General features: G+C 68.0%; 53 protein-coding genes and 1 pseudogene (1 of these 54 cut by a window edge). 26 read left to right on the forward strand and 28 right to left on the reverse strand.

All coding sequences use genetic code 11. The features are described 5' to 3' along the window. Both ACWF4Z_RS10355 and ACWF4Z_RS10360 read left to right on the forward strand, forming a co-directional pair. Positions 1 to 235 (forward strand): annotated as a pseudogene (locus ACWF4Z_RS10355) (carbohydrate ABC transporter permease); the annotation flags it as partial. Positions 236 to 575: 340 nt separating this feature from the next. Then, positions 576 to 800 carry a hypothetical protein gene (locus ACWF4Z_RS10360; protein WP_452242681.1) on the forward strand — a complete coding sequence of 75 codons (225 nt, stop codon included), beginning with the start codon at positions 576 to 578 and terminating at the stop codon, positions 798 to 800. Between the two features lie 50 nt (positions 801 to 850). On the opposite strand, the gene ACWF4Z_RS10365 is transcribed toward ACWF4Z_RS10360, so the two are convergent. The 7 genes from ACWF4Z_RS10365 to ACWF4Z_RS10395 form a co-directional block, all read right to left on the reverse strand. Then, positions 851 to 1,459 (reverse strand): RICIN domain-containing protein, encoded by a 609-nt coding sequence (locus ACWF4Z_RS10365; RefSeq protein ID WP_452242682.1) that lies wholly within the window; start codon positions 1,457 to 1,459, stop codon positions 851 to 853. Between the two features lie 489 nt (positions 1,460 to 1,948). After that, a complete protein-coding gene (locus ACWF4Z_RS10370; RefSeq protein WP_452242683.1) occupies positions 1,949 to 2,587 on the reverse strand; it encodes a response regulator in 639 nt (212 codons plus the stop codon). Next, complete coding sequence (locus ACWF4Z_RS10375; RefSeq protein WP_452242684.1) at positions 2,580 to 3,815, reverse strand: sensor histidine kinase; 1,236 nt, start codon at positions 3,813 to 3,815, stop codon at positions 2,580 to 2,582. Before ACWF4Z_RS10375 ends, ACWF4Z_RS10370 begins: the two co-directional genes overlap by 8 nt. A 24-nt stretch (positions 3,816 to 3,839) precedes the next feature. After that, positions 3,840 to 4,610 (reverse strand): ABC transporter permease, encoded by a 771-nt coding sequence (locus ACWF4Z_RS10380; protein WP_452242685.1) that lies wholly within the window; start codon positions 4,608 to 4,610, stop codon positions 3,840 to 3,842. Continuing rightward, positions 4,610 to 5,515, reverse strand: coding sequence for an ABC transporter ATP-binding protein (locus ACWF4Z_RS10385; protein WP_452242686.1), 906 nt, complete (start codon positions 5,513 to 5,515; stop codon positions 4,610 to 4,612). The genes ACWF4Z_RS10380 and ACWF4Z_RS10385 overlap by 1 nt, the downstream gene beginning before the upstream one ends. Before the next feature lie 159 nt (positions 5,516 to 5,674). Beyond that, a complete protein-coding gene (locus ACWF4Z_RS10390) occupies positions 5,675 to 8,989 on the reverse strand; it encodes a S8 family serine peptidase (protein ID WP_452242687.1) in 3,315 nt (1,104 codons plus the stop codon). Positions 8,990 to 9,284: 295 nt separating this feature from the next. Beyond that, positions 9,285 to 11,072 (reverse strand): AMP-dependent synthetase/ligase, encoded by a 1,788-nt coding sequence (locus tag ACWF4Z_RS10395; protein WP_452242688.1) that lies wholly within the window; start codon positions 11,070 to 11,072, stop codon positions 9,285 to 9,287. Between the two features lie 109 nt (positions 11,073 to 11,181). Here ACWF4Z_RS10395 and ACWF4Z_RS10400 point away from each other — a divergent pair, with 109 nt between their 5' ends. From ACWF4Z_RS10400 to ACWF4Z_RS10435, 8 genes are read left to right on the forward strand one after another with little or no spacing between them, the layout of a single operon-like run. Beyond that, positions 11,182 to 11,640 carry a hypothetical protein gene (locus ACWF4Z_RS10400; protein WP_452242689.1) on the forward strand — a complete coding sequence of 153 codons (459 nt, stop codon included), beginning with the start codon at positions 11,182 to 11,184 and terminating at the stop codon, positions 11,638 to 11,640. Positions 11,641 to 11,651: 11 nt separating this feature from the next. Continuing rightward, the gene (locus tag ACWF4Z_RS10405) at positions 11,652 to 12,083 is read left to right on the forward strand and encodes an SRPBCC family protein (protein ID WP_452242690.1); all 432 of its coding nucleotides are present in this window, start codon (positions 11,652 to 11,654) and stop codon (positions 12,081 to 12,083) included. A gap of 6 nt (positions 12,084 to 12,089) precedes the next feature. Beyond that, positions 12,090 to 13,391 (forward strand): ArsA family ATPase, encoded by a 1,302-nt coding sequence (locus ACWF4Z_RS10410; protein WP_452242691.1) that lies wholly within the window; start codon positions 12,090 to 12,092, stop codon positions 13,389 to 13,391. Next, entirely contained in the window at positions 13,388 to 13,807 is a 420-nt protein-coding gene (locus ACWF4Z_RS10415; RefSeq protein WP_452242692.1) for a hypothetical protein, read from the forward strand. Before ACWF4Z_RS10410 ends, ACWF4Z_RS10415 begins: the two co-directional genes overlap by 4 nt. Next, positions 13,798 to 14,769 (forward strand): ROK family glucokinase, encoded by a 972-nt coding sequence (locus ACWF4Z_RS10420; protein ID WP_452242693.1) that lies wholly within the window; start codon positions 13,798 to 13,800, stop codon positions 14,767 to 14,769. Before ACWF4Z_RS10415 ends, ACWF4Z_RS10420 begins: the two co-directional genes overlap by 10 nt. 59 nt (positions 14,770 to 14,828) lie before the next feature. After that, positions 14,829 to 15,995 carry an ROK family glucokinase gene (locus tag ACWF4Z_RS10425; RefSeq protein ID WP_452242694.1) on the forward strand — a complete coding sequence of 389 codons (1,167 nt, stop codon included), beginning with the start codon at positions 14,829 to 14,831 and terminating at the stop codon, positions 15,993 to 15,995. Continuing rightward, positions 15,992 to 16,708, forward strand: a complete 717-nt coding sequence (locus ACWF4Z_RS10430; protein ID WP_452242695.1) for an endonuclease/exonuclease/phosphatase family protein — start codon at positions 15,992 to 15,994, stop codon at positions 16,706 to 16,708. Before ACWF4Z_RS10425 ends, ACWF4Z_RS10430 begins: the two co-directional genes overlap by 4 nt. A 40-nt stretch (positions 16,709 to 16,748) precedes the next feature. Beyond that, positions 16,749 to 17,513, forward strand: coding sequence for an SDR family oxidoreductase (locus ACWF4Z_RS10435; RefSeq protein ID WP_452242696.1), 765 nt, complete (start codon positions 16,749 to 16,751; stop codon positions 17,511 to 17,513). Here the strand turns inward: ACWF4Z_RS10435 and ACWF4Z_RS10440 are convergent, their stop codons facing one another. From ACWF4Z_RS10440 to ACWF4Z_RS10460, 5 genes are all read right to left on the reverse strand, one after another. Then, the gene (locus ACWF4Z_RS10440) at positions 17,514 to 18,266 is read right to left on the reverse strand and encodes an enoyl-CoA hydratase-related protein (protein ID WP_452242697.1); all 753 of its coding nucleotides are present in this window, start codon (positions 18,264 to 18,266) and stop codon (positions 17,514 to 17,516) included. Positions 18,267 to 18,307: 41 nt separating this feature from the next. Next, positions 18,308 to 18,712 carry a YybH family protein gene (locus ACWF4Z_RS10445; protein WP_452242698.1) on the reverse strand — a complete coding sequence of 135 codons (405 nt, stop codon included), beginning with the start codon at positions 18,710 to 18,712 and terminating at the stop codon, positions 18,308 to 18,310. 75 nt (positions 18,713 to 18,787) lie between these two features. Next, on the reverse strand, positions 18,788 to 20,017 hold the full coding sequence (locus ACWF4Z_RS10450; RefSeq protein ID WP_452242699.1) for an ornithine cyclodeaminase: 1,230 nt from the start codon (positions 20,015 to 20,017) through the stop codon (positions 18,788 to 18,790). 58 nt (positions 20,018 to 20,075) lie between these two features. Then, positions 20,076 to 20,777, reverse strand: a complete 702-nt coding sequence (locus ACWF4Z_RS10455) for a hypothetical protein (RefSeq protein ID WP_452242700.1) — start codon at positions 20,775 to 20,777, stop codon at positions 20,076 to 20,078. Further along, positions 20,770 to 21,534, reverse strand: coding sequence for an alpha/beta hydrolase (locus ACWF4Z_RS10460; protein WP_452242701.1), 765 nt, complete (start codon positions 21,532 to 21,534; stop codon positions 20,770 to 20,772). The genes ACWF4Z_RS10455 and ACWF4Z_RS10460 overlap by 8 nt, the downstream gene beginning before the upstream one ends. Before the next feature lie 314 nt (positions 21,535 to 21,848). On the opposite strand from ACWF4Z_RS10460, the gene ACWF4Z_RS10465 reads away from it, so the two are divergent. The 3 genes from ACWF4Z_RS10465 to ACWF4Z_RS10475 are packed head-to-tail and all read left to right on the forward strand — an operon-like array spanning position 21,849 to position 25,066. Continuing rightward, the gene (locus tag ACWF4Z_RS10465; protein ID WP_452242702.1) at positions 21,849 to 22,613 is read left to right on the forward strand and encodes a lysophospholipid acyltransferase family protein; all 765 of its coding nucleotides are present in this window, start codon (positions 21,849 to 21,851) and stop codon (positions 22,611 to 22,613) included. A gap of 60 nt (positions 22,614 to 22,673) precedes the next feature. Then, on the forward strand, positions 22,674 to 24,047 hold the full coding sequence (locus tag ACWF4Z_RS10470) for a class II 3-deoxy-7-phosphoheptulonate synthase (RefSeq protein WP_452242703.1): 1,374 nt from the start codon (positions 22,674 to 22,676) through the stop codon (positions 24,045 to 24,047). Then, positions 24,044 to 25,066, forward strand: a complete 1,023-nt coding sequence (locus ACWF4Z_RS10475; RefSeq protein WP_452242704.1) for a threonine aldolase family protein — start codon at positions 24,044 to 24,046, stop codon at positions 25,064 to 25,066. The genes ACWF4Z_RS10470 and ACWF4Z_RS10475 overlap by 4 nt, the downstream gene beginning before the upstream one ends. Here the strand turns inward: ACWF4Z_RS10475 and ACWF4Z_RS10480 are convergent. After that, complete coding sequence (locus ACWF4Z_RS10480) at positions 25,059 to 28,355, reverse strand: S8 family serine peptidase (RefSeq protein ID WP_452242705.1); 3,297 nt, start codon at positions 28,353 to 28,355, stop codon at positions 25,059 to 25,061. The two genes, ACWF4Z_RS10475 and ACWF4Z_RS10480, sit on opposite strands and share 8 nt — an antisense overlap. A gap of 130 nt (positions 28,356 to 28,485) precedes the next feature. On the opposite strand from ACWF4Z_RS10480, the gene ACWF4Z_RS10485 reads away from it, so the two are divergent. Both ACWF4Z_RS10485 and ACWF4Z_RS10490 read left to right on the forward strand, forming a co-directional pair. Next, positions 28,486 to 29,049 carry an NADPH-dependent FMN reductase gene (locus tag ACWF4Z_RS10485; RefSeq protein ID WP_452242706.1) on the forward strand — a complete coding sequence of 188 codons (564 nt, stop codon included), beginning with the start codon at positions 28,486 to 28,488 and terminating at the stop codon, positions 29,047 to 29,049. Between the two features lie 38 nt (positions 29,050 to 29,087). Further along, complete coding sequence (locus ACWF4Z_RS10490) at positions 29,088 to 30,065, forward strand: ribose-phosphate diphosphokinase (protein WP_452242707.1); 978 nt, start codon at positions 29,088 to 29,090, stop codon at positions 30,063 to 30,065. 26 nt (positions 30,066 to 30,091) lie between these two features. Here ACWF4Z_RS10490 and ACWF4Z_RS10495 read toward each other — a convergent pair whose 3' ends face one another. Then, the gene (locus tag ACWF4Z_RS10495) at positions 30,092 to 31,102 is read right to left on the reverse strand and encodes a TetR/AcrR family transcriptional regulator (protein WP_452242708.1); all 1,011 of its coding nucleotides are present in this window, start codon (positions 31,100 to 31,102) and stop codon (positions 30,092 to 30,094) included. A gap of 172 nt (positions 31,103 to 31,274) precedes the next feature. Between ACWF4Z_RS10495 and ACWF4Z_RS10500 the strand changes: the two genes are divergently transcribed. Continuing rightward, a complete protein-coding gene (locus ACWF4Z_RS10500; protein ID WP_452242709.1) occupies positions 31,275 to 31,715 on the forward strand; it encodes a hypothetical protein in 441 nt (146 codons plus the stop codon). A gap of 8 nt (positions 31,716 to 31,723) precedes the next feature. Here the strand turns inward: ACWF4Z_RS10500 and ACWF4Z_RS10505 are convergent, their stop codons facing one another. Beyond that, positions 31,724 to 32,548, reverse strand: a complete 825-nt coding sequence (locus tag ACWF4Z_RS10505; RefSeq protein ID WP_452242710.1) for an SDR family oxidoreductase — start codon at positions 32,546 to 32,548, stop codon at positions 31,724 to 31,726. 76 nt (positions 32,549 to 32,624) lie between these two features. Here ACWF4Z_RS10505 and ACWF4Z_RS10510 point away from each other — a divergent pair, with 76 nt between their 5' ends. Then, the gene (locus ACWF4Z_RS10510) at positions 32,625 to 33,158 is read left to right on the forward strand and encodes a TetR/AcrR family transcriptional regulator (protein ID WP_452242711.1); all 534 of its coding nucleotides are present in this window, start codon (positions 32,625 to 32,627) and stop codon (positions 33,156 to 33,158) included. Here ACWF4Z_RS10510 and ACWF4Z_RS10515 read toward each other — a convergent pair. After that, the gene (locus ACWF4Z_RS10515; protein ID WP_452242712.1) at positions 33,124 to 33,924 is read right to left on the reverse strand and encodes an alpha/beta hydrolase; all 801 of its coding nucleotides are present in this window, start codon (positions 33,922 to 33,924) and stop codon (positions 33,124 to 33,126) included. The genes ACWF4Z_RS10510 and ACWF4Z_RS10515 overlap by 35 nt on opposite strands. A gap of 52 nt (positions 33,925 to 33,976) precedes the next feature. On the opposite strand from ACWF4Z_RS10515, the gene ACWF4Z_RS10520 reads away from it, so the two are divergent. Further along, positions 33,977 to 35,098, forward strand: a complete 1,122-nt coding sequence (locus ACWF4Z_RS10520) for a Gfo/Idh/MocA family protein (RefSeq protein WP_452242713.1) — start codon at positions 33,977 to 33,979, stop codon at positions 35,096 to 35,098. 4 nt (positions 35,099 to 35,102) lie between these two features. Here the strand turns inward: ACWF4Z_RS10520 and ACWF4Z_RS10525 are convergent, their stop codons facing one another. Further along, positions 35,103 to 38,240 carry an amidohydrolase family protein gene (locus ACWF4Z_RS10525; protein ID WP_452242714.1) on the reverse strand — a complete coding sequence of 1,046 codons (3,138 nt, stop codon included), beginning with the start codon at positions 38,238 to 38,240 and terminating at the stop codon, positions 35,103 to 35,105. 197 nt (positions 38,241 to 38,437) lie between these two features. Between ACWF4Z_RS10525 and ACWF4Z_RS10530 the strand changes: the two genes are divergently transcribed. Next, positions 38,438 to 38,962: a hypothetical protein gene (locus tag ACWF4Z_RS10530; RefSeq protein ID WP_452242715.1), complete on the forward strand. Its 525-nt coding sequence runs from the start codon at positions 38,438 to 38,440 to the stop codon at positions 38,960 to 38,962. On the opposite strand, the gene ACWF4Z_RS10535 is transcribed toward ACWF4Z_RS10530, so the two are convergent. The 3 genes from ACWF4Z_RS10535 to ACWF4Z_RS10545 are packed head-to-tail and all read right to left on the reverse strand — an operon-like array spanning position 38,959 to position 41,231. Continuing rightward, complete coding sequence (locus ACWF4Z_RS10535; protein WP_452242716.1) at positions 38,959 to 39,456, reverse strand: SRPBCC domain-containing protein; 498 nt, start codon at positions 39,454 to 39,456, stop codon at positions 38,959 to 38,961. The two genes, ACWF4Z_RS10530 and ACWF4Z_RS10535, sit on opposite strands and share 4 nt — an antisense overlap. A 34-nt stretch (positions 39,457 to 39,490) precedes the next feature. Continuing rightward, positions 39,491 to 40,744: a hypothetical protein gene (locus tag ACWF4Z_RS10540; protein ID WP_452242717.1), complete on the reverse strand. Its 1,254-nt coding sequence runs from the start codon at positions 40,742 to 40,744 to the stop codon at positions 39,491 to 39,493. Further along, complete coding sequence (locus tag ACWF4Z_RS10545) at positions 40,734 to 41,231, reverse strand: SigE family RNA polymerase sigma factor (RefSeq protein WP_452242718.1); 498 nt, start codon at positions 41,229 to 41,231, stop codon at positions 40,734 to 40,736. The genes ACWF4Z_RS10540 and ACWF4Z_RS10545 overlap by 11 nt, the downstream gene beginning before the upstream one ends. Positions 41,232 to 41,370: 139 nt before the next feature. On the opposite strand from ACWF4Z_RS10545, the gene ACWF4Z_RS10550 reads away from it, so the two are divergent. After that, complete coding sequence (locus ACWF4Z_RS10550; RefSeq protein WP_452242719.1) at positions 41,371 to 42,441, forward strand: glycoside hydrolase family 172 protein; 1,071 nt, start codon at positions 41,371 to 41,373, stop codon at positions 42,439 to 42,441. Here ACWF4Z_RS10550 and ACWF4Z_RS10555 read toward each other — a convergent pair. The 5 genes from ACWF4Z_RS10555 to thiO form a co-directional block, all read right to left on the reverse strand. Beyond that, complete coding sequence (locus ACWF4Z_RS10555) at positions 42,438 to 43,628, reverse strand: glucoamylase (RefSeq protein WP_452242720.1); 1,191 nt, start codon at positions 43,626 to 43,628, stop codon at positions 42,438 to 42,440. The two genes, ACWF4Z_RS10550 and ACWF4Z_RS10555, sit on opposite strands and share 4 nt — an antisense overlap. Before the next feature lie 19 nt (positions 43,629 to 43,647). Continuing rightward, positions 43,648 to 44,529, reverse strand: coding sequence for a DMT family transporter (locus ACWF4Z_RS10560; protein ID WP_452242721.1), 882 nt, complete (start codon positions 44,527 to 44,529; stop codon positions 43,648 to 43,650). A 43-nt stretch (positions 44,530 to 44,572) separates the two neighbouring features. Next, positions 44,573 to 46,525: a Stk1 family PASTA domain-containing Ser/Thr kinase gene (pknB, locus tag ACWF4Z_RS10565; protein ID WP_452242722.1), complete on the reverse strand. Its 1,953-nt coding sequence runs from the start codon at positions 46,523 to 46,525 to the stop codon at positions 44,573 to 44,575. Between the two features lie 252 nt (positions 46,526 to 46,777). Further along, complete coding sequence (locus tag ACWF4Z_RS10570) at positions 46,778 to 47,740, reverse strand: LysM peptidoglycan-binding domain-containing protein (RefSeq protein WP_452242723.1); 963 nt, start codon at positions 47,738 to 47,740, stop codon at positions 46,778 to 46,780. A 170-nt stretch (positions 47,741 to 47,910) separates the two neighbouring features. Beyond that, positions 47,911 to 49,059 carry a glycine oxidase ThiO gene (thiO, locus tag ACWF4Z_RS10575; RefSeq protein WP_452242724.1) on the reverse strand — a complete coding sequence of 383 codons (1,149 nt, stop codon included), beginning with the start codon at positions 49,057 to 49,059 and terminating at the stop codon, positions 47,911 to 47,913. Between the two features lie 99 nt (positions 49,060 to 49,158). Between thiO and thiE the strand changes: the two genes are divergently transcribed. From thiE to ACWF4Z_RS10595, 4 genes are all read left to right on the forward strand, one after another. Beyond that, entirely contained in the window at positions 49,159 to 49,806 is a 648-nt protein-coding gene (thiE, locus tag ACWF4Z_RS10580) for a thiamine phosphate synthase (RefSeq protein WP_452242725.1), read from the forward strand. Then, positions 49,803 to 50,228 (forward strand): ribonuclease domain-containing protein, encoded by a 426-nt coding sequence (locus tag ACWF4Z_RS10585; RefSeq protein ID WP_452242726.1) that lies wholly within the window; start codon positions 49,803 to 49,805, stop codon positions 50,226 to 50,228. Before thiE ends, ACWF4Z_RS10585 begins: the two co-directional genes overlap by 4 nt. After that, a complete protein-coding gene (locus ACWF4Z_RS10590) occupies positions 50,225 to 50,659 on the forward strand; it encodes a barstar family protein (RefSeq protein ID WP_452242727.1) in 435 nt (144 codons plus the stop codon). Before ACWF4Z_RS10585 ends, ACWF4Z_RS10590 begins: the two co-directional genes overlap by 4 nt. Positions 50,660 to 50,746: 87 nt before the next feature. Continuing rightward, on the forward strand, positions 50,747 to 51,160 hold the full coding sequence (locus ACWF4Z_RS10595; protein ID WP_452242728.1) for a helix-turn-helix domain-containing protein: 414 nt from the start codon (positions 50,747 to 50,749) through the stop codon (positions 51,158 to 51,160). Here the strand turns inward: ACWF4Z_RS10595 and ACWF4Z_RS10600 are convergent. Then, complete coding sequence (locus ACWF4Z_RS10600) at positions 51,157 to 52,227, reverse strand: polyprenyl synthetase family protein (RefSeq protein ID WP_452242729.1); 1,071 nt, start codon at positions 52,225 to 52,227, stop codon at positions 51,157 to 51,159. The genes ACWF4Z_RS10595 and ACWF4Z_RS10600 overlap by 4 nt on opposite strands. A gap of 57 nt (positions 52,228 to 52,284) precedes the next feature. Here ACWF4Z_RS10600 and metF point away from each other — a divergent pair, with 57 nt between their 5' ends. Beyond that, positions 52,285 to 53,238, forward strand: coding sequence for a methylenetetrahydrofolate reductase [NAD(P)H] (metF, locus tag ACWF4Z_RS10605; RefSeq protein WP_452242730.1), 954 nt, complete (start codon positions 52,285 to 52,287; stop codon positions 53,236 to 53,238). A 33-nt stretch (positions 53,239 to 53,271) separates the two neighbouring features. Continuing rightward, positions 53,272 to 53,802 carry a SixA phosphatase family protein gene (locus ACWF4Z_RS10610; protein WP_452242731.1) on the forward strand — a complete coding sequence of 177 codons (531 nt, stop codon included), beginning with the start codon at positions 53,272 to 53,274 and terminating at the stop codon, positions 53,800 to 53,802. Here ACWF4Z_RS10610 and ACWF4Z_RS10615 read toward each other — a convergent pair. Beyond that, on the reverse strand, positions 53,799 to 56,003 hold the full coding sequence (locus ACWF4Z_RS10615; RefSeq protein WP_452242732.1) for a HelD family protein: 2,205 nt from the start codon (positions 56,001 to 56,003) through the stop codon (positions 53,799 to 53,801). The genes ACWF4Z_RS10610 and ACWF4Z_RS10615 overlap by 4 nt on opposite strands. Positions 56,004 to 56,122: 119 nt before the next feature. Beyond that, on the reverse strand, positions 56,123 to 56,482 hold the final stretch of the coding sequence (locus ACWF4Z_RS10620) for a phytoene desaturase family protein (RefSeq protein ID WP_452242733.1). 948 nt of this gene lie beyond the right edge of the window; only the last 360 of its 1,308 coding nucleotides appear in the window; its start codon lies beyond the right edge, outside the window; the stop codon is at positions 56,123 to 56,125.

Genomic DNA, 56,482 nt, shown 5'->3' on the forward strand with positions numbered 1-56,482 from the left:
ATCGATCCTCCTGTTCATGGGCTACTGGAACAACTTCCTGGGCCCAGCCATCTACATCAACTCCGACCAATGGAAAACCCTCCCCCTGGCCCTGGCCGGCTTCCAATCCGTCAACGGCACCGACACCCCCCTCCTAATGGCCACCTCGGTCCTCATCACCATCCCCTGCCTGATCATCTTCTTCGTCGCCCAAAAACAAATAACCAACGGCATAACCTTCAGCGGCGGCAAGTAGCCGAGCAAGAAAAGCAAGCAGCGGGACGATCGAGCGGTACATCCGCGACACCGTCAGCTGACTGACGCCGTACATCCGGCCAGCCTGGCTGGCATTCTGCCGCAGCCGAAGCAGGACGTCCGCCGACTGCTGGCGACGTACCGGTCGGCGCGGCTGCCGATCGTGCACCTCGTCCGGCTGTACCTGCCGACGGAAGCAATGCCGACCTCTCCCGGCGAGCATTGCTCTGGTCGGGCACCCAACGGGTGGCACCAGGAACCGACGGCGCCAACCTGCTGACGGAGAAGGTCGACCTCGAAGCCGACCTTCTCCTCTTGGCCAGCTCCAGCAGATCGGCGACGTGGAGTACATCCTCCACAAGCCGCGCTGGAGTGACTTCTATCAGACACTTCTCCTGGGTCGGCTGCGCACCCTCCTGTGCCGCCCGATGGGCACGTGCGTCGTTGCCGGATGCAACTACCCGGGTCGCCTGTCGCTCATTGACGCCGCGGAACGCGATGTCCGAGCGGTCGCCGTACAGGACGCCATTCCGGTCGACCCACCGCCGCCGCGGTCACCGACCTAGGCGTCGCCATGCACATGACCGAGGGGGTGATCGCGGCGATCAGCTGAGGATCAGTACCAGCGCTGGTAAGCGTTGTTGTTGTCTGGGAGAAGCCGGGTCGAACCGTAGTAGTCGTCCAGGAACGCAAAACTTCCCCATTGCTGAATCTTCCCGTCGGGGAATAGGCGCCAGAGCTGGCTGGCCTTGTCGCTGCATGTGAGGCTGTAGACCCGCCCACTGGAGGCGTCGAGACAGTTGCCCGTAGACCTGTTCACGAGCGATGCCCAACCACCCCCGTTGGGCACCCATGTCCAGGTCTGGTCGTTGTCGCCCCGGCAGGGAACCCCGCCGGTGGAGATGACGTTGCCGGGTCGCTCCTCCAGGCAGCGATTGGTCTGCAGGTTTCGAACGAATCCCCACCCGGACTGGGTCTGTTGCGGCGCGGCCGAAGCGCTGATTGTCGGACCGATGGCCGCGACCAAGCAGGCAATGACCGCCATGCCAAGTTTCGCCTTGATATGCACGAGATTCTCCTCTTGGATCGAGTTTCCTTTGCACCTCACCGTAGGAAGCGCGGACTTACCCTGCCAGCCTTTGAAGGTGGTGTGAAAGCTCCCGTGGGTGACCTGTTGCAGGCGTACAAAGGGACCTTCGGCCGTCGGAACCGCAAGAATGTACACCTGTTGCTCTAGGCAACATTAAGATCTGATAGAACGAGAGCTGGCCTACCTCGGAAGGTGCGCTGATGCATCACCCGCACAACTGAACGGTGCGTCCCGACCGGAATCGGACCACAGAAACAACAGGACGACAAACCCGCCGATACGAGCCCAGCACCGGCGGGGCGGGGGCGGCCGCCGTAGGTGGTGGTCAGGGGGTGGTGGTCAGGAGGTGGTGGTCAGGAGGTGTCCTGTTGTGGCCCCGGGCCCTGTACCGAGCTGCCCTATTTCATGGGTAGACCCCTCAAATAGGGGGTTACTGACCCTGAATGAGGGTGTGCATCCCCCAATTTCGGGGGTCTACCCATGAATTTGCTCCGCCGGAGCCGGAGCCGGAGCCGGAGCCGGGTCGGATGGTTCGTCGGCGGTAGTCCCGACCGCTGTGACACTCGGTCGTTACAACCTCAGCGTTTCTTGGCGCGGCACTAGCTCATTTCTGAATAACCTGCTCTATTTTCCTTCTTGGCCGAGGATGCCTAGTTCGTAGCCTTTGGCTACTGCCGCGGCGCGGTCGTTGACGGCTAGTTTGGTGAAGAGGTGGCTGAGGTGGGTTTTGACCGTGGCTTCGCTGATGAAGAGTTCTCGGGCGATGTCGCGGTTCGAGGTGCCCTTGGCAACTAAGGCGAGGACCTGGCGTTCTCGGGCGGCGAGTGGGCTCGGGGCCGGCGAGCGGACGGCGGAGACGACTCGGGAGGCGACGGCGGGGGAGAGGACCGTGCGGCCTTCGGCTGCTTCGCGGACTCCGTTGAACAGCTCGTCGCGTGGTGCGTCCTTGAGGAGGTAGCCGGTCGCGCCGGCTTCGATTGCCGGCAGGGTGTCGGTGTCGGTGTCCCATGTGGTCAGGACGAGGATCTTCGCGCGGGCACCGCGGCGGGTCAGCTCGGTGATCGCGTCGACTCCGCCGCCACCAGGCATCCGCAGGTCCATCAGGATCACGTCGGGGTCGAACTCGGCGGCCTTCTCGACCGCCTCCGGTCCGCTGGATGCCTCGGCGAGCACGGTGAAGCCGGGCACCGACTCGAACATTCCACGCAGGCCGTCGCGGACGACGGGATGGTCGTCGACGAGGAGCAGCGAGATCTCAGGCATGAAGCACCAACGGTACGCGGGCCGAGATCGCCGTACCGAATCCTGGTTCGGCCTCGACGGTGAGTGAACCGGCGATGCGTTCGGCGCGGGCACGCATGCCGTCGAGGCCGAAGCCGCCGGTGCCGGTGCGCTTCGGCAACGTCAGCGGGTCGAACCCCTTGCCGTCGTCGCGGATGTCCAAGGTGACCTCACTGTCCATGAAGCTGAGCGTGACTCCGACCCGGTCGGCGGATGCGTGCTTCGACACGTTCGCCAGTGCCTCTTGAGTGATACGCAAGATCGTCGCCGACACCTCTCCGTGCAGGTGCTGCGCCGTACCCGTCAGCGTGAACTCCGCGCGCACGCCGGTCCGATCGGCCCACTGGTCGACGGTCTTCTGGAGTGCCTCGGGCAGACCGTCGTTCGACAGGCCGACCGGCGCGAGGTTCTGCACCGAACGGCGGGCCTCGCCCAAGCTGTGCCGGGCCAGGTCGGTCGCGCGGCTCACGTGCTCCTGGGCGCTGACCGGGTCCGACGTACTGGCGACGGCCTGCAGTTGGGCGATGATGCCCGTCAAGCCCTGGGCGATGGTGTCGTGGATCTCCGCGGCCAGCCGACGCCGTTCGTCCGCGATCCCGGCCTCCCGCGCCTGGACCAGGAGCTGGGCGTGCAGGGCGGCGTTCTCGTCGTGGGCCTGTTCGAGCTCGGCGATGGTGGCCGCCCGTGCCTTCGACCGTTGCTCTTCGAGCTGCGCGAAGTGGGTGACGAGCGTCAGCAGCAGGTTGTTCGCGATCAGCAGACCCGCGAACACGATCCACTTCGTCGAGGACCCGACCGCGATCCCGCTGGTCTGCGCGGCCGCCACCGGAATGGAACACCCGAAGAGCGCGAGCCGTCGTATCCGCCGGTTCGGGATCAGTTCGTCGACATCGAAATAGCCCGCGACCGCGAAGAACGCGAAGAACCCGTTGATCAGCGTGAGCACGAATCCGAGCAACAGCCGAACGCAGTAATAGACCACCGAAGCGGTCCGCGGACCGCGGCTGGTGCGGTCCTCCCAGCTCCACCAGATCTGGAGAAGCAGGGCCGCGAAGACCAGCACCGCCGCTACGATCCGCTTGGACACGTCCGGCACGATCAGGTCGGCCGTGGCCGTCGCGAGCAAGGTGGCGATGACGAGCAGACCGAACGGCAGCCACCGGCGGAAGTCGCTCTGCCGCTGATCGAGGTTCGAGTCCGCCGTCGTCACCCACCCAGTTTGCATGACCGTCCCCTACTCCCAGCGGAACCAACGGGTGGCCGCCGCGCACAGCACGATGGCCCACGCCGCGAGTACGCCGAGGTGCGACCACGCCGGCCAGTCACCGGCCGCGGCCTCGCCGAGCGCCTGGGCCGCCGCGCCGAAGGGAGTGAACTCGACGATGTGCCGCAGGACGTCCGGCATCGCCTGTACCGGCAGCCAGACCCCTGCGCAGAACATGCTCGGGAAGAACACCGCGGATCCGATCGCGCTCGCGATCTTCGCCGTACGGGCCAGCGCGGTCACCAGCGCACCGAGGGACAGCGCGACGGTGGCCGTGAGCAGGAGGGCCAGCACATAACCGAAGCCTTGCGAAGGCAGCTTCACGTCGAAGGCGAGCCGGCCGATGGTGAGACAGACCAGCACCGAGACCAATGCGGCCAAGCCGTTCAGCCCCATCTGCGCGATCAGCAAGGCGGACGGCCGGACCGGGGTCACCGACATCCGGCGCAGGATGCCGCGTTCGCGGTAGCCGGTGATGACCGGCGGCATCGTCTGCAGACTGGTGATGATCAGCGCGACGAGCACCAGCACGGGCACGTACAGGTCGATGAGCCGGACTCCGCCGAGGCCGGCGTCGGCCTTCCGGAACGACGGGATGGAGCCCAGGATCACCAGGAGTACGGGCGGGAAGCCCAAGGTCCAGAAGAGGACGCCGGGCTCGCGCCGGAACAGCCGGGCTTCGGCGCGCAGGACGGCAGCGAACGGCGATGTGCGCCGGGGGACGGTGGCAACGGTGGTCATCACTTGGCTCCGGTCAGGTCGAGGAAGGCGTCGTCCAGCGTGGCGTCGGTGACCCGGAGCTGGTGCGCGGTGATGTGGCGGCGGGCGAGCAGCGAGAGGATCGCGTTGACGGTGTCGTCGGTGCCGCTGAGGGTGATCCGGCCGTCCTTGTGCTCGACGGACGCGAGCGCCGGCAGGGCCGCCAGCTCCGCGTCGTCGAGGGGCTCCGACGGCGTGAACGAGATGACGGTGGCTCCCGCCGTACGACTGATGAGGCCGTTGGGAGTGTCGAGCGCGGTGATGCGACCGTTGTCGATCAGGGCGATCCGGTCGCAGAGCCGCTGCGCTTCCTCCATGAAGTGGGTGACCAGGAGGACGGTGACGCCACTGGCGCGGACGTCCTCGACGATCTCCCAGGTATCGCGGCGGGCGCGTGGGTCGAGTCCCGTGGTCAGCTCGTCCAGGACGACGACCTTCGGGTTGCCGATCAGCGCGAGTGCGATGAACAGGCGCTGTTTCTGGCCGCCGCTGAGCACGCCGAATCGGCTGTTCAGCTGACCGGTGATGCCGAGGCGCTCGGCCAGCGGGCGCCAGTCGGCCGGGTTCGGGTAGAGGGCGGCGTACAGCTCGAGCGCCTCGCGTACGGTGAGTTTGGCCTGCAGCTCACTCTCCTGGAGCTGGGCACCGAGGACCTGGGTCACCGCCGCATGATCGGCGACCGGGTCGAGTCCGGCGACGCGGATCCGGCCCGAGTCGGGGGTCCGAAGACCTTCGATGGACTCGACAGTGGTGGTCTTGCCGGCGCCGTTCGGGCCGAGGATCCCGAAGATCTCGCCCTCTTCGACGCTGAAGGACACGCCGTCGACGACCGTCCGGCCGCCGTACGACTTGCGCAGGTCACTGACTTCGACAACAGCTTTGGTCATACCCCGAGCTTCGCCGAGCGGGCGCTCGTCCCACATCGTCCGGCAAGCTCGACCGGGCATCATCCATCTGGCTGATGCGCGAGTACAACCTCGGCTGGGCCGGTACGCCGAAAGCGCCTCGGGCCGGACCTGGATCCGGCCCGAGGCGCGTCGGTCAGGTCAGTTGACGGTGATCTTGTCGACCTCGATCGTGAGGCCCTTGACGAGTGGCGTCGAGGTCCCGGTCGTCACCGACCCGGTCCCCGTCTGCACACCCTTGATGTTCATCGAGTACGTCATCGAGCCGCCCGGGGCTCCTGGAGTCGACGTGATCCGGTAGTCCTCGGTGGGCAGGACGCCGAGTTGGCTGCCCGCCGTACCGTCCAGGTTCTCGGCGCCGACCGTCAGCCCGTAGCCGGCCGGCGGGGCCGCAGGCAGGTTGGCCGGGTTGTAGGTGAAGGTGATGTCCTCGGCGCCGTTGAGGCCGATCCACTGCTGGAACGTCCGGCCGCTGGTGGTGCCGAACACGTTCACCTGCCACTCGACGACGATCCAGCTGCTGACGCCGTCGGTCAGGCTGGCGATCCGGATCCCTTGGGCGCCGGTGCCATCGAGGTCGGTCCAGAACGGCGCGAGCACGTTGTTCGGCCGGGCCGGGTCTGGCAGGTTCTGCGGCACAGGTTGGACGTCGGCATCATCCGCGCCGCCTGCGACCGTGTAGCCGTCGGAGACCACGCCGACCGAGGTGTAGGTCTGTCCGGCGAAGACGTACGCAGGCACGGTGAAGTTCAGCGCCTGCTCGTCGCCGATCGGGGTCGGCGGTATGCCGAACTGATCGAGCGGTAGGTAGCCCGCCGGAGACACTCCGGGGGCGATGACCGGGCGGTCGGGCTGACGCCCGGCCAGGGTTGCGGTCTTGGTGGCTATCTGGGTGCCGACCTTGGTCGCGCCGGTGACGCTGTTGAGCCGCAGTTGCGAGCTCAACGTGCTGAGCGCCGTCACCTGCGTGTTCTGCAGGCTGTTGTTCTGCACGGTCACCGTGCAGGTCGACTGGCCGGTGTTCCGCGCGATCGTCGACGGCGTACAGGTCTGGTCGATCGGTACGACGCCTTCCTGGCGGAAGAACGCGACCGGTAGGTGCAGGGCCCGGCTGCCGCCGACCTGCTTGAGGTTGACCTGGCCGAAGTACTGGCCGTCGGGCAGGTCGGGTGCCGTGATCGCGATGGTCAGCTTCTGCGTCTTGCCGGGCTTCACCTGGAACACCGGTGGCAGCACGGTGATGTTGGCGCCGTTGACCGTCGTACCGGTGGCGGTGAAGGTGAGCGTCTGGTTGGTGACGTTCTTGACCGTCCGCTCGGCCGTGATCAGGCCGGGCATGGTCGGTGCGTTCACCGACGGCAGGTTGAGGTCGATCCGGTCCAGCGTGTCGGTGGCCGAGGCCGCGTAGTTCGCCGCGGTTTCGTCGAAGGTCAGACCGGGGTCACCGGCCTTGGTGAGATCGATCCGACCGCCGCCCATGTCGAACGGATCCGCCTGGGAGGTCCGGTCCGGCTTCTTGACCGCGGTCTTGGCCGTCGTCTCCAGCGCGGACTTGACCTGGCCGGGAGTCCACGACGGGTGCAATGCGAAGACCAATGCGGCCGCGCCGGCCACGTGCGGAGAAGACATCGACGTGCCGGCGATCACCTGGTAGTAGTTCCCGGGCGGGCCTTCCGCCGGCGATTCCGGCACCGGTGTGAGTCCGGCCAGGATCTGCAGGCCGGGTGCGGTGACGTCGGGCTTGAGGAAGTCACCACCCGGGCCGCGCGACGAGAAGTACGTCATCACGTCGCCTTGCCAGGTGGTCTTGGTGCCTTGCGTGAACGACGCGGTGACCCCGGGATGACCGGCGACGAAGCCGAGCAGGGTGTCGGAGTCCGGCTTCTCGAGCTGGACCGCGGGCAGCCAGTGGTTGTCCGTGAACACGTCGAACGGGGCGGCGTTGTACATCAGCATGCCGGCCGCGCCGCCTTGCCGGATGTTGAAGCCCTTGGCCACACGCCCGGAGCTGAACTGACACAGGACGATCTTGTTGACGAAGATGCCCGGCGGGGCCGCGTGGGTGCAGAACGCATCGTTGTACGGCGGTGCCGAGGCGAGCACCACCGGGTGCGACGTCGTACCCGGCGTGATCGACGCACCCGAGACCGTCGCCGTCGTACCGTCACTGGACGCGAGCGAGATGGTCGAGCGGAAGGTGCGGCTCTGGGTGGAGGCCGCGACCGTGGTGACCCACGGGCTGCGGTGGTCCGTCGTGTTGGCGCCAGGTCCGGCGTTGCCCGCCGAAGCGGCGACGAAGACGCCGGCTGCGTAGGCGTCCAGGAACGCGAGCTCGACCGGGTCGCTGTACGGGTCGCTGCCGCCGGAGATCGAGAAGTTGATCACCCGGACGCCGTCCAGAATGGCCCGCGCCACAGCCTGGACCGAGTCACTCGAGAAGCAGCCCTGAGCGCCGCAGACCTTGTACACCGAGACCGCCGCGGCGGGAGCGATGCCGAGGATCGAGCCACGGTCGATGCCCAACGGGTTGGCCTGCGCGACCGCTCCACCGGCCGACGTGCTCGCGGTGTGCGTCCCATGGCCGTTGGAGTCACGCGCGGAGTCGCCGAACACCTCGCCACCGAGCACTGCGTTGTAGGTGTCGAGGAACGGCTGTCCGCCGATGAGCTTGCGGTTACAGACGAAGACGTCGACCGCGGGCGTCAGCGGGTTGTCACCGAAGTTGCAAACCCGTGGCGTTCCGTCCACGGTCGGCGCCGGCGCGGGCAGGTTGCCCGGATCCGCGAACGACGGGTGCTCCGGCCAGGCGCCACTGTCGAGGATGCCGATAACGATGCCCTTGCCCGAGTTGGCCGAGCCACCGAGCTGGTTGTAGATCGTCGGGGCGCCGATGAAGCTGCCGCTGGAGTCGGTCAGCATCTGCTGCAGGTTGTCCTGCTGGACCGCGGCCACGCCGGGCAGCTTCAGCAGGTCTTTGGCCTGGTTCGCCGGCACGCTGAGCGCAATACCGCCGTACACGGTGCGCAGCCGTTGGCCGGCCGTCGCGCTCGGGACCTTCGCCCGCATCGCAGCGAGGAAGTCGTTCTCGATCGCGCTGACGTGACCGAGGTACTTGGCCGAGTTCGCGCTCTTGACGTCGAGGCTCTTACCGGTGACCGAAGGGCTGGTGCCGGGCAGGCCCTTCAGGCCGCCGCGGTAGGCGGCCAGCGAGTCGTAGTCGAGCTTGACGACCACGCGGACCTGCTTGGTCGACGTGCTGTTGACGAGGGCCGGGTCGCTCTTGGCGAGCTGACCGCTGGGCGACTTGGCGCCGTTGATCGTGCTGGCGACGGTCAGCGGCGTCGCGGTCCAGTTGCGGCCGTTCGGCGCGGTAGGGGACGGGTCAGCAGCCTGAGCTCCCAGGGCGGGCAGCGTGGCAGCGACCAGCAGACCGGCGGACAACGCGGCCGTAGTCATGCGTCGGGTGGATCGTCGGTGGATCGGTGACCTCATGCGTGGGCCTCCTGCGGTGGCGGACGACGCCGTCACCGAAGGAGGCAGGCAGAGCGGAGACCTCGGGAGTACCCCAGATCGACGTAGCAGCCCCCCAGCTGCACGGCGGACCCCTCAGTCAGTTGTGACCGAACCCCCCACGGGTACCGGCGTACCGGCCGGCGCCCCGCGCGCCGACCTGAGCCCGAGGCTATGTCGAGATTGCCGAACGGGCTAGACCTCCGGGCCCACTGGTCTGATGGAATCCCAGCTCAAGCGCTTATTTCGCGTACAGCGCCTCGACGTCGGACTCGTGGTTCTTCATCACGATGTGACGCCGCAGCGAGAGCTTCAGCGACAGCTCGCCGGACTCCTGCGTCCAGTCGATCGGAAGGATCGTGAACTTCTTGATCGCCTCGGCGTGGGACACCGAGGCGTTGGCCTCGTCGACGGCCTTCTGGATCTCCGCGATCAGGTCCGGGTCGTCGGTCAGCGACGCGACGTCGGTGGGCTTGCCGCGCTCGGTGGCCCACGGAACGATGGTCTCCGGGTCGATCGTGATCAGCGCCGCGATGAACGGCTTGCCGTCCCCGACCACCATGCACTGGCTGACCAGCGGGTGCAGGCGGATCTGGTCCTCGAGCATCGTCGGCGCGACGTTCTTGCCGCCGGCGGTGACCAGGATCTCCTTCTTCCGGCCGGTGATCTTGATGAACCCGTCCACGTCGAACTCACCCAGGTCGCCGGTGTGGAACCAGCCGTCGGAGTCGATCGCGGCCGCGGTCGACTCGTCGTTGTTCCAGTAGCCCTTCATCACCTGGCCACCCTTGAAGAGCAGCTCGCCGTCGTCCGCAACACCGACCGTCACACCAGGAAGCGGTCGGCCCACGGTGCCGATACGGATGTCGTCGGGCAGGTTCACCGCGACCGCGGCGGTGGTCTCGGTCAGGCCGTAACCCTCCAGGACCGGTACGCCGATGCCGCGGAAGAAATGGCCGAGCCGATCACCCAGGGGAGCGCCGCCGGAAACGGCGTACATGACCTGGCCACCGAGGACGGCGCGGAGCTTGCCGTACACCAGGCGGTCGAACAGCGCGTGCTTGGCCTTCAGCCCGAACGAGGCGCCGCCCTTGTCCAGCGCCCGTGAGTACGCGATCGCGGTGTCGGCCGCGGCGTCGAAGATCTTGCCCTTGCCGTCGGCATGCGCCTTCTGGCTGGCGGAGTTGAAGACCTTCTCGAACACCCGCGGCACGCTCAGGATGAACGTCGGCTTGAACTCGCCGAGGTCGGCGACCAGGTTCTTCGTGTCGGCGGTGTGGCCGATCTTGACCCGCTTGATCACGCAGCCGACCTGGATGATCCGGGCGAACACGTGCGCCAATGGCAGGAACAGCAGCGTGCTCGCGCCTTCGGAGTCGAACAGGTCGTCAAGGATCTTGACGGCCGGGTTGAGCTCGTCGAGGAAGTTGCCGTGGCTGATCCGGCAACCCTTCGGGCGTCCCGTCGTACCGGAGGTGTAGATCAGTGTCGCCATGTCGTCGGGGACGACCGCCCCGCGGCGCTTGTCGAACTCGGCGTCGCTGATCTGCTGACCGAGCACCGTCAGCTCCTCGACCGCACCCGCCTCGATCTGCCAGAGCTCCTGCAGGGACGGGGCTTCCGGCCGGGCGGACTCGATCACCGCGCCATGTGCGGCGTTCTCGGCGATCGCGACGACGGCCTGGGAGTCGGTGAGGATCCACTGGACCTGGGACGCGGACGACGTTTCGTAGATCGGCACCGTGACGGCGCCGATGCTCCAGATCGCATAGTCGATCAGGGTCCACTCGTAGCGGGTCGCGCTGAGCAGGGCGACCCGGTCGCCGTGCTTCACGCCGGCCGCGATCAGACCCTTCGCGACGCCGGTGACGTTGCGGGCGAACTCGGCCGCCGACACGTCCAACCAACCCGTGTCGGTACGCCGGCTGAACACGGCAGTGTCAGGATGAGAGGACGCGTTCGCCCACACCGGGTCGCTCAGGCTTCCGGTGGGTGGCTCTGTCACAGCAGGAACGGTGTACTCACGCATCCGCGTCTCCTCAGTCGGTCACGAATTGTCGACTTTCTGGCGCACGCTACAGTCACCTACCCACAAGTAGCCAGGTTCATGTGACTCAAGGAACAGGTGTCCCACAGCAATGCCCACGCTCGACATCAGTTGCGACGACTTGGTCGTTGCGGATCCAGCCTACGTCGCCGAGCGACTCGGTTCGGACACCCTGTGGCGCGAGTGGTGGCCGGAACTGACGCTGACCCCGACCGAGCGCCGCGGCCTCGAGGGCGTCCGCTGGACCGTCACCGGCGCGGCCGTCGGTACGGCGGAATGGTGGCTGGAGGCCGTCCGCGACGGAGTCGTGGTGCATTGGTATCTCCGCGTCGATCCGGCTCGCTCGAAGCCCAGAGAATTGCATGGTCGGGCGTTGGAGCGGATGAAGGAGAGCTATGTTCGCTCGTACCGCAAGCACCTGTGGCGCTTCAAGGATGAGATCGAAGCGGGTCGTCCGGCGGGCGAACGCCGTACTGGATCCGAACCCGCGATAGTCTCCGGGGAGGACACCGAACCCGGCGATCCTCGCTCGACCCGTCCCAGCAGTTAAGAGGTGAATCGATGGCGGAACAGACCACCTCGACCATCCAGGTGAACGCGACCCCGAAAGAGATCATGGCGGTCATCGCGGACTTCGCGGCGTACCCGGAATGGGCCGACTCGATGCGGGAGACCGAGGTGCTGTCCACCGACGAGGCGGGCCGGCCGAAGCAGGTCCGGTTCAAGGTCGACGCCGGAGCGATCTCCGACGAGTACACGCTGGCCTACGTGTGGTCCCGCAACGAGGTGACCTGGACGCTGGTCGAGGCGAAGATGGTCAAGGGCATGGACGGCGCGTACGTGCTGAAGGACTTGGGAGCGGAAGGAACCGAGGTGACGTACCGGCTTGCTGTGGACGTGGCGATCCCGATGATCGGGATGCTGAAGCGCAAGGCCGAGAAGGTCATCATCGACACAGCCCTCAAGGGGCTCAAGAAGCGCGTCGAGTCCTGATCCACGGTGACTCGGGTTCTGCTGTACACGGGTAAAGGCGGCGTGGGCAAGACGACCTCCGCCGCGGGGACCGCCACGCTCGCCGCGTTGCGCGGGCTGCGCACGCTGGTGCTGTCGACCGATGCCGCGCATTCGCTGTCGGACGCGTTCGACTCCGAGGTCGGCCAGGAGCCGACCGAGATCGACGACCTGCTGTTCGTGCAGCAGATCGACGCGCAGCGACGGTTCGAGCGGTCGTGGGGCGACATCCAGGCCTACCTGCGGTCGGTCCTGCACATGGTCGGAGTGGATCCGATCGAGGCCGAGGAGCTGACTGTGCTGCCGGGCGCCGAGGAGGTGCTGGCGCTCCTCGAGGTCCGCGACCATTTCCGGTCCGGCCGCTGGGACGTGATCGTGGTCGACTGCGCGCCGACCGCGGAGACGCTGCGGTTGCTCGCGCTGCCGGAGGCGCTCAACTGGTACCTCGACCGGATCTTCAACGCCGAGCGCAAGGTGATGCGGACCTTCCGGCCGTTCCTCAGTCGTACGCCGGGGATCCCGATGCCGGACGACACCGTCTTCGATGCGCTGCGGCGACTGCAGTCCGACCTCTCGGACATCCGCACCCTGCTCGCCGGGCCGGACGCGTCGGTCCGGCTGGTGCTGACGCCCGAGGCGGTGGTCGTGGCCGAGGCACGCCGTTCACTCACGACACTTTCGCTGTACGGGTATCGCGTCGACGGCGTGGTCGCGAACCGGGTCTTCCCGGCCGCGGGCGCCGACAACTGGCGGCGTCAGTGGGTCGCGGCGCAGCGCGGGATCCTCGAGGACGTGGCCGATTCGTTCCGGCCGCTGCCGATCTGGGAGTCGCCGTACCGGGCTTGTGAGCCGGTCGGCGTCGAGGAGCTGGCGGCGTTCGCGGTCGAGATGTACGGCGGGGACGACCCGTTCGCGCGGGCGACGGACGAGACGTCGCTGTGGGTGGATCGGCACATCGACACCGATGGGCGGACGTACACGCTGACGATGCCGTTGCCGCTGGCGTCCGCGAGTGAGCTGGAGCTGGCCCGGCACGGCGACGAGCTGATCATCACGGTCGGGTCGTACCGGCGCGTGCTGCCGTTGCCGGCGGCGCTGGCGCGCGGAGTGGTCGCGGGTGCGCGGTTGGACGACGGCCGGCTGCAGGTGCGGTTCGCGCCGCGGGAGTCCGCGCGGCCGGTGGTGCCCGCGAGTCCGTTGGAGTCCGCCCAGGAGTTGGCGCAGGGCCTGACCGCCGAGTATCACCTGACACAGCAGCCGCAAGAGGCCACAATCGGGGAGGCCCGTTGAGCAGGGAGCCCGTCGGATCCGTCGCGGAGGAGGCGGCCAAGCTGTTCGCCGTACTCCAGCAGGCCGCCGTCGATCCCGCTGGTACGCCGCCGCCGCCCAGGGAAGAACCTGCCGACGCCTCCGCGGGTGACACAGCCCACGCACACAAGCTGGGACCGGACTGTGTCTGGTGCCCGGTGTGTCAGGTGATCAACAGGGTGCGGACTGCCAGCCCGGAGACGATCGAGCAGCTGTCCACCGCTGCCGCGCACGTCCTGGGTTCGGTCAGATCGCTGCTGGAGGCGGCCGCCGAGGCCGCCCGGCAGTCGCGGGACGATGCAACGGCGCGTTCGGCCCCCGCGCCTGCTGACGAGGAGCCGGCCCGGTCCCGGGTGGACCGGATCGACGTGAGTGAGGACCCTGAGCCATGGGACTGACGATCGGCATCGATGTCGGCGGGACGAAGATCGCCGCCGGGGTGGTTTCCCCGGACGGGACGATCGGCGCCCGCGCGCATCGCGACACCCCGGCGGACTCCGTCGACGCCACCGCCGCGGCGATCTGTGACGCGGCGGCCGAGCTGATCGCCGGGCACGACATCGAGGCCGTCGGGATCGGCGCCGCCGGGTTCGTCTCGTCGGACCGCTCGACCGTGCTGTTCGCACCGAATCTGGCCTGGCGCGACGAGCCGCTCGGTCAGCGGGTCGGGGAGAAGCTCGAGATCCCGGTCGTGGTGGAGAACGACGCGAACGCGGCGGCCTGGGGCGAGTTCGCCTTCGGTGCGGCCAAGCACGTCGAGCACATGCTGTGCCTGACCATCGGTACCGGGATCGGCGGCGGGGTCGTCATCGGCGGCGAGCTGCTGCGCGGCGCCTATGGTGTCGCGGCCGAGCTCGGCCACATGCGCGTCGTACCGGGTGGTCATCGCTGTGGTTGTGGGGCGCGAGGGTGCTTGGAGCAGTACGCATCGGGCCGGGCGCTGGTCCGGGAAGCGCGTGCGCAGGCCGAGGCGGGTTCGCTCGCGGCCGTGCAGATGCTGAGCGTGTGCGGGATCACCGACTCGGCCGACCTGACCGGCCCGATGATCACGACGGCGGCCGACGCGGGCGATCCGTGCGCGGTCGAGCTGCTGGAGGATCTCGGCCGCTGGCTGGGGGAGGGACTGGCGAGTCTCGCGACCATGTTCGACCCGGAGACGATCGTCATCGGCGGTGGCGTGAGCGCGGCGAAGGACCTGCTGATGAAGTCCGCCACGGTCGCCTTCGAGAAGAACCTGCCGGCCAAGGCCAACCGGCCGCACCCGTCGTTCGGTCTGGCCGAGCTCGGCAACGACGCCGGACTCATCGGCGCCGCCGACCTGGCCCGCCGCCCGGCCCCTGCCGCCGAGAAAACCCGGTGAAATTCACCACCTGAGATACTGGGGGTGTTCGGCGGGGGTATCGCTAGGAGGGTTGTGTCTTGGCTCTGACGCAGGCTTTGACGATCGGGATCGACATCGGCGGGACCAAGGTCGCTGCCGGAGTGGTCGATCCCGAGGGCAACATCCTGGACAGATTGCGTCGGGACACGCCGACGAAGGACCCGCGCGAGACCGAGGACGCGATCGCGGAGATCGTCCGCGACCTCGAGTCCCGGCACGACGTGATCGCGGTCGGTATCGGTGCGGCCGGATTCGTCGACGGGACGCGGTCGTCGGTGCTGTTCGCGCCACACCTCGCCTGGCGGCACGAGCCGCTGCGGGACGCGGTCGAACGACGCCTCGGCGTGCCGGTCGTGGTCGAGAACGACGCCAACGCGGCCGCCTGGTCCGAGTGGCGCTTCGGCGGCGGTCAGGGCGAGAGCCACCTGGTCTGCGTCACGCTCGGGACCGGCATCGGCGGCGCCATCCTGAACGACGGCGCACTCCAGCGCGGGAAGTTCGGCATCGCGGGCGAGTTCGGTCACATGCAGGTCGTCCCGGGCGGGCATCGGTGTGAATGCGGGAACCGTGGCTGCTGGGAGCAGTACGCGTCCGGCAACGCGCTGACGCGGGAGGCGCGCGAGCTGGCCATGTCCGGCTCGCCGGTGGCGCACAACCTGCTGCGTGCGGCGGGCGGCGATCCGCGCAAGATCAACGGTCCGATGGTGACCGAGCTGGCCAAGGACGGCGACCCGGTCGCGGTCGAGCTGCTCGAGGACGTCGGCCGCTGGCTCGGGATCGGGCTCGCCAACCTGGCCGCGGCGCTCGACCCCGGCACCTTTGTGATCGGTGGCGGTGTGTCCGATGCGGGTGAGCTGCTGCTGAGCCCGGCCCGGGAGGCGTTCAAGCGGACACTGACCGGTCGTGGGTTCCGGCCGGAGGCGCGGATCGTGCGCGCGGTGCTCGGACCGGAGGCGGGTCTCGTCGGCGCGGCCGACCTGGCCCGCGAAGAGGCGACCTGGTTGCGCCGCGTCCGGGTCAAGACGACCGCGGTCACCGCGAAGACGGCCGCGGCCCGAGGCCGCTCCACCCGGCTCGAACGGGCAGCCCGCAAGTCGGCCAACCGTCGTACCGGGATGCGCGCCGCAACCCTCGACGCCGACATCCACCCGGACGCCGCCGACGGCCTGACCCGCGCAGACGTGAACGGCGAAACTCAGGCATGACCGTCGGGCCGCCCGGTGGTCAGGCGGTGTTGCGGGTGTTGTCGTACAACGTGCATCGCTGGGGCGACGACCGGACGGCGCTGGCCCGCGTGGTGACGGCGTGTGCGCCGGACGTGATGCTGGTACAAGAGGCGCCGACCTGGTGGGGGACCAGGCGGAAACGGCACGCGATGGCGGCGAGCTTCGGCCTGCGGTACGTCGCCGGCTCGGCCCGCAACGCGATCTTGGTTGCCGACGGCACCGACCTGACCGAGCCGTTGCACTGGCGGATCTGGCGCCCGTTCGTCCGTCGCCGGCTGAACTTCATCGCCACCCAACTCCCCGGCGGCGCCGTCGGCGGTCACGTGACGCTGGGCACCACGCGTTGCGCGCTCGTTGCCTGCCACCTCGGCCTGCACATTCGCGGCCGCCGGCACGAGCTCGAGCAGATCCTCAAGGGCTGCCGCTCGTTCGGTACGCCGTACCTCCTGGCCGGTGACCTCAACGAAGAACCCGACGGTCCGGTCTGGAAGCGCTTGGCGGAGGAAGGCCTCACCGATCTGGGCGCCGACGCGGGTCCGACCTTCAGCTCCACCAACCCGCACAAGCGCATCGACGGCGCCCACTTGTCACCCTCACTGACCGGGCGCATCCGGCCGGCTCCCGCCGTACCGGAGGACTTGGCAGCGGCGTCCGATCATCTCCCGATGCTGATCGAGATCACCGCGCCGTAAACCCGTTGGCTGGCTGGGGAAACGCCGCGAGGATGGCGGCATGAGCGAAGCGAAGCGGCCGGTGGCGTTGGTGACGGGTGTCGGGCGACGGGTCGGGATCGGCGCGGGGATCGCGGAGGGCCTGGCGGCCAGTGGCTGGGATGTTGCCTTCAGCTACCTGACCGGGTACGACGAGCGCATGCCATGGGGACCTGATGCGGAAGCCCGGGCGGAGCTCACCGGAGTGCTGGAGGGCCACGGGGCGCGAGCGCTTGCCGTCGAAGCCGATCTCCAGGACGTCACGGCGCCGGCGGCGCTGATCGCGACGGTGCGGGACGACCTCGGCCCGGTGCGGGCCTTGGTGATGGCGCATTGCGAGAGCGTCGACAGCAGCATCCTCGACACGACGGTCGAGAGCTTCGACCGGCACTTCGCGGTCAACGCGCGGGCGGTCTGGCTGCTGATCAAGGCGTATGCCGAGCAGTACGACGCGCCCTTCGGTACCGGCCGGATCATCGCGCTGACCAGCGACCACACCACCCACAATCTGCCGTACGGCGCCAGCAAGGGTGCCTTGGACCGGATCACCCTGGCCGCCGCCGAGGAGCTCAAGGAGCTCGGCCTGACCGCGAACGTTGTGAACCCTGGTCCGATCGATACCGGCTGGATGTCGCCGGAGATCAAGCGGTTGGGGACCGAAGCCACCGCACTCGGACGCCTGGGAACCCCTCAGGACACCGCGAACCTGATCAGCTTCCTCTGCTCGGAGCGAGGCGGCTGGATCAACGGCCAACTGCTCTCGAGCAACGGCGGATTCAAGCCGTAGTCACTTCTTCTTGCTGCGGTCGAGGAAGGCCTGCATGGCTTCCTGGGCGGCCGGGGAGCCGAACAGGGACGCCGAGAGGGCAGCGAGATCGTTGCCGCGGGCGTCGATGTCGGCGAGGAGTTCGCGGTTGAGGAGCTTCTTGGTTTCACGCAGACCCTGGGGTGCACCCTTGAGGAGGGACTCCAGGACGGTGCCGACGGCGGTGTCGAGGTCGTCGGCGGGGACCGTCAGCGTGACCAGGCCGAGGTGCGCGGCCTCCAGTGCATCGAAGCTGTTGCCGGTCAGGAACGTGTACGCCGCACCCCGGTTGGTGAGCCGGGGGATCACGGTGAGCGAGATGGTCGCCGCGGCGAGGCCCAGCCGGACCTCGGTCAGCGCGAACGTCGACTCCGCGGCCGCGACGCTGATGTCGGCCGCCGCGACGATCCCGATCCCGCCCGCACGGACCGGCCCCGCCACCTGCGCGACGACCGGCTTCGGGTTGGCCACGATGGCTCGCTGCACGTCGACCATCCGCTGAGCGCCGACGCTCATCCCGACCGTGGTCGCCTCCGACAGGTCCGCACCGGAGCAGAACACGTCGAGCGCCGACCGAATCACGATCACCCGGACCGAATCGTCCGCCCCGGCGGTCTCCAGGCGCTCGAGCAACTCACCCGTCAGTTGCTGCGACAGCGCGTTCTTGTTGTGCGGCGAATCCAAGGTGATCGTCGCCACGCCGTCCAAGAGCCCGAGATGCACAAGTTCGGTCATGGGCACATCCAACACCACCCGACTGTCGGAGGGACCCAGGGTCAGGCGTTTCGGGTGGTGAGGGGGTCGGCGTGGCGGTGGACGATCTTCCAGGCGCCGTCCTCGTGGCGGAAGATCATCGTGACCCGGAGCTCGTGGACCTGCGGCCCGGGCTTGTCGGCGTACGAAACGGTGGCGCGCTCGATCGCGACGGTGTAGGCGGTGTCGCCGCTGACGTGCTTCTGCAGGTACTCGAACTCGACCTTCGCGTCACCCGGGCCGAACTGCGCCGACGCCCACTCGTACCGCGGGCCGATCTCGGTCCAGCCCGTCTCCTGCCCGCCGAAGCCGCCGAAGATCGACGTCTGTTCGCTGTGCGAGACGAGCGGCATCCACAACGACACGTCCCCGTTCGTGAACGCGGTGTTGGCTGCCTCGAAGTCGCGCAGGAACGCATCGAAGTCCATCGGCTCTGTCTCCAGTCATCGGGGGCAGACACCAGCCTCACCCGCGGACAGGGTCAGGAGCAAACGCGTTCCCGGCTACTTCGCATCCGCGTACGTCGGGGACAGCTCGCGCGCGAGGTGCTCGATGAACAGACCCACGTCCGTGACGATCCCGCGCGCCTGCGACGAGCCGCGGTCGGCCAGCTTGGTCACGGTCGCCGGGTTGATATCGACGCAGGTGAGCGGGATCGACGCCGGTAGAATGTTGCCCGTAGCAACCGAGTGCAGCATCGTCGCCGCCATCAGGCAGTACCCGACACCCGGCAGCTCGGCCCGCATCGCTCGCTGCCCTTCGAGTACGTCGGTGTAGACGTCGGGCAACGGCCCGTCGTCGCGCACGGACCCGACCAGCACGAACTTTCCACCGGTCTTGACCAGCGCGTGCATGACACCCGACGTCAGCACCCCCTGCTCGACCGCGGCCGCGATCGAGCCCGCCTTGCGGATCGTGTTGATCGCACGGATGTGGTGCTCGTGCCCGTGCTCGACGCCTCGACCACGCGCCAGGTCGACACCGAGCGACGTACCGTAGAGCGACGACTCGATGTCGTGCGTCGCGAGCGCGTTCCCCGCGAACAGGACGTCGACGAACCCGGCCTCGACGAGCGCAACCATCGCCGGCGCCGCGCCGGTGTGGACGATGCCCGGACCGCCGACCCAGAGCACCTTCTGGCCGTTCGCCTTCGCCTCACGCATACCGTCCGCGACCTGCTTCACCAGCACCCGCTGCGGCTTCTCGCTGGACACGTCCGACTCCATGAACCCGAAGCCCTCCTCGGTGTTCACCACGATCGGGGGAGTGACGCGGACGCCTTGCGCGCTGCTGATGATCTTCATCCCGGCGCGTACGTCGGACATCGGAATGGTCCGCACCGTTTCACCCTCGACGAGCAGGCCGCAGTCCATCTCCGGATTCTGTACGGCGACCCAGTGGCCCCCGAGCCGGACACTCGTCGGCAGGTTCGTGGTGGAGTAGAACCCGTCCGGGAACACGCCGTCCTGCAAGACCTCGCTGATCTCCGGCGTACCGGGGTCGACCAGGTTCGCGCCCTTGGTCTGGATCCGCATCAGCAGCCGCTGCAGCGACTCCTCGTCCTCGGCGCCGACCGTCATCCGGACCGTGGACGGGTCGTCCTTGTCGTACCCGAGGTCGAACTTGTCCAGCGTGTACTCGCCGCCGTACCCGCGGATGTCGTCGAGGACGCGGGACAGCAGCCCGCTGTCCATCAGGTGGCCGGTGATCTCGACGGTCTCGGTGACCTGCACGGGTACCTCCCCAGGTGTCGACTGCAGCGTCGGATTGTCCGACGATCCGCACTCTAACTCAGAGAACGGCTCCGTCGTCGGGAGTGTCGTCCGGCGGCAGCCGGTCCTTCATCCGGATCACCAGCGTCAGGAACCCGCCGATGAAGCCGACCACGGCCAGCGTGGTGATCCGGCCGGTGCCGAAGTCGAGGATCGCGGCCACGATCAGGAGCAGCGGGCCGCCGAGCAGTCCGAGCCAGGCGAGCCGGCTGATCCAGTCCAGCTTCGGCCCCCGCGGTGGCTCCGGCGGGACGAAGTGGTCGTGCGCGTCGTCGGCCTTCTTCGCCGGTGCCTCGTCCTCATCCTCGTCCGGCGGGTCGCTGATGGTCAGCCCTGTCGGTACGTCGATCAGTGGCTCGTACTTCTCGTCGACGTCCTCGCTGACCGGCCACCGCGGCACCGACGTCTCGCCGGTGTCATGACCGGGAGCCGAGGGCGCGTTGAACTGCTCGACCAGCGACTGCCATTCGGCATCCTCGGTGCTGCGCTCGATCACCGGCCGGGCCTTCTCGACGGCTCCGGCATCCACGAAGATCTCGTCGTGGCCGACCGGAATGCGGACCGGCTCGTCCGCGTCCTCGGGAGTACGGGCCTCGCTCTGGCTCTCGCAGTACGCCGCGATGCCGGCGTCGGCCAGCGCCGTCAGCACCGGCTCGGCGATCAGGGGATCGATCCCGCCGAGAGAGGTGTAGGTCTCGGCGGTCAGGCCGTTGTCACGCATCGGCACTGACCCGGCGGATGAAGGCTGTCGAGTCCGCGAAGATCCGCGGTGCGTCGTTGTCCAGAGTTGCCACGTGATAGCTGTCCTCGAGCAGGGTCTCGGTCACGTCGCGGGACGAGATCGAGGACAACACAGTCCGCCCCGAGCTCGGCTCCACCACATGATCGACAGTACTGCGGAACATGAGCAGTGGCTGGGTCACCTTCGCCAGATCGTCGCGGGTGAGCGTCCAGAGCTGGGACAGGGAGTGCAGTGCCCGCAGCGGCATCCGGTCGTACGCGCCCTCGTCGACGCCCGGCTTCTTGATGTCGTTGGAGATGCCGGGGAACGACGGAACGAGCTTGGCGAGCACCGGGAGCAGGACGAGCCGCTTGTCGTCGGTCCGCACCGACGGGTTGATCAGGACCAGACCGGAGATGTCCGCCCCGTGCTGCTCGGCCAGCCGCAGCACCAGGCAGCCGCCCATCGACAGGCCGACCAGGAACACCTTGTCGTGCTCCTTGCGCAAGCGCTCCAGCTCGTTGTCGAGTACGGCGTACCAGTCCGGCCAGCCGGTCCTGTTCAGCTCCTGCCACGTGGTGGCGTGACCGGGCAGGCGCGGAACGGCGACGCCGTACCCCTGCGACGCCAGGTGTTCACCGAACGGACGCATGGACTTGGGGGAACCCGTGAAGCCGTGGCTGAACAGGACGCCGATGGCTGCGTTCTCGCCGGTCCCGGGACTGCGGAATTCCTCCGCATCGCCTTGCACTGGCACATCGACTCCTCGCCGGTCCGATCCTCACAGGCGACCCAGATCACACCCCGACCTGCCCGCGTCTTTATGGTCCCATCTGAGCTTCATCCAGTCTGCATCCAGGTGACAACACGGTGAGCAATCCCCACATTCCTGGCGGTGACGTTGCCTGAGGGGGAAGCTGGAACGTAGGGTCCTGCCGACGGTCGGCGTCAGAACTGTCGCGATGGTCGTTACCGGCGGACACTGGGTACTGGCTGTTGGGTATCAGGTCAGAAGGCGGTTGGACCGGACCGGCTGTGGTCGACGAGCGGACGAGTGACGGAGGTAAAGCGATGCTGTACCTGTTCCTCAGACGATTCCTCGTCGCACCGTTGGTGAAGCTGTTGTTCCGGCCGAAGGTGACCGGGCTGGAGAACATCCCGGACGAAGGGCCGGCGCTGCTGGTCAGCAACCATCTGGCGTTCTGTGACTCGATCTTCCTGCCGGTCGCCGTACCGCGGCAGATCGTCTTTCCGGCCAAATCGGAGTACTTCACCGGGCCCGGGCTGAAGGGGAAGCTGGTCGCGACGTTCTTCCGGTCGGTGGGTCAGATCCCGATCGACCGGTCCGGCGGGCGCGCCTCGCTGGCCGCGCTGAACACCGGCCTGGACATCCTGAAGAAGGGTGAGCTGTTCGGGATCTACCCCGAGGGCACGCGCTCGCCCGACGGCCGGCTCTACAAGGGCAAGACCGGCGTAGCCCGGATGGCGATCGTCGCCGGTGTGCCGGTCATCCCGGTCGCGATGATCGACACCGAGAAGCTGCAGCCGCCCGGGACGATCTGGCCGCAGTGGCTGGTCCGCGAGCCCGGCCGCCGCCTGCCGCGGCTGATCCGGCCCGGTGTCGCCATCGGCAAGCCGCTCGACTTCTCCCGCTACGAGGGCATGGAGCGCGACCGTTTCGTCCTCCGGTCGGTCACCGACGAGATCATGTACGCCCTGATGGAGCTGTCCGGCCAGGAGTACGTCGACATGTACGCCGACAAGGCCAAAGACCTCATCAAAGCCGGCGAATCCGTAGACGAACACCTCCGCCTGGGCGACACCAAAGCCAGCTGACCCCCTCCCTCGCCTGAGACGCTGAAGGACCGTTGAGCGCCCTGCCCTAAAGTTGTGCTCATGCAATTCGCGACGTTGGGTGCGGGGGAAGTTCCGGGGGTTCCGAGTTTGGCGGAGTTGCGGGGGCTGAAGCCGCTGCAGCAGCCGGAGTGGCCGGATCCGGTGGCACTCGAGCAGGTGATCGGCGAGCTGCGCAGGCTGCCGCCGCTGGTGTTCGCCGGTGAGTGCGACGACCTGACGACGAAGATCGGTGCCGTCACCCGGGGTGAGGCGTTCATCCTCCAGGGCGGCGACTGCGCCGAGACCTTCGACGGCGTGACCGCCGAGAACATCCGGGCCAAACTCCGGGTGCTGCTGCAGATGTCCGTCGTACTCCAGTACGCCGCCAGCGTCCCGGTCGTGAAGGTCGGCCGGATCGCCGGCCAGTACGCCAAGCCCCGCAGCTCGGGTGAGGAAACCCGGGACGGCGTCACGCTCCCGTCGTACCGGGGCGACGCCGTCAACGGCCTCGAGTTCACGCCCGAGTCGCGGATCCCGGATCCGCGCCGGCTGCGCGGCGTGTACAACGCGGCCGCCGCCACGCTGAACCTGACCCGCGCGTTCACCACCGGTGGGTACGCCGACCTGCACCAGGTGCACGCCTGGAACACGGACTTCGTGAAGTCGTCCCCGGTCGGGCGGCGCTACGAGCAGCTGGCCTCCGAGATCGAGCGCGCGCTCGCGTTCATGCGGGCCTGTGGCGCGACCGCCGACGAGTTCAAGACGGTCGACTTCTACGCCTCGCACGAAGCGCTCATCCTCGAATACGAACACGCCCTGACCCGGATCGACTCGCGTACCGAGCAGCCGTACGACGTCTCCGGCCACCTGCTGTGGGTGGGGGAGCGGACCCGGCAGCTGGACGGCGCGCATGTCGAGTTCCTCGCTTCGCTGAGCAATCCCCTCGGCGTCAAGATCGGCCCGACCACCACGCCGGAGTACATCCGGACCTTGATCGACAAGCTGAACCCGAAGGGCATCGAGGGGCGGCTCACGTTCATCACGCGGATGGGCGCGGGCAAGATCCGGGCGGGCCTCCCGCCGCTGCTGGAGGCGGTCCGGGACCACGGCTCGCCGATCGCTTGGGTGTGCGACCCGATGCACGGGAACACGTACGAGACGCCGAACGGGTACAAGACCCGCAACTTCGACGACGTGATGGACGAGGTGCAGGGCTTCTTCGACGCGCACGAGCAGGTCGGGATCTGGCCGGGCGGAGTGCACATGGAGCTCACCGGCGACGACGTGACCGAGTGCCTCGGTGGCGGTGAGGAGCTGGTCGCGGAGGACCTCGTGAACCGGTACGAGACGGCCTGCGACCCACGGCTGAACCGGCACCAGTCGCTGGAGCTGGCGTTCCTGGTCGCCGAGCGGCTGCGGGGTGCGCAAGGATGATCGATCTCCGTTCGGACACCGTCACGCGCCCGTCGGCGGGCATGCTCGCCGCGATGACGAGCGCACCACTCGGCGACGACGTGTACGGCGAGGACCCGACCGTCAACCAGTTGGAGGAGACGGTCGCGGGACTGCTCGGTCACGAGGCGGGCCTGTTCACCGTGACCGGATCGCTGGCGAACATCCTCGGCGTCCGGGCGCTGGTTCCGCGCGGCGGCGAGGTTCTGTGCGAGTCGAGTGCCCACATCGTCCGGGCCGAGCTCGGCGGCCACGCGGCCGCCAGCGGCGTCACGACCCGCACCTGGTCGGCGCCGGCCGGGCAGATCGACCTCGACCAGGTTCGTGCGCTCATCGCCCCGGACCTCGGCCCGTACTTCGTCCAGACCTCGGCCGTCTCGGTCGAGAACACGCACAACTTCGGCGGCGGCGCGATCCAGCACGGGTACGACGCTCTCGCCGACGAGCTCGATTCCCGCGGCATCCCGCTGCACCTCGACGGCGCCCGCCTGTGGAACGCCGTCGTGGCGACCGGCCGGACGATGGCGTCGTACACGACTCGGGCGAAGGCCGCGAGCGTCTGCCTGTCGAAGGGGCTGGGCGCTCCGGTCGGGTCGGTGCTGGTCGGCTCGGCCGAGCTGGTTCGGGAGGCGCGGGTCTGGCGCAAGCGCCTAGGGGCCGGCTGGCGGCAGGCCGGCGTACTCGCGGCTGCGGGGTTGTACGCCGTCGAGCACAACGTCGACCGCCTCGCCGAGGACCACGCCAACGCGCGCGCGATCGCCGAGGTCCTCGCGGAGGCGGCTCCGGGCTCGGTGAAGCCCGACCAGGTCGAGACGAACATCGTCGTCGCCGACCTGGCCGCGACCGGCAAGTCCGTGGCCGAGGTCGTCGACTCCGCCAAGACAGCGGGCGTCCTGGTCGGAGGCGTCGGCGCCACCCAGCTCCGAGTCGTCACCCACCTGGACGCCTCCGCCGAGGACTGCCGCACAGCGGCGACAGTCCTCGCTCGCATCCTCAGCTGAGGTGGTACGCGGCGATCGTCGTCAGCTCTGAGGCATTGCCGCCGTCATCGATCAGCGTCGCCTTGAGCGAGATTGCGTCGCCATCCTTCGGCGTCGGGAAGGTCGCCAGATAGCGTCCGTTCCCGGTCGACCGGAGGGTTGCGTCGTGCCACGTCGTACCGCCGTCCGCGGAGTACTTCAAAGCCGCACTCCTCACTTTCGGCACGACGCCACCCGGTTGCGCTTCGACGATCACCGGGAACTGCGTGACCGCGGATCGCGCCACGGTGTTGTTGGCGTCAACCGTCGGCTGGTACCGAATCCCCAGCAGCGGCAGCCTGGTCTGTTCAGCCGACGAGCTGAAGCTCCAGCGCCCCGTGATCCGGGTCGAGTAGGTCGAGTACGTCGGCCTGGTGAGATTCGCCTCCAGCACGTACGACGCCTTCTCCGGCGGGAGCCCGGTTGTGTCCAGCCTTCCGAAGGTTGGCGACTCCGCGATCTTCAGGCCGTCCCGGAACAGCATGGTCGACTCAGTGTCGGCCGTGGTCCGGCCGACCCCGCCGGTCGCGTCGGTGGTCGGGGAGATGTACACGCTCAGCTCATCGCGCGAACGAGTCGCCGTGCGCGGCGTGGGTGCGAACGCGGCCACGTTGAGGCGTTGCTGGTAGGTGTGACCTGCGCGGTACGTGGTTTCAGGACTGGCCACGGCTCCGACGATGCGGTTGCCGGCCAGCTCGTAGGTGGTGGTCGACCACTTCGCCGTACCGGTGTCGACGTACAGCCGTCGTTTCGCCGGTACGTCGTAAATCACCGGCGGCTGCCAGTTGATGGCGATCTGTCTGCCGCCGACGGTCCCGGTCGTCACCAGCGCGACTTGGTTGTTGGACGTGCGGTTCACCTGCTGGTCGATGCCGGCGAGGTCGCCGGGGCGGACCTTGCGCGTCAACCCGGTCGGGAAACCGGAGCGGCTGACGTCCACGGTGTAGTAGTAGAACGGCGTTCCGCTGAAGTTGCCGTCGGCATCGACCTTGACCCATTGGCTGCTGAGCCACGACTTCAGCTCATCATTCGGCTCCCCGAGCTGGGCTGTGTAGAGGTCTTGCGGGCGCGAGTTGAAGATGTAGACGTCGAGCGGCTCGGTGCGGGTGGTGAGCCCGTAGTGCACTTCGGACTCGATCGGGGTGGCGTCCGGGTTCGGGACGGTGACGTCGTACGGCTTGGCCGTCCGGGCATCGAAGGTCAGGGTGCTGTCGGCGGCGACCGTGGTGTTCGGACTCAGTACCTCGTAGACGGGGCCTTGGTCGGACATGTACTGGTAGCCCTCGATCAGGTACCGGCCCTTCGGGATCCGCCGGGTCAGGGTTCCGCCGGACGCGGGTGCGATCTCGTTGTAGTCGTTGTCGAGACCGTAGATGAACGCGTCGCCGTCATGCGGTTGTCCGTCGGGGCCGAGGAGCTTGACGGTCAGGCTGTAGCTCTCGACCTCCTTGTTCACTGTGAGCAGGGTGCTCACCGAGCGGCCGTCGGCGGCGGTGGCGATCAGGCGACCGCCGTACTTGCCGTCGGCAACGAGAGCGCGGGTGTCGGAGGTCAGGTCGACGCTCGCGCTTCCGTCGGCGGGCACGGTCAGCGTGCCGGCACTCAGCTGGAACGGCGATGCCGTCACGGGCTCACCGTCCGGTCCGGTCACCTGCAGGGTCAAGGTGACGGTCGCCGGCTGGTCGGAGGAGTTGTGGTACGTCACCTGACGGGTGATCGGGGTGTCGTCCTGGTGCGGCCAGGCCGCCGTACCGAAGGGGATGTTGCCTGGTGCAACGTTCAGGGTCTGCTGCGTGGCCTTGCCCACGTCGATGCGGCCGGCTCCTTGCTCGAAGACGGACAGGCCGGCGAGGGGTTTGGCCGACGCCATCAGCGCGCCCTTGAGATCGGCCGCCTGCCAGGCTTGGTGTTGCTGTGCGAGCAACGCGATGGAACCGGTCGCGTGCGGCGTCGCCATCGACGTACCGTCGAGCCGGAGGTAGTAGTCGCCGACGGGCGCACCGATGGTCGAGTTCTTCGCCTTGGCCGCCACGATCGAGACACCCGGTGCGACGACATCCGGCTTGATCGCGCCGTCACCGATGCGCGGTCCGCGGCTGGAGAAGTCGGCCAGCTTGTCCTGCTTGTCCACCGCGCCGACGGTGAGCGCCGCGTCCGCGCTGCCCGGAGACTCGATGGTGCCTGCGTCCGGCCCGTCGTTGCCGGCTGCGATGACGAACAGCGTCCCGGTCTGCGCGGTCAGCCGGTTGACGGCCTGCTCGAGCGGGTCGAGCTCCGCAGTGTCCTGACCGCCGACGCTGAGGTTGACCGCGGTCGCGTGGACCTCGGTGGCGGCCCATTCCATCCCGGCCAGGATCGAGGACTCGGGACAGTCGTCCACACCGCAGACCTTGCCGGCGTACAGGGTCGCGTCCGGGGCGACGCCGCGGTACCTACCGCCGGATGCGGCCCCTGATCCGGCGATGATCGAGGCCACGTGCGTGCCGTGCCCGACCTCGTCGTCGGGACCCTCGGCGGTGAAGTTCTGCTGCGCGACCACGCGGTCGGCGAGGTCGGGATGGGTGGCGTCGACGCCGGTATCGAGTACGGCGATCTTGACGCCCTTGCCGGTGTAACCCGCCTTCCACGCCGCCGGTGCGCCGATCTGCGGGACCGACTGGTCGAGCGCCACCTTTCGCTTGCTGTCCAGCCAGATCTTGGTCGGCGCAGCCGCTGCGGCCGACCGGGCTGTCCGGATGCCGTTGAGGAAGGTGGCCGCGTCCTTCTTGGCGACCTTGACTGCGCTTGCGTTGATGGCCGGGAGGTTGTGGGTGGTGGTCGCGGCCGACAGCGCTGAGCGCTTGGCCTGACCTGAGTACGTGATGATCAGCGGGATAGACGTCGTACCGGCATCGTCGTACCGGTCGTCAAGCAGCGTCGTGATGTCGAAGAGCCGGCGATCGAGCTTGCCTGCGGACACGTCGGCGGCCACGTCGGAGGGGACGACCAAGAGGCGGCCGTGAGCGTGCTGAACGCGGAACGGGACCTGCTTGCGTCCTGGGCCCGGCTCTACTCGTGGTTTGGCGAGGTCACCGCCGGTCAGGATCACGCGGTCGCCGGTGATCAGGGTGAACGCCCGGTCCTTGCCTTCGGCCACGATCCGGGCGGGTGTGGTCTTGCCGGCCACGAGCGGCGGAGTGGTGGCGGCGAGGGCGGGGAACTGGGCGGTCAGGCCGACGGAGAGGGTGAGGACCGTGGCGGTGATCCACCGCGGTCCCGATCGGATGTCCACGATGGCGGTCTCCTGGGTTGTGCGGACAGTACGGTCCATAAACGCCGGTCCGGCGCCAAATGTTGAGCCGCTGTCTGTGCTGCGCCCCGAAGCCCGCGGAGGGCTAGGTAGTTTATGTTTTAATAGTTGAATGACTGACTTAAATATCCTCGGCATCTCCGGCAGCCTCCGGGCCGGCTCGCTCAACACCGCCCTGCTGCGGTCGGCGCAGAAGCACGCGCCGTCCGGGATGACGATCTCGCTGTACGACGGCCTCGCCGACCTCCCGTACTACAACAGCGACCTCGACACCGAGGAGAACCTGCCGATCCAGGTCAACGACCTCCGGGACCGGATCCGCGCCGCCGACGGGCTGCTGATCGCGACGCCGGAGTACAACTACTCGATCCCGGGTGGGCTCAAGAACCTGATCGACTGGGCCTCGCGGCCGTCCGCGACGTCGTCGCTGCTGCACAAGCCGATCGCGATCATGGGCGCGGCACCGACGAACTTCGGGACCGTCCGCGCGCAGCTCGCGCTGCGTCAGGTCTTCCTCTGGACGCACTCCGACGTCGTGGTGAAGCCGGAAGTGATGGCGTTCCGCGCGCACGAACGCTTCGACGAGGCCGAGAACCTGATCGACGAGGGCACGATCACGCTCGTCACTTCGCTGCTCGACGCCCTCGCTGTCAAGATCCGGGGCGCGGCCAAGTAAGCTTCCCGTTGTCGGGTCTGGAGCGTTCGGGGAGAGCCGTGCGAGAAATCGTCGTGTTCAGCGGAAGTGCCCACACCGGTTTGGCGGAGCGGATCTGTGCCGATCTCGGCGTACCGCTCGCCCCGGTGGAAATCCATCGTTTCAGCAACGACTGCCTGCAGGTCCAACTGCAGGAGAACTGTCGGCAACGAGACGTCTACATCGTGCAACCCTTGGTGCCGCCGACGCAGGAGCACCTGATGGAGCTGCTGCTGATGATCGACGCCGCGCGGGGTGCTTCCGCGGACCAGATCACCGCGGTGATGCCGCACTACGCGTACGCGCGCTCGGACAAGAAGGACGCCTCCCGCATCTCGATCGGCGGTCGCCTGGTCGCGGATCTCCTGGTCACGGCCGGCGTCGACCGCGTCCTGACGATGGCTTTGCACGCTCCGCAGGTGCACGGCTTCTTCTCGGTCCCGGTGGATCACCTGACGGCCATCGGCGTACTCGCGGATCACTTCCGCGGCCGTGATCTCACCGACACGGTCGTGGTCAGCCCGGACCTCGGCAACGCCAAGACCGCGACCCAGTTCGCCCGGCTCCTCGGCCTGCCGGTCGCGGCCGGCAGCAAGCAGCGCCTGGCCGACGACCGGGTCGTCATCGACGCGATCGTCGGCGACGTAGCCGGCAAACGCGCGATCATCCTCGACGACGAAATCGCCACCGGCGGCTCGATCATCGAGCTCCTGGACCGCCTGAAGGACCTCGGCTGCACCCAGGCGGCCGTAGCCACCACCCACGGCCTCTTCGCCGGCCCCGCTGTCCAACGACTCCGGTCGCACCCCTCGATCACCGAGGTCATCAGCACCGACACCGTCCCGCGCCCCGACGGCTTCCCCGAGCTCCAAGTCAGCTCCATCGCCGGCCTGTTCGCCGAAGCCATCAAACGCATCCACGAAGGCGAATCAGTCAGCAGCCTCTTCGACGGCGTAGACCCCACCCACGGCCCACCCCAACCCAAACTCCCGTTCTAACACCCCGCGGCCTCGAGATCTGTTGATCAGGTGGTTGGGGTTTCGCGGCTGCGGTACGTGAGTAGGCCTTCGATTCCGCGGAGGAAGGTTTCGGTGATGGGGGTCGGGTCGGTCAGGCAGCCGGCGGTCATGGCGCCGTCCCGGAGCATGACGAAATGCCGGGCGGCCGGCTCCGGGTCGGGTTTTCCGGTATCGGTGAACAGCTCGGTCAGGGTGTCGAGGAACCACTGACGGTGCTTGAGAACTGCCTGGTGTACCGGATGGCGCGGGTCGGGATACTCGGCGGCCGCGTTCAGAAACGCACACCCTCGGAAACCGGCCCTCTGGATGTCCTCAGTGATCGACCGGCCGACAGCTCGAATCGCGTCGTCCGGGCTGGTGCCCTCCGCCCGCGCGACCTCCACCTGCGCACGAACAGCCTCGTCGGCCTGCGTCAGGTAGGCGACGATCAGATCGTCCTTACTCGGAAAATGCCGGTACAGCGTCGCCCGCGTCACCTGCGCCTCGGCGATCACCCGATCAACCCCCACCGCATGCAACCCCTCGGCGTAGAACAGCTCAGTAGCACTGTCGAGCAGCTTCAACCGCGCTTCCGACATCCGCGTCCTCCCAATCCGATCAACAGCTCCCACACCCACCGCGCCGTACGCGCTCTCCACCACTCCACGGGACCCCTGGGATCCAGCACCGCACGGGACCCCTGGGACGCCCTCGAGGTTAGCAGACAGAACGATCGGTCTTGACGGATCCCACCAAGTGCCGGAGAGTGGTGTACCGATCGTTCTATCTACCTGGATGGCTCGCGTCGTCCACAGCGAAGGGAATCTGATGCCTACTTCATTCGGGTCAGCCGGGTCAGCCCGATCGACCGGGTCAGTCGGGTCGACCGGATCGACCGGATCGACCGGATCGGCCGGATCGGCCGGATCGGCCGGATCGGCCGGATCGGCCGGATCGGCCGGATCGGCCGGATCGGCCGGATCGGCTGGCACCGCCGAGTCAGTCGGGTCGGCCGGGTCGGCAGGATCAAGCGGCATGGGCGGGTCGGTCGGATCGGCTGGCACCGCCGAGTCAGTCGGGTTGGCCGGCACCGGATCGGGCGGTGTTGGTGTTGGTGGGGCCGTGGTTGGAGGGGGTGACGGCACTGGGGTGTTGCGGCGGCTGTACTTCGTTCGGTTTGGGTTTGCGGTTGCCTGGGCTGTTGTGGTTATGGCGGTTGCTAAGGCGATCGACCCGGGGGTGGTTGTTCTGCTGGTGGTTTATCCGTTGTTTGACCTTGGCGCGGCGGTGGTGGACTGGCGGTCTTCGGGTGCGAGTCGGGCGAAGGGGCCGCTGTCCGTGAATATGGCGTTGAGCCTGCTCGCCGCGGTGGGGTTGGCGGTCTCGTCCGGTATCCCGGGGGTGTTGCGGGTGTGGGGAGTTTGGGCGATCACGGCGGGCACTGTGCAGTTGATCGTCGCGGTCCTGCGGTATCGGCTCGGTGGTCAGTGGGCGATGATCCTGAGTGGCGGCATCTCCGTCGTGGCCGGTAGTGCCTTCATCGGGATGGCGGGGGGCGCGAACGCATCGCTGAAGACGGTCGCGGGTTACGCGGTTCTCGGCGGCGTCTTCTTCCTGGTCTCGGCAATCCGCCTCGCCCCGAAGGAGTGAGTGTCGGCTCACACCGGGAACAGTCGGCTGACGAAGGCGTCCCAGGCGCGGTTGGGTAGGACGCGGTACAGCACCGGAAGCACCCGCGGAGCGACTCCCACTTTGTAGCGGGTTCGTGGACGTTTCGCGGTGGCGGCGCGGATGATCACGCGGGCCACGGCTTCGGGAGTTGAGATGCCTGGCGCGCCTGGGCGGTTGAAGGTGGCCATGCGGATGCGGTGGTTGTGGCGGAAGGCAGCGTACGGGCTGTTGGGGTGTTGCGGCCAGGTCGCTTCCTCGGTGTCGGCGAAGTTGGTGGCTACGCCGCCTGGTTCCAGGAGTACGACGCGTACGCCGAAGGATCGGGTCTCGTAGCGGAGAGCGTCGGACAGCGCCTCCAAGGACCACTTGGTCATGGCGTAAGCGCTGACGCCGGGGAATGGCATGAGCCCGCCGGCCGATCCCAGGTTGATGATGCGGCCGGTGTGGGCTGCGCGCATGCCGGGGAGGACCAGTTGGGTCATCCGGATCAGACCGAAGACATTCGTTTCGAACTGGGTCCGCAGCTGGTCGAGTGAGACCTCCTCGACTGGTCCGGTCTGGGCGTAGCCGGCGTTGTTGACCAGTACGCCGACGGCCCCGTGCTCGGCCTCGACTCGTTTGACCGCCGCGACCCGTGATTCCTCGTCGGTCACGTCCAGGGCGATGGTCCGGCATCCAGCGTCGGCCAACTCGGTGAGGGTGTCGGGGTTGCGCGCGGTGGCCCACGTCGGTCGGCCCGAACGCGCGAACGCCAGCGCGGTGGCGCGGCCGATGCCGGAGGAGCAGCCGGTGATCAGTACGGGTGTGTCCATCGAGATCTCCCTACTAAATGTTCAGTAAGTACGAGCCTAAGCCACTTAATGAGCGTTCAGCAAGTAGACTGTCGCCATGGACACCAAGGCCGAGATCCTGGCGATCTCCCGCGACCTCTTCGCTCGCCAGGGGTATCGCGGGACGTCGATCGCGGACATCGCCCGTGGGCTCGGCATCACTCCGGCCGCGTTGTACTACCACTACCGTTCGAAGGCCGACGTACTCGACGCGATCCTGGCCGAGCCTCTTGCCGCGTACGCCGATCTCGCCGAGCAGGCGCGGAGTGGGAAGTTGAGCGCCGAGGAGTTGCTCGGGGCGTTCATCGACTTCACCGCGCAGACGCGACAGCTCATGCCGGTGGTCAGCACGGATCCCGCCGTACGGGCTCTGCTGGGCGAACGCTTGCCGCACACCCCGGCCGAGATGGCCGATGCGATCATCGCCGCGCTGGCCGGGTCGTCCACCGAGCCGGAGCGGCTGATCGAGGCGCGCGCTGCCTACGCGGCCGCGAAGGAGGGCACTGTCGCCGCGCTCGACTTCGGTGACGGCCGTCTGTCGGCCGAGCACCGGAAGCTCATTCTGGCGAGTGCTTTGCGCGCGCTGGGGTGAGGTCGCTCGTCGTGAGCCAGGTGTCGATCTGGCTCATTGTCGTTTGCAGGATGTCGCCGGACAGGAGCATGTGGTCGGCGTTGGCGATTTCCACGTAGCTGGCGTTGGCGTACTTCGAGGCGGCGGCCCGGCAGACGGGTGGGACCACGGTGATGTCTCGAGCGCCGCCGAAGACCAGGACCGGGCCGGTGATCGCGGCATAGTCGACCCGCGAGGCCTTGCGCCGGTCGAATTGCGGGAACGCCATCTCGCAGTACGCACGGCCCGATTCGCAGACGAGGTCGTCGTACAGCGACCGCATGTACTCCTGCGTCTGCGTGATCCGGCCGCCGGCCACGAACTTCTTCCACGTCGGGCGGAGCGGCTTCGCCCAGGGCTTCGGCTGGAGATAGTGGCTCAGGAACAGCCGGCTCATCGACGGGTACATGGCGAAGATCCCGTACGCCGGCGCCGGGCACACCCCGATCAGACCGGCGTGCGGGGTCCGGGCCGCGACCAGCTGGGCGAGCAACCCACCGAGCGAGTGACCCAGGATCAACGGCGGCGAATCGAGCGACTCGCACACCTTCACCAGGTCGTCGACGTAGTCGGTCAGGCTGAGCGGCGCGATCAACGAGGCGCCTTCCTCCAAGGGCAGCTCGTGGTGCCGCAACGTCGGCGTGTGCACCACGAACCCACGCTCTTCGAACGCCGCCCGCGCCGGACCGAAATGACTCCCACGTCCCCAGGTCCCATGGATGAGAACGACGTGCTCGACAACGCTCATGCCGCCGAAACTTACCGGACCTGGGCAGTCAGGTGATGGGAGGATCGGGTGTATGGCGGATTCGGTGCGGATCGGGGTTGTCGGGGCGGGGAGTATTTCGGTGCGGGGGATCCTGCCGCACCTCGGCCAGGCGGATCTCGCCGGGCGGGTGACGCTCGCCGCAGTGTGTGATCCGGTGCCGGGGCGGGCGGAGGCGGCGGCCGCGAAATTCGGGGTGGGGCAGGGATTCACGTCGTACGACGAGTTGCTGGCGCGAGGCGACGTGGACGCGGTGACGATCGCCTCGCCGATCGGTTTGCACTACGAGCAGGGCAAGCTCGCGCTGCAGGCCGGCAAGCATGTGCACTTCAACAAGACCATGACGCTCACCGTCGCCGAGGCGACCGAGCTGATCGAGCTGGCGGCGGCGAATGAGCTGCGGATCGTTGCCTCGCCGGGGGAGATGCTGCGCCCGCACCACGTTCGCACCCGCGAGCTCATCGCCGAAGGCGCCATCGGGACGCTGTCCTGGGTGAGTTGTGGCGCTGCGTTCGGCACGTATCACGAGGACGAGGCCGTGCGTGGCGGCAGCGACGTACTGACGAACATCGATCCGTCGTGGTACTTCCGCAAGCCCGGCGGCGGACCCATGTACGACATGACCGTCTACGCACTGCACGCCGTGACCGGCATCCTCGGCCCAGCCAAGCGCGTGACGGCGATGTCCGGCGTACGCATCCCCGTTCGCACCAGCGGCGGGACGGAGGTACGCACGGACGCCGACGACAACACCATCGTCTTGATCGACTTCGGCGCCAACCTGATCTGCGTCGCGACCGGAACGGCCGCAGGCCCGATCCGCGGCGGCTTCGGCGGTGCCTACTTCGGTACGACGGGCACGATCGACGGCCTGCTCCTCAACGACGAGCCGTTCGACTTCCCCAACCGCAACCCGGCCGAGCTCTCGCCTCGCGGGCCGGGCAACCAGGCTCTGCTCCCGCACGTGACCGGTGCGCACCGCGACATCGAGGAGCAGCACGTGTACGAGGACATCATGCAGTTGGTCGACTGGGTCCGCGAAGGCAAGCCGTCGATCGTCACCGCCGAACACGCGCGCCACGTGATCGACATCATCGAGTCCGCCTACCGAGCCGCCGCGACCGGGCAGACCCAAGACCTCACCACCACCTTCTAACGCATCACCCCTCGCAACACGCCCGATGCAACCACTCGGGCTCGTGCCACCAGTAGGTCGCGTCCTGCGAGTGGGCCTCCGCTCGCGTGAGCGGCCGCGGCGCATTCGCAGGAGTCGGTACGACGGCCGTCGTACGCGCGGACTTGGCGAACGGCGCGAGCAGGTCGTCGACCGTGTGCAGTTGACCAGCGACCATGACCCGATCGACCGCGGCCGCCACTCGGATGTCGGCCAGCGGATCCCCGCTCACAAAGGACAAATCGGCCTGGGCGCCAGGCTTGACGACGCCGAGCTTGTCCTCGAGGTTCAGCCACTTGGCCGGGTTGCGAGTAGCCGTCGTGAGCGCCTCGTACGGCGTGAACCCGCCGGCCACCATCGACCGGAGATTGGCGTGGAGTGAGATTGCGGCGTTGTCGAGTGGCGTGTCCGTGCCCGAGATGACCAGGCCGCCGCCGCGGTGGATCCGCAGCACCATGTCGACGTTGCCACGCAGCAGTTCACGCGTGGTCACGCCGGCCGGTCCCTTCGCCGTGTTCACCTCACCGAGCAGGTAGTCGTACTCCCAGAACGGATAGAGCGTCGTCGTACGGCGATCGGTCAGCAGCGACGGGTCGTCGACGTGCGCCATCGTCGAGTTGAACAACGTTGGCGTCACCGACAGCCCGGCCTGGGTGAACAACGTGACGACGTCGGCGTACGCGCGTCCCAGTCGGCTGACCGTGTGTGAGTACCCGAGCCGGTTGGTGGCTCCGGTGTGTTCCATTCCGTCCATGCCGAGGTGTTCGGCCGGGTAGAGGTAGTGCGACGACAGTTGCAACCCGAGTCGATGGACGGCGGCGATCGCGCGACGCTGGTAGTCGATCGGCAGCCGCACATAAGTCTTCACGAGATCGTAGGCGAGGCCCTCGACCCGATCGAGTTCCAGACCGAGCTGCCGCACCGAGAGCGTCGGCCGCATGAAGTTGTAGTAGACCCGCGATCCGTCGATCGCCTCACCGGTCGCGAAGTACCGGGGACCGAGCAACGAACCGTGCGCGAGCGCCTCCCGCGTCTCCTGCATCTGGTACGCCGGATCACCCGGCGAGCGCGTCGTCGTGATCCCGTAGGCCAGCCACACATTGCCCTGCCGCGCACCCCAGGCCTTGCCACGCAAATGCCAATGGTTGTGGGCATCGACGAGTCCTGGCATGACGGTCAGCTTGGACGCGTCGACGTCCGCCCGGCCCTGATGCGGTCGTACGGCGGCGATCCGCGAACCGTCGAGTACGACGTCGACGTCGTGGCGGAGCGTGGTTGCGCGACCGTCCCACAAGGCGCCGGCGTGGATCGTCACGTGCTGGTTGATCGTTGCCCTGCGCCACCGAAGGTCGAGCCTGATCGTCTGCGGGCGGCCGCCGGTGATCGTTGTCCTGCGCAACTTCCCGTTGTTGAGGTACAGCAGGGTCCGGTCGTCCTGCCAGACGGGCGAGTCGGTGGTCTCGTCGGTGATCGCCCGCGGCTCTCCGGTGAAGCGACCACGCTTGTCGACGGCAACGACGTACAGGAGGCTCTCGACGACGAACGCGAGGTGCTTGCCGTCGGGGGAGAAGGCCGGACCGTCGTCGCCTCGGGTGGCCAAGGAGCGGAACGGCATCGGCTCGACGTACTCGAACGCGGTCGTTGCGACGTCGACGTACAGGAGTTGGCTGGTTCCTTCGCGGAAGCGCTTCGAGAACGGCTTGACCGCCGCGAGGACGAGGGTCTTGCCGTCCGGAGACCAGCTGACTCGGCCGGGCTGGAAGAGCGTTGGCGTCACCTGGCGGACCTGGCCGGAGGAAGGGTCGAGGATCCAGGCGATGCCGTCCTGATCCTGGTACGCGATCTGTTGGCCGTCCGGGGAGAAACGCGGAGCCGTCTGTGCGGCGGGCAGGGCCGACAGCTTGCTGTCGGCACCGGTTGCGAGGTCGTGCAGCCAGAGGTCGGCGGTGCCGTCGCGATCGCTTGCGTAGAGCAACTTCGTGCCGTCCGGTGAGAAGTCCGGATCGGAGTTGAAGTAGCCATCGGCAACCAATTTGCGTGGTTGCCCTCGGCCACTCGTTGCTGCCAGCCACAAAGCGTTGAGGGCTCGGAAGGCGATCCACTCACCGTCGGGCGAGACCGTCGGGCTTGCGATGCCGAGCACTTGCCTGGATGCGGTCGACTCCAGGTCCGGGGTCTTCGGGCGGGGCCGCTTTGCCGTCACCGGGACGGTTGCCGCGAACGGTACGACGGTGTGGGCGCCGGCCTCGTATCGCGTGACGTGTCCGTCGGCGGTGTAGTAGAGGTCGGTCGCCGAGGTCCACGACGGCGGGAGGGCGAAGACGTCCTTGCCGTCGGTGACCTTCTGGTTGTCGATGATCAGATCGCAGGTCGGGCCGGCCAGCCGAACGTAGGCGAGTCGGCCGGTCGGCGAGTAGGACGGGCCGAAGAGGCTGATACCGGTCTGCGCGGGGACAACCGTCGTCCGGGCACCGGTGGTGAGTTCGAGTTGGACGATCGAGGTGGCGTCGACGGTGAAGGCGATCTTGGTGCCGTCCGGGGAGACCGTGGGCTCGGCCTCTTCGGTCGGGGCGTCGGTCAGCGCGACGATTGATCCGTCGGCCAGGGTGAGCCGGTGGATGCCGTAGCTGCCGTTGCCACCCCGGTCCGAGGAGAAGACGATGGACTGACCGTCCGGCGTGAAGCACGGCTCGCGGTGGTCGTAGCGGCCCGTGGTCAACTGGCGGAGGTCGCTGCCGTCGGGGCTGATCGACCAGAGGTGGAAATTGCCGTCGCGGTACGACTGGAACACGATCCGTCGGCCGTCCGGAGACCAGCGCGGCCGGGTCCCGTCCTGCAGGTCGTCCGTCAGCCGTCGGGATACACCACCCGCCGAGGGCGTTACCCAGATCGCGGTGACCAGGTCGAAGGCGAGCCACTTCCCGTCCGGCGAGACCGAGACCATGACGTTGGTACCTTCGGTCAGCACGGCGCGCGCCTTCTGAGCTGGGCCTGAGGCGGCAAGAGCAGTGGTCGGTACGGCGCCTGCCGCGGCGACCCCGCTGGTCAGTTGAAGGGCGCGGCGCCGCGAGATGCTCCACGGGCCGGGGGTGTCAGCGTGCGTCGAACGGTCGTCGTGAGCCACGATCCGAATCCAATCCCTGCGGGCGATGGGGACCTGACCGAATCTGCCAGCACCATCACCCCCACACGACCCTGACCGGCGCGCCGCGCGCCCAGCTGTCCCTCCAGTGCGCCGAACGGCAGCCCCGCCGTCAGGGTTCGGGCGGAGGCGGCGCGGGCTTGGGTGGGGCTGGTGGTTGGGACGTCTATCGTCGGCGCATGCGAGTTTTGTCCCCGCGGGGTAGGGCGTTGGCCGCCGCGGTCGTCTGTGTGGTGATTGCTGTCGTCGCGGCCGTGTCGTTGGATGGGCGGCTCGATCGGCATTGGGCGGTGCGGGGATTGGTGCTGGTTGTGGCGTTGTGTTGTGCCGCGCTGCTGCTGACCGACCAGAGCCGCCTGCTGCGTCAGATCATCACCGGGATCGGCCTGCTGATGTTCGGTCTGGTCATCCCGGTCACCTCGACCGTCTGGGCGACCCCACCGGAGATCGACTTCGCACTCAAGGTCGCCACCGACGCCAAGAACACCGCAACGAAGAGCTCACGCACCAGGGTCACCATCGACGACGTGAAGGCTGCGGTCGCGGCCCAACACGGTGCGGTCGGCTCGTTGCCGACCGACCGCACCCCAGACATCCGCGGCGCCGACGCCTATCCCCTCATCATCCGGGAGACCCCGAACCAAGGCCGCCCAAGAGCCTGCATCAGCTTCGCCGGCCTCCACGCGAAGGTTCGCGCCTGCTAACCACGCTCGGCAGCGAGCTTCGCCGCTCGATCCAGCGGATCCCACGTGATCGGCCGACCGTCCAACTGCGCCTCGACCACCTCGAGCCCGGCCTCCCAACCGGCCGAGATCGGTCCCGTCGCGCCCGGGTCGGCCAGCACATTCGTGAACACCAGCCGACTGCCTGACGCCGTACCGGTGATCTCCCAGGTCAGGATCTCCCCGGACCACTCGTACTCGAGCACCTCCGGCGGTTCGTTCCGCAGCATCCGCCCGTTCGGAACCCGCTCCGGATCGTCGGCCGCGCCGTACCGCCGCCGCTGCTCGTCCGTCACCCCGAAGAACAACGAAGCCCCAGCCGGACGATCCAGCTCGACGACCGCCGGGAACCAAGCCCTCAGCTGAGCTGGATCCGTGATCGCCCGCCACACCCGCTCTGGCGCGTGCGGCAGCAGTCGCACGAACCGGAGCGCCACCCGTCCGTCCTCGGTCTCGAACACCGTCCCACGATCCATGCCAGGCAATATAACCCATCTGGCATATACCGAGCTAGGGCAGCGCGGTCGCCGCGTCGAACCAGGTCGCCGGCTGGCTCGGAGTCTTGGCCAGCTGGAGGGATTCGGCGACCGAACGCAGCTCGTCCTTGGTCGGGTTCTTGGCGTACGTCGTGAACTCGACCGCGACACCATTGCCCTCGAGCCGCAGCGTGTACCCCGCCCGCAGCGCGACGATCCTGGGCGCATCCTTGTCCGTGCCACCCGGGATGATCTGGCCGGCGAAGTAGTAGGCCTTCAGGCCGTGAATCGTTCCCTCCGACGGGAACTGGCCCGGGAACCGGCTCAGCTGACTCGCCCGGGTGCCAGTGATGACCCTGATCTGCAGGTCGTCACCGCGGCCCGGATCCGAAGGACCGGTCCACACCGGAGTGTGCGGCTTCGGCGGGACAGGCTGGAAGCCGGTCGCCGCACTTCCATCGCCGGCTGTGACGGTGAAGTCCTGGCCGGACTCGGGATAGTTCACCGATCCGGGCTGACCCTTGATGCTCGGCGCGTAGTTGATCCGCCGCGGCGCGACCCCGGTCGGCAGCCCGCCGACCTTGACCGGTGAGCCGAGGGGTGCTGTCCCCGAGAACGACGCCGCGAGGCTGGTCGCCATCGACAGGTTGGTCTCGTACGGGCCGTCGGTCGTCGGCGCCTGCTTCGTCCCGAGCTTCTGTTGCGACTCGCAGCTGAGCAGTGCCCAGACACCGTTGACCGGCTGCCAGACGAGCGTCTTCTGGACAGCGGCTTCCAGCGGATCGATCCCTCGCAGGAACGGCTTGGCGTGGCTCGACGTGACCATTCGGGCCTGGTGCCCCCCGATCTGTACGGTCGCGCTGCCTGCCGGGATCGTCGCCGGATCGAAGTCGCCGTTCCGGCTCAGCTGGAGCTGGCAGAACTCCGGCCACGTCACCTGGACGACCTCCTCCAACTCGTAGGTCTGGCGGTTCGCGGTGAACTGCTGATTGACCGCCACGATGTGGTCCGGCAGGTGCAGCTCGACCCAACGCGACCAGGCCGAGTTGCTGTGATCCAGTACCGGGATGCTCTGATCGGCGGGCGTGGCCGGATCGGTCGAGATGAGATGCGGTACGACGGTTGCCGCGACGGCCGCGGTCGCGGTGGCTATCGCCGTACCGACGATGAGCGCCGTACGACGGGACCGGCGGCGGTGGGACCGCAGGGCGAGGCGGATGTCGCCGGGATGTGGTGCCTGGTCGGCCAGGCGCTCCATCGCAGTGCGGAGATCTTCTTCAGTACGCATGGTGGACGTCCTCCGTCGCACGGTCATTGGTGAACTCGATGCGCAGGGTGGCTAGAGCTCGTGAGGCGTGGGCGCGCACGGTGCCTGGCGAGCAGCCGATGGTTTCGGCGATTTCGTGGTCGGTGAGGCCGCCGTAGTACCGCAGCACCAGGACGGCCCGCTGCCGGCGCGGGAGCTTGGCCAGCTCGCCGATGAGCTGGTCGCGGTCCGCGGTCCGGTCGGCGTGGTCCGGGGCGGCGCCGGTGTCGATCTCGGCGATCGGCACGATCCGGGACCACTTGCGACGCCAGGACAGGTATTCGTTGACCGTCATCCGCCGCAGGTACGCATCGGGGTTGTCCATCCCGCCGATCCGGTCCCAGCTTCGCTGGGCCTTGATCGCGACGTCCTGGACCACGTCCTCGGCCAGGTGGGCCGAGCTGCAGAGCACGGTGGCGAACCGCAGCAGCCGCGGCAGGCCCGACCGGGTCCACTCGTCGAAGGTCACGTCGTCTCCTCGTCCAGCCGGCGGTGACCGGCCTCCACCAGTACAAACGACGTCCGGGCCGGATCTGCTGAGTCCAACGGTGTCCCAGTGTGCGGGCAATCGATTTCCAACGAGCCGGACCGCCGCTAAGGTCGCGGGTATGACTCTTGGGAATCTGTCCGGAATCAGCGCGCTCGCGGACGTCGAGTCGCGCTCCATCAGTGCGGAGAACCCGACCGGCGAGCCCGGTCAGGGTGGGCGGCGGACCGAGGGGACCGGCGCGAACGCGGCCCGGGAGCTCGGTCCGGGCTGGAAGGTGTCGCCGTCGATCGAGATCGGTCCGGGGGAGACCGCGACACTGGCCGACATCGCCGGCTCGGGCTGCATCACGCACATCTGGCTCACCACGCACGTCGACAACTGGCGGCGGCTGGTGCTGCGGACGTACTGGGACGGTGATGAGGCTCCGGCCATCGAGACCCCGGTCGGCGACTTCTTCTGCTCCGGCTGGGGCAAGTTCGCCCAGGTAAACTCGCTCCCGGTCGCCGTGAACCCGAACGGCGGCTTCAACTCCTACTGGGAGATGCCGTTCAACCAGCAGGCCAAACTCACGCTGGAGAACACCCATGACGAGAAGGTGACCGTCTACTTCCAGGTCGACTACTGGCTGGGCGCCGTACCGGACAAGTCGGCGTACCTGCACGCGCAGTGGCGGCGCAGCAACCCGCTGCCGTCGAAGACGGTGCACACCTTGCTCGACGGTGTGGAGGGCCCGGGCCACTACGTCGGCACGTATGTCGCGTGGGGCGTCAACAGCACCGGTTGGTGGGGTGAGGGCGAGGTGAAGTTCTATCTCGACGGGGACGACGAGTTCCCGACCATCTGCGGTACTGGGACCGAGGACTACTTCGGTGGCGCATGGAACTTCGACGTACCGCACCTCGGCGGGTACACCGAGTTCAGTACGCCGTACCTCGGCATGCCGCAGGTGATCCGGCCGGACGGGCAGTACGCGAGCCAGCAACGGTTCGGGATGTATCGGTTCCACCTGCCCGACCCGGTTCGCTTCAAGGAGAAGCTCCGCGTCGACATCCAGGCCCTGGGCTGGCGCTCGGGCGGACGCTACCTCCCGCTGCAGGACGACATCGCCTCGACCGCGTTCTTCTACTCCGCCAAGACCAGTACGACGCGACCCCTCGCGCCGACCCATGACGCGATGGAGATCTGCTAGGGCGTCCGCAGTGGGTGCTGTAGTGCGGTGCCGGCGAGGACAACCAAGGCGGCCGTCCAGCTGAGCGGAGCCTCGCCGGCCGGCTCGACGTCCCGGTTGACCTTCTCGGGCAGCGAACCGCTGCCGGTGCGGTGATCGTCGAGCCAGGTCAGCAACCTCTCCGCGGTCGGCCGGTCTCCCCGGGCCGCCGCGGACAGCGCGAACAAGGCCGTCTGAGGTGTCCAGGACACACCATCGGCGCGCCAGTCCTCCCCGGGAGTAACACCACCGTTGGGTTGAGTCAGTACGGCGAGCGCCCGGTCGATCGCCGTGGACACGGCGGCGGACTCGGGAGCACGGGCCGGCGCGAACGGTGGACCCAGGATCGTGATGATCGCGTCCGCGCCGCCCTCGAGCCCGACCGGATCGAGTCCCGGCTCGAGGAAGCCCGTCGCCCTCAACGGAGTCCGTGGGTAGTCCGGTCCGAAGACCCGATCAGTTGCCGTGGACAACCTGTCGAGCGCGGAGTTCCAGCGGGCTGCTTCGTCCGGATGCTTCAGTTGATCGGCGATCAGGACCGCGCACCGCAAGCCGGTCAGGAGCGGCGCCACGCTGCCGAGGGTCACCTCGTCTTCTGGACGCTCCCAGTAGTCGGACGACGGTGCGGGCAGACCGTTCCGGCCGAGCTCGGCAACGATCTGTTCAGCCGACTCGCGGGCCATCTCCCAGTACTTCGCACCGGCATCGCAGAACCAGGTTGCCCACAGCACCCATCCGGATCCGTCCAGCTGCGGTGCCCGGCCGTCGTCGACCATGGCGCCGGCCTCGGTGTAGCGGGCTTCCCAGCGGCCCGTCGCGGGTCGCACCCGGTTGAGAAACCCCAGTATTTGCAGGGCTTCGTCGTACTGGCCGATGGAACAGCGGGCCGCGGCGACGAAGGACGCGTCGCGCGGCCAGACGTAGCGCCACGGGCCGTCCCAGCCGGCCAGGGTCGCGCCGTTCGGGAGGGTGAGCGCGTCGAGGTCCGCGAGCGCGCCGCGAACCAGATCGTTGCTTGGCGGCGCGACCCGGTTCGGGGCGGTGTCGGCGACGAGTTGGGGTTGGGGGTTGCGGACGAGGTTGCTCGCCGTACCGGCGGCCAGGATCGCGAGCAGGACGACGATGACGACGGCGGGGAACCGGTCCCGTCGCCTGCTGTTGTCCCGCATCGCCCTCCTATTGTGCCCTCTATTGCGCCAGGTGCTGAACCTCGGCCTCGAACTTGCGTCGCGGCGCGAGCTCGACCAGATACATCGCGGTCAGGACCAATGCGCCACCGACCAGCATCCTCCACGTGACGCTCTCGGACCCGAACAACACCGCGAACGCCGACGCGAACACGGGCTCCATGGTCATCGCAATCGCCGCCCGCGTCGGCGTGAGATGCGCCTGCGCCCAGGTCTGCACGATCAGCGCGAGTGCGCCGGCGATCAGGGCCATGTAGACGACGCTCACCCAGTCGGCGCCGGTGCTCGGAACCGTGAATCCACCTGGCAGCGCGCCGATCGCGCAGACGATCGTGATCACGACCATCTGCAGTGAGGACAGACCGAACGCGTTCTGTGGTGTCGACCAGGCGCCCAGACCGATGATGTGCAAGGCGTAGAGACCGGCCGAGGCGAGCGTCAGCAGCTCGCCGGTGCCCAAGGTGAGGCCTCGCAAGGACAGCACGCCGAGGCCGACAGTGGCGAGAAACACAGCCACCCAGGCCCAGCGGCCGATCTTGTGGCGCAGGATCACGGCCGCCAGCAGCGGGGTGAACACGACGTACATGCCGGTGACGAAGCCGGAGACGCTGGCCGACGTGTGCCGAAGTCCCTCGGTCTGGACGAGCTGCGCGATGCCGTAAGTGATGCCGAGGGCAACGGCCCGGCCACGGTCGAGACGGCTGAGCCGGGAGATCGCGGGCGGGTTGACCAGGATGAGCGCGACCGAGGCGATCAGGAACCGCAACGCCAGGTAGTCGGCGACGTCCATCCTGGTGAGCAGATCCTTGGTCAGGAAGAACGTTGATCCCCACGCCGCCGCGACCGCGAGGAGAGCGAGTACGGCGAGGCGGGAGCGGTTCACGCCCGCCATCTCATCAGAGACCCAGCGGGACTACCAAAACGCGTCAGAGCACGGTGATGGTGATCGTGCTGCCCGGCTGGGCCTTCTGGCCGGCGCCGGGGCTCTGCGCGGCGACGATGTTCAGGCCGAGGTTGAACGGCGCCTTCTGCACGGTCACGACGAAGCCCGCGGCGGTCAGGATCTGCTGCGCGTCCGAGGTGCTCTTGCGTTTCACGTCCGGTACGTCGACGAGCGGCGGACCCTTGGACACAACCAGCTTGACCTTGTCCTTGGCGAACAGCGTGCCGCTGTTGGGGGTCTGGCTGATCACCTTGCCCTCGGCCACTTTCCCGTCGTACTGGTCGGTGCGGCCGACGGTGAAGCCGAGCTTGCGCAGGGCCTTGTTCGCGTCCCGGTAGGTCTTGCCGGTCAGGTCCGGGACGGCGATCGGCTTCTTTCCCTTGCTGACCGCGAAGTTGACCAGGGTGCCCGGCTTGACGACCGTGTTGAACTTCGGGCTGATCGCCAGCACGCGGCCGGCCGCCACGGTCTCGCTGTACTGCTCGTTGATCTGGCCGGTCTCGAGCTTGATCCCGCCGAGCGCCTGCTGGGCCGCCTCGAGATCGAGCCCGACCAACTGCGGCACGCGGTAACGCTCCGGGCCCTTGGAGACAGTGAGGAGAATCTCACCGTTCTTCCGGATCCGGTCACCCGCGGCCGGGTCGGTCCCCATCACCTCGCCCTTGGGCACATCCTCCGAGAAGTCCTGGTTGGCCAAGCTGGTCCTGAGGCCGTCCTTCTGGGCCGCTGCGGACGCATCCGCGGGGACCATCTTCACCAGGTCGGGCGTGGAGGTGTAGCGGTGGATGCCGTAGTACCAGGCCGCTGTGCCGATCGCGATCGCCGCAACGAGGATGATGATCAGGGCAAGCGGTCCGCGCGGCCGCCGCTTCTGAACAGGCGGCTTCTGCCTCGGAACGACCGGACGTCCTTGGTCGACCGGTACGACGATCGTGTCGTGCCGTAGGACCGGTTCGGCGGCGTCCAGCACCGGTCCGCCGCGCGTGTAGCCGTCGTCGTACCCGCTGTCCTGCCGGATCTGCTGGATCGGCACGGTCAGGTCGCCAGTCAGCTCGGGGTCGTCCGGCAGCCCCTCGTCGAGCGCACTGCGCACCCGGTGGACCTGCCGACTGAACACCCGAGCGTCTGCCGGACGGAGGTCACGATCCCGAGCCGTAGCGCGCTGCACGAGCGCATCGAGGTACGGCGGGATCCGCGGCTGCACCAACGACGGTGCGGGCACGTCGGCGTGGACGTGTGCGTACGCGACCTGGATCGGAGTGTCACCGGAGTGCGGCTTGTTGCCGGTGAGCATTTCGTACAGGAGGATCCCGGACGAGTACACGTCCGAGCGGGCGTCCGCACTGCCGTCGGTGACCAGCTCGGGTGCCAGATACGAGACTGTGCCCATCAGGAGGCCCTGGGTCGCGGTGTTGCCGGTTGCGCTGACCGCGCGGGCCAGACCGAAGTCGGCGACCTTCACCTGGCCCTTGTCGGAGATCAGCACGTTCTCGGGCTTGATGTCGCGGTGGACGATGCCGGCGTCGTGCGCGGCCGAGAGCGCGGACAGGATCGGGACGAGCAGGTCCAGCGACCGGGCGGGCGAGAGCGGGCCTTCGTCGCGGATCACATCCCGCAGGGTGCGGCCGGGGACGTACTCCATCGCGAGGAACAGCGTGCCGTTGTCGTCACCCTGGTCGAAGACGGCCACCACGTTCGGATGCGACAGGCGGGCGGCGGCTCGGGCCTCGGCCACGAACCGGCGGCCGAACTGGGCGTCGTCGCCGAGCCCGTCGTGCATCACCTTGACCGCGACGGTCCGATCCAGCCGCATGTCCAGCGCCTGGTAGACGGTGGCCATACCGCCCTTGGCGACGCGTGCGCCCACGCGGTAGCGACCGTCGAGCACTCGCCCGACGAGGCGGTCGCCAACCTGCGTGTCCACGTCATCCGTCACGTGCAGTGAGCCGCCTCTCCAAACCGTCTGCGTAGGCGGCGTCTGGTAATCCATCGCCTACTGCGCGGCACTCGGCACGGCACCTCGCCGCACTGGCGCAAAGGTCACGATGCTCCGCATCGAAACCTTCACTCCAGCGCGCCGAGCTACCGCACCGCGCACCTGCTCGCGACGGCGCTGGATTACCAGACGCCACCTTGAGAGTGTAGATAACGGCAGAGGGTCACAGCGCCAGGCGCACCGCAGTCACGGTCAGCGCAGCGGGTTCCAGCCCTTTTCGAACTGGGCCTTGAGCCGGAGCACGTTCTTCACGTAGAGCTTCGTGTCCGGATACATTCCGTTCTTCCGGACACCGCCGAGACCCTGGTAGTAGCCCGCCACCGCGACGTCCAGCTTCGCGGCGCCGGTCAGTCGGCTCAGCAGCACGACACCGGCAGTCACGTTGTCCTGGGCCTTCAGGAGGTCCAGATCGCGGCCGACGATGCTGGAGGCGAACCGGCCGGTCGACGGGATCACCTGCATCGCGCCGATGGCGTTGGCGGGGGAGACCACGCGCTGCTTCCAGCCGGACTCCTGCCAACTGACCGCGAGCGCGAGCTCGGGGTCCACGCCGTACCGCTTCGAGGTAGTGATGATCAGGCTGCGCATTTGCGGCCTGGTCGGCAGCTTGCGCTTCTTCAAGGTCGCGCGGTTGCGGTCGGCCTGCGCGACGATGTGGTCGGCGTACGTACGGCCGGCGAAGGTGTTGTTCTTGGTCTTCTTGACCACCTTCTGCACCGGCTTGGGCTTGAGTTTCACCGGGATCCACAACGGCTTGCCCGCATAGATGCGGGCGCTCGAGCGCAGTCCGTTGGCGGCGAGCAGGCTCGCCTGGGTGCACTTGAAGCGCTTGGCGAGCTTGAAGACGGTGTCGCCGGGCTTCACGACGTACGCGACGCGGCCCATCCCGGAGTTTTTGGCCGGCTGCTTCTTCCCCGGCTGTTTCTTCCCCGGCAGCTTGAGGACCTCGCCCGCGTAGATGGCGTTGCCGTTGCCAGGCAGTTTGTTCAGCGCGACCAGGGTCTTGACGCTCGTGCCGAACTGGTCGGCGATCTGGCTCAGCGTGTCGCCGTTCTTCACCTTGTAGGCGCCGAAGCCGGGTGACCCGGCGGTGATCACGGCCGCGGTCAGCACCGGTACGGCGATGCCGCTCAGTAGTCGTCCGACATTTCGCATGCAGTCCATCTCCCCGTGTAACCGTCACTCGACCGTAAGTGCTGATACGGATGTGACAACAGGGGTCTATGGGGTGCTTGTTACGCCTGTAACTCAATGTTTACAATTCAAGGCTGAACTACATCACTGTGGTTCACAAGCGGGACGTTGCTGAGGGCAACCGGCCGGGCTCAGTGCTCCGACGCGCCGAACCTGCTGCGCAGGAAGGGTTTTCCGAGCTCCGGCAGCTCGCCGGTACGCACGGTGTCCGTCAGGATCTGCGCGGTGATCGGAGTCAGTAGTACGCCGTTGCGGTAATGCCCTGTTGCCCACAGCAACCGATCCAGCCCCGACGGTCCGAGGATCGGAGCGTTGTCCGGAGTGGCCGGCCGGAGCCCGGCGATCGTCTCCACGAGCTCGAGCTCGTCCGTGATCGGCAACACGGTCCGTGCATCCCGCAGCAATGCGAACACACCACCGGCAAGCACCCTGGTGTCGTAGCCGAGCTCGGTGCTGGTCGCCCCAACGACAACCTCGCCACCCGGTCGGGGCACCAGATAGACCGAGAACCCACGCGCGGTCGCGCGGACGGTGTGCCGCAGCGCAGGCCGGTACGCCTCCGGCACTCGCAGCCGGAGCACTTCACCCTTCACAGGCCGCACTGGTGCACGCAGCTCATCGGGTATGCCATCCAGCTGCGACGACCACGGACCGGTCGCCGCGATGACGTGTCCCGCGTGAACGGTGTCGCCGTTCTCCAGTTGTACGCCGATTGCCGTCGTACCAGCCGTGATCACGCGGGACACGCGCTGGCGGAGGAGCAGTACGCCGGAGAGGTCGACTGCGCGCAGGAGTGCCGCGACTGCCTGCCTGTTGTCGACGGAGTGGTCGCCTGGCACCCAGACACCGCCTGAGACGCCGGTTGCGAGCAGGGGCTCGCGGCGACGGGCGTCCCGACCGGACAGCTCCTCAACCTCGAGTCCGAGCCGCCGCTGGTAGTCGGCGAGCCTACGGAGGGCGGCTGCGTCGTCTACGTCGTACGCGACCGACAGTGTGCCGGTCTGATGCAGTCCGGCGGACAGCCCGGTCAGCTCCGCCAGCTCGGCCGCGAAGCCCGGCCAGGCATCGACTCCGGCCAGGTTGAGGGCCAGCAGGTCGTCCTCGCCGTACTCCACCTCGGTGACCGGGGCGAGCATGCCGGCAGCGACGGTTGAGGTCTGCGTGCCCGGTCTCGGGTCACATACCGTCACCTGGATACCGTCTGCCGCCAGTCGCCAGGCCGTCGCCAACCCGATCAGCCCGGCTCCGACCACTACGACATCGGACGTGTGATCGGTCATGGGGTCACAGCCCCATGACCGCGCCGGCGCCGGAGGCGCGGCCAAAAACAGGGCATGGCACAGATCGTACGTCTGGCGGGACATGGCAGGCTGTGGGTTGTGACTGAGCACACCGATCAGCTGGGCGCCGCACGTCTTTATCTGTGCACGGATGCGCGTGAGAAGCAGGGTGACCTCGAACAGTTCCTGGATGCCGCACTGACCGGTGGCGTGGACATCGTGCAGCTGCGGCAGAAGGAGATGGAGGCCGCGGACGAGCTCGCCGCGCTGGAGGTGTTCGCGGACGCGTGCAAGCGACACGGCAAGCTGCTGGCGGTCAACGACCGTGCGGACATCGCCTTCGCCGCAGGGGCCGACGTACTGCATCTCGGGCAGCGCGATCTGCCGGTGCACGCGGCCCGGGCCATCACGGGACCTGAGCCGATCATCGGCCGTTCCACCCACACGTTCAGCCAGGTGAACGCCGTACTGGCCGAGCAGGGCTCGGACTACTTCTGTGTCGGCCCGACCTGGGCGACGCCGACGAAGCCTGGCCGGCAGGCCGCCGGTCTGGAGCTCGTTTCGTACGCCGCGAGTCGTCAGCAAGCCAAACCGTGGTTCGCGATCGGTGGTATCGATCTCGACCGTCTGGACCAGGTGATCGAGGCCGGGGCGACCCGGGTGGTCGTCGTCCGCGCGATCACCGACGCGGACGACCCGGCCGCGGCCGCGGCGGAGTTCAGCCGGCGGTTGCGGGCGGCCGGGTGATCAACAACCCCAAGGCCGCGCGGATCATCGCGGCCGTGGTGATCGCGATGCTGGTGATCACGCTGGCGGCGTCGTTGTTCGGGTGCGCCGCAGCCAAGCCGGGGGCCAACGACGTCGACCCGGAGAGCGGTCTGAAGATCGTCGCGGTGGCGGATCTCCCGCAGGAGGCGCAGCACACGCTGAAGCTGATCGACCAGGGCGGACCGTATCCCTACCCCAAGGACGGTGTGGTCTTCAGCAACTTCGAGAAGATCCTGCCGAAGCACGACAAGGGCTACTACCACGAGTTCACCGTGAAGACGCCCGGTGAGAACGATCGTGGTGCCCGCCGGATCGTGACTGGTAACGCTGGTGAGCGTTACTACACGGACGACCACTACGCGTCTTTCCGCCGCATCGCCGAAGACGGGGGCACCTCATGAGCGACCTGCGTACGTTGCTGACGGACGGGCTGCGTCCTGGCGTGTACCGCTGGCGGTCGGACGAGACACCGGACCAGGTACGGCGCGAGGTCGTCGGCGCGGGCTGGGACTTCGTCCTCCTCGACACGACCGAGGTCCACGACAAGGCCGGGTTTCTGGACGTCTGTGCGACCGCCTTCGACCTGCCGCGCTGGTTCGGCCGGAACTGGGACGCACTGGCCGATTCACTCGGCGATCGCTCCACCGGTGAGCGGGAGATCGTCCTCTGGGCCGGTCTGCATTCCCTGCTCGACCACGACCACGACACCGTCGACGTGGCCCTGCAGATCTTCACCGAGGACATCGCGAACTCCGGCCAGCTCCGCGTGCTCGTCCTGGAGCCTCCGACCGCGAAGACTCCCGCCCTGCTCAGCACGATTCCGACCCTCTGAAGCGCCCTAAACTTCCTTATCTGGTTGATTATAGGGAATTCTAAGGAGCATGTCGTAGTCTAGAGGTTCCGACGACGAAGGACGCGGATGCCTCAGGAGCTGTACTCGGTCGAGCAGGTGGCGAACCGATTGGGCCTGCATGTCCGGACCATCCGCAACTACGTGCGCGACGGCCGTCTCAAGGCGGTCAGGATCGGGAAGCAGTACCGGATTGCTCGTGAGGACCTGGAAGCATTCACGGGGACCAGTGCCGCCGCGCTCGAGGTCGATGAGTCGTCGCGGCACGTGGAGGCGTCGAGCATCGTCCACATCGACGCGGTCGACCGCGCCGGCGCCGACCGCATCAGCACCCACGTGAACGGCTCAGTCGACCGCATCGGACACTTGCGCGTCGAGACCGTCTACGACGAGGACCGGGCCGTTCTGAAGATCATCATCTTCGGCGACCTCGCTCCGACCGCCGGGCTGCTCCACCTGATCGACCTGATGACCAAGGCCTAGAGCTGCCGGGACGTCGCAGCTATCGCCAGGTCCGTCAGGGCCTTCCGGGCGGTGTCGTCGATGAGGGGCGCGCGTTCGAGGGCGTCCAAGGCGTCTTCGGTGCGTTCGGTGATCAGGTCTTCGCACGCCTGCACCGCGCGGGAGTCCTGCAGGATCTCGCGCAGCAACTGGATCTCGTCGTCGTCCAGGTCGGCCCGGCCGAACAACCGGTCGAACTCGGCCAACTGCACCTCCGACGCGTGGTCGACCGCATACGCGATCAACACGGTCCGCTTGCCCTCCCGGAGATCGTCGCCCGCCGGCTTCCCCGTCAGCGCAGGATCGCCGAACACTCCGAGCAAGTCGTCGCGCAACTGAAACGCCTCACCAACAGGCAGTCCGTACGACGACAACCCCTCGATCAACCGCGCGTCCGCACCGGCCAGCGCGGCGCCGACGTGGAGCGGCCGTTCGACCGTGTACGTCGCCGACTTGTAGCGCAGAACGCGGAGGGCCAGGTCCATCTCGGACTCGCCACTGGCCTGAGCCAGCAGGTCCAGATACTGCCCGGCCGTCACTTCAACCCGTACTGCGTCGAAGAACCGCGACGCCCGGGCCAGCGCGGCCGCATCGAACCCAGAGGTGTGCAACAACTCGTCTGCCCAGATCAGACACAGATCACCGAGCAGAATGGCCGCACCGATCCCGAAGCTCACCGGATCACCACCACGACCCGACGCCGCGGACCGTGCCCGCTGCAGGGCCTCGAATCGACGGTGAGCCGCCGGTGCACCCCGTCGTACGTCGGAAGAGTCCATCACGTCGTCGTGGACGAGCGCGCTGACGTGCAGCATCTCCAGGCTCGCCGCGGCCGTGAGGATCGGCTGCACGGGATCACCGCCGGCGGCCCGGAAACCCCAGTAGCAGAAGGACGGACGCAGCCGCTTGCCGCCGCTGGTGGAGTCGCGCGCGGCCTGCACCTGCTCGATCAGCTCCGGCCCGATGGCGGTCAGCCGCTGCTCCTGCAGGTCGAGGAACCCGGTCAGCGCGCGCTGGATCTCGGCCGGGATGTCCACATCGCCATACACGTCTCGGAGCGTAGTCCGTGCGGGCACGACGGTGGACACCGCGGGTAACCTGTGGCCATGGCGACCGGACTCCCTTCCAGGCTCCCCGGCGGCGCACCGACGATCCGGGAGCTGCTGGCGGACGGGCACCGTTCGTTCTCGTTCGAGTTCTTCCCGCCGAAGACGCCGGAGGCCGAGGAGGTGCTGTGGCGTTCGATCCGCGAGATCGAGCAGCTGCGGCCGACGTTCGTCTCGATCACGTACGGCGCCGGCGGGACGACGCGGGACGGGACGATCCGGGTCACCGAGCGGGTCGCCCAGGACACGTCGCTCACGCCGCTCGGTCACCTGACCTGCGTCTCCCACTCACGAGACGAGCTGCGATCGGTGATCGGCGCCTATGCGGGTGCCGGCGTACGGAACATGCTGGCGTTGCGCGGCGACCCGCAGGGCGGTCCGAACCAGCCGTGGGTCGCGCACCCCGAGGGGCTGAACCACGCGGTCGAGCTGGTCGAGCTGATTCGTTCGCTCGGCGACTTCTCGGTCGGGGTGGCGGCGTTCCCGGACAAGCATCCGGAGGCGGCGTCGCTCGAGGCGGACGCGCAGGTGCTCGCGGCGAAGGCGGCCGCTGGGGCCGACTACGCGATCACCCAGATGTTCTTCGGTGCCGACGACTACTTCCGGCTGGTGGATCGTGCCGCCGCGCTCGGGTGTGAGATGCCGGTGCTGCCGGGCATCATGCCGGTCACGAACATCAAGCAGATCCAGCGGATGGCCGAGCTCACCGGTATGGCGCTGCCGACGGCCGTGACGGATCGGCTGCTCGCGGTCCAGGACGAGCCGGCCGCGGTCCGCGAGGTCGGCATCGAGATCGCCACCGAGCTCTGCGAACGCCTGCTCGAAGGCGGCGCCCCGGGCATCCACTTCATCACCCTGAACCGCTCGACCGCCACTCGCCAGGTCTTCTTGAACCTCAGGTCGGCCCCCACACCCCTTCCCTCTTCTTTCCTTCCTTCCGTCCACCACGGCTGAGGGTCGGCCGAAAGACGCAGCTATCCTGACCCGATGGCTGATCCGTCCGATCTTCTGATCGACCGCACGCTCGTCCTGCTTCGGCACGCCAAGGCGGTGCCACCGGAATCGATGCCGGACTTCGAGCGTCCGTTGGCCGAGCGTGGTCGTGCCGACGCCCGCGCCGCCGGGCGCCATCTTGTTGCCCAAGGCATCGAAGCCGATCTGGTCCTGTGCTCGCCGTCGCAGCGGACCCGGGAGACGTGGAAGTACGCGGCCGAGGCCGGCGCGACGGCGGCCGACGTCTGGTACGACCGCCGCATCTACAACGCCGACACCGACGGTCTCATCGATGTCGTCCGCGAGGCGCCGAGCCAGGCGCGCACCGTGATCCTGATCGGTCACGCACCTGGAGTCCCGTGGCTCGCCGACGACCTCGCCCTGGACGGCACGAGCCCCGAGCGCAAGGAGCTCACCCAGAAGTACCCGACCTCAGGGCTGACCGTCCTCCACCTCACCTGCCGCTGGGCCGACCTCGGCTCAGACGATGCGGATTTGGTGGAGTACGTAGTCCCAAGGGGTTAGGGCAGCCAGCGGGTTGTGCTGTTGACGGTGATCAGGCGTTGAGTCGCACGGGTCAGGACGACGTACAACGCCCGTACGCCGCCTAGCGTGTCGCTGACGATGCGATCCGGCTCGACGACCACGACCGCGTCGTACTCGAGACCCTTGGAATCGAGCGGGCTGACCGCGACGACCCGTGGGTCGCCAAGCTCGGCCAGGACCGGGTCGACCACCGGGCGCAGCTTCGGTGGCACGATCACGCCGACCGTGCCCTCGACGAGTTCGAGCAGCTCGACCGCCGCGTCACCTGCCGTCTCCGCGACCTTGCCCGCGTCCACGACCCGGTGCTCGGGCTCGACGCCCGTGCTGCGGACCGCGTTCGGCAGGTCGGCGTCCGGGAGCGTACGCCGGATCACCTCGCCGGCGAACGCGTAGATCTCGGCCGAGTTCCGGTAGTTGGTCGAGAGCCGGAACGCGTGCCGCTGCAGGTGCGACAGCATCGAGTCCATCGCCGCGCGCGCCTCGTCCGGATCGGGCCAGGAGCTCTGCGCGGGGTCCCCGACGATCGTCCAGCTCGCCTGTGGACCGCGGCGCGTCACCATCCGCCACTGCATGGGGGAAAGGTCCTGCGCCTCGTCCACCAGCACGTGCGCATACTCCTCGGGCTCGTCGGCCTCACGGGCGGCCGCGGCCCGGGCCCGGCGCTCCGACGTAGTGAGCACCTCGTTGACGCCGTCCGACAGACCCTCCAGCCAGTCGAACTCGTCGTCCTTGGCCTCGATGACCGGCGGACGCCCAAGGAATGCGCTCAGCTCGTCCAGCAACGCCACATCGGCAATGGTGAACTCGTCCGTGCTACGGATCGCCTTGGCGAGTGTGTCGACCTCTCTGGGCGTCAACTCGTTCCGCGCCCAGCGCTGCAGCCGGCGTGGGTCACCGAGCCATCGCAGCACCGCTTCCGGCGTCAGCACCGGCCACCACTGGCTGAAGAACGTCCTGAAGGCAGGCGTGTCGCTCACCCGGTCGCCGAAGGCCTCACGGTCGCCAAGCACACCAGTCCGCAAGTCCTCGGGGAACCGCTGCCACAGTGCGGCGATCAGAGCCTTTCGAGCCTCAGCTCCGGCCCTGTTGCGCGGTGTCCGGCGGAGCGCGTTCCGTCGTACGTTGTCGAGCTGGTTGGCGTCCAGCTCGACCGTTGCGCCGCCGATGAACACCCGCAGGGTCGCCGGGGCGGTCGGCACGCGATCACGCGCAGCCCGCGACAGCACGGAACGCATCCGCAGTGAGCCCTTGATTGCGGCCACGTCGGCTTCGTCAACCGCGGTGGCCTTGACGCCGTCGACGAGCTCGCCCACTGCGCGCAGCGACACCGTGTTCTCGCCGAGGCTCGGCAGTACGCGCTCGATGTAGGCCATGAACGCAGCGGACGGTCCGACGACCAGTACGCCGCCACGCTCGAACCGCCTGCGGTCGCTGTAGAGCAGGTACGCCGCCCGGTGCAGAGCGACCACGGTCTTGCCGGTACCCGGCCCACCGCCGATGACGGTGACACCGCGAGCTGGTGCCCGGATCGCCTCGTCCTGCTCGGCCTGGATGGTGGCGACGATGTCACGCATGGTGTGGCCGCGGGCTCGCGACAGCGACGCCATCAGCGCGCCCTCACCCATCACGGGCAGGTCCGCGGGCGCTCGCTCCGGAGCCAGGAGGTCGTCCTCGAGACCGACGATCCGCGGCCCCTTGTTGCGCAGCACCCGGCGACGCACGACCTTCTGCCGGTCGGTGGCGGTGGCGCGGTAGAACGGCTCGGCGGCCGGCGCGCGCCAGTCGATCACCAGCGGCTCGTACTCGGCGTCCCGGACGCCGATGCGGCCGACATAGAGGTGCTCGAGGTCATCAGCGGTCGGTGCGACCGGCTCGTCGTCGCCACCGTCGGAGTCGAGCCGACCGAACACCAGGCCCTCGTGCTCGGCGTCCAGCTCGGCGATCCGGCGGGCCGCGGCGAACACCAGGACGTCGCGCTCGTACAGGCCGGTCTGCTCCTCGTCGCGCACGCGCCCGACGTTCTGCGCCTGCGCGCGCTGATGCCCTTCGACCGCGATCCGTGACGCCGATCGGGCGGCCTCCGCGACCCGGTCGTAGACCCGGTCGACATGCTCTTGCTCAGCCGCCAGCTCAGCCCGCTCGACGTTCTCGTGATCGGTCGACGTGGGGGTTTGATCCACCGAGGTCCTCTCTACTGCCGGTCACCTGCCCCGACACGGAACACAGGAACGATCAATCTTAGTGTGCCGGGTTTCGTAACCCCAGCCCGGTCTCAGCCAAAGCCGATGACACCGGCCGATTACGCCTTGCCGATCGCGTCCGCCACGATCGCGGCGCCGAGCGTGGTCGCCGGTACGCCGGAACCGGGGTGAGCCCCCGCGCCGACGCAGTACAGACCCTTGACCGGGGACACGTTGGCCGCCCGGCGGCGAGCGGTCCGGTAGCCCTCCCAGGCCACGCCGGCCCACCAGGAGGGCGACGTCTGCCGTGACACGACCCTGTCCCGGATGTGCAGCCCACGGGCGACCAGCAAGTCCAGTACGTCGTCCGTCGGGTAGCCGTGCACCAGGACAGACCACGCTTGGTGTCCGGCCGGCGCCTGCCCACCAGTCCGTACGACGACCGTCGGCGTACCGTGCAGGACCGTCTCGAACGGCAG

This window comes from Kribbella sp. NPDC055071 (genome assembly GCF_053608045.1).

Coding starts and splice junctions, on each gene's coding strand:
- ACWF4Z_RS10435 (WP_452242696.1), top strand. CDS start 16,749: ATGAGCGAAGCGAAGCGGCCGGTGGCGTTGGTGACGGGTGTCGGGCGA.
- ACWF4Z_RS10555 (WP_452242720.1), bottom strand. CDS start 43,628: ATGCGGGACAACAGCAGGCGACGGGACCGGTTCCCCGCCGTCGTCATC.
- ACWF4Z_RS10455 (WP_452242700.1), bottom strand. CDS start 20,777: ATGCGTGACAACGGCCTGACCGCCGAGACCTACACCTCTCTCGGCGGG.
- ACWF4Z_RS10520 (WP_452242713.1), top strand. CDS start 33,977: ATGGCGGATTCGGTGCGGATCGGGGTTGTCGGGGCGGGGAGTATTTCG.
- ACWF4Z_RS10485 (WP_452242706.1), top strand. CDS start 28,486: ATGACTGACTTAAATATCCTCGGCATCTCCGGCAGCCTCCGGGCCGGC.
- ACWF4Z_RS10535 (WP_452242716.1), bottom strand. CDS start 39,456: ATGGATCGTGGGACGGTGTTCGAGACCGAGGACGGACGGGTGGCGCTC.
- ACWF4Z_RS10570 (WP_452242723.1), bottom strand. CDS start 47,740: ATGCGAAATGTCGGACGACTACTGAGCGGCATCGCCGTACCGGTGCTG.
- ACWF4Z_RS10400 (WP_452242689.1), top strand. CDS start 11,182: ATGCCCACGCTCGACATCAGTTGCGACGACTTGGTCGTTGCGGATCCA.
- ACWF4Z_RS10370 (WP_452242683.1), bottom strand. CDS start 2,587: ATGCCTGAGATCTCGCTGCTCCTCGTCGACGACCATCCCGTCGTCCGC.
- ACWF4Z_RS10590 (WP_452242727.1), top strand. CDS start 50,225: ATGAGCGACCTGCGTACGTTGCTGACGGACGGGCTGCGTCCTGGCGTG.
- ACWF4Z_RS10515 (WP_452242712.1), bottom strand. CDS start 33,924: ATGAGCGTTGTCGAGCACGTCGTTCTCATCCATGGGACCTGGGGACGT.
- ACWF4Z_RS10595 (WP_452242728.1), top strand. CDS start 50,747: ATGCCTCAGGAGCTGTACTCGGTCGAGCAGGTGGCGAACCGATTGGGC.
- ACWF4Z_RS10420 (WP_452242693.1), top strand. CDS start 13,798: ATGGGACTGACGATCGGCATCGATGTCGGCGGGACGAAGATCGCCGCC.
- ACWF4Z_RS10390 (WP_452242687.1), bottom strand. CDS start 8,989: ATGACTACGGCCGCGTTGTCCGCCGGTCTGCTGGTCGCTGCCACGCTG.
- ACWF4Z_RS10510 (WP_452242711.1), top strand. CDS start 32,625: ATGGACACCAAGGCCGAGATCCTGGCGATCTCCCGCGACCTCTTCGCT.
- ACWF4Z_RS10430 (WP_452242695.1), top strand. CDS start 15,992: ATGACCGTCGGGCCGCCCGGTGGTCAGGCGGTGTTGCGGGTGTTGTCG.
- ACWF4Z_RS10380 (WP_452242685.1), bottom strand. CDS start 4,610: ATGACCACCGTTGCCACCGTCCCCCGGCGCACATCGCCGTTCGCTGCC.
- ACWF4Z_RS10405 (WP_452242690.1), top strand. CDS start 11,652: ATGGCGGAACAGACCACCTCGACCATCCAGGTGAACGCGACCCCGAAA.
- ACWF4Z_RS10610 (WP_452242731.1), top strand. CDS start 53,272: ATGGCTGATCCGTCCGATCTTCTGATCGACCGCACGCTCGTCCTGCTT.
- ACWF4Z_RS10465 (WP_452242702.1), top strand. CDS start 21,849: ATGCTGTACCTGTTCCTCAGACGATTCCTCGTCGCACCGTTGGTGAAG.
- ACWF4Z_RS10505 (WP_452242710.1), bottom strand. CDS start 32,548: ATGGACACACCCGTACTGATCACCGGCTGCTCCTCCGGCATCGGCCGC.
- ACWF4Z_RS10445 (WP_452242698.1), bottom strand. CDS start 18,712: ATGGACTTCGATGCGTTCCTGCGCGACTTCGAGGCAGCCAACACCGCG.
- ACWF4Z_RS10385 (WP_452242686.1), bottom strand. CDS start 5,515: ATGACCAAAGCTGTTGTCGAAGTCAGTGACCTGCGCAAGTCGTACGGC.
- ACWF4Z_RS10475 (WP_452242704.1), top strand. CDS start 24,044: ATGATCGATCTCCGTTCGGACACCGTCACGCGCCCGTCGGCGGGCATG.
- ACWF4Z_RS10540 (WP_452242717.1), bottom strand. CDS start 40,744: ATGCGTACTGAAGAAGATCTCCGCACTGCGATGGAGCGCCTGGCCGAC.
- ACWF4Z_RS10470 (WP_452242703.1), top strand. CDS start 22,674: ATGCAATTCGCGACGTTGGGTGCGGGGGAAGTTCCGGGGGTTCCGAGT.
- thiO (WP_452242724.1), bottom strand. CDS start 49,059: ATGACCGATCACACGTCCGATGTCGTAGTGGTCGGAGCCGGGCTGATC.
- ACWF4Z_RS10495 (WP_452242708.1), bottom strand. CDS start 31,102: ATGCCGCTTGATCCTGCCGACCCGGCCGACCCGACTGACTCGGCGGTG.
- ACWF4Z_RS10550 (WP_452242719.1), top strand. CDS start 41,371: ATGACTCTTGGGAATCTGTCCGGAATCAGCGCGCTCGCGGACGTCGAG.
- ACWF4Z_RS10500 (WP_452242709.1), top strand. CDS start 31,275: ATGGCGGTTGCTAAGGCGATCGACCCGGGGGTGGTTGTTCTGCTGGTG.
- ACWF4Z_RS10395 (WP_452242688.1), bottom strand. CDS start 11,072: ATGCGTGAGTACACCGTTCCTGCTGTGACAGAGCCACCCACCGGAAGC.
- ACWF4Z_RS10530 (WP_452242715.1), top strand. CDS start 38,438: ATGCGAGTTTTGTCCCCGCGGGGTAGGGCGTTGGCCGCCGCGGTCGTC.
- ACWF4Z_RS10440 (WP_452242697.1), bottom strand. CDS start 18,266: ATGACCGAACTTGTGCATCTCGGGCTCTTGGACGGCGTGGCGACGATC.
- metF (WP_452242730.1), top strand. CDS start 52,285: ATGGCGACCGGACTCCCTTCCAGGCTCCCCGGCGGCGCACCGACGATC.